The following is a 56,986-nucleotide window of genomic DNA, read 5'->3' as shown; positions in this document are numbered from 1 at the left end:
CCGATCTGCGAGTTGTCGTACGGCTTGATAATCACCATCCGCGGCTCGGGAACCCCGATGGACGCCATCTGCGGCAGCGGGGTCGGGCTGCCGTAGTAGTCGATGATGATCCGGGAGAACATGGCGGCGTTCGCGCGGCCGGTGCGGATCCCGCCGAACTCCTCCTTGGCGTGCTCGATCGCACGCTCCATCTTCTCCTCGGCCTCAAGGAGGGTGTCGTCGATCACCGGTCTCCTCGCCTCCTTCTGTGCTCGTCGTGGGCTGTGCTGTCGTGTCGGAGGGCCGCTGGTCGCGGGCCGGAGCCGTCGCGACCGGCCGGGGCGTTCGCCGCCGTACCGGACGTTCAGGCGGTGATCAGGGTGCCGATCTTGTCGCCGCCCACCGCCCGGATGATGGTGTCGTCGCCCTGCGCGCCGAAGACCAGCATCGGCAGGCCGTTCTCCATGCACAGGCTGAACGCGGCGGCGTCGGCCACCCGCAGGTTGCGGCGCAGCACCTCGGAGAAGGTGATCGAGTCGAGCTTGCTGGCGGTCGGGTCGACCCGGGGATCGGCGGTGTAGACGCCGTCCACCCCGTTCTTGCTCATCAGCACCACGTCGGCCCGGATCTCCAGGGCGCGCTGGGCGGCGACCGTGTCGGTGGAGAAGTACGGCATCCCGGCGCCGGCGCCGAAGATGACCACGCGGCCCTTCTCCAGGTGCCGGATCGCGCGCAGCGGGATGTACGGCTCGGCGACCTGGGCCATCGTGATCGCGCTCTGCACCCGGGTCTCGATGCCCTCCTTCTCCAGGAAGTCCTGGAGGGCGAGGCAGTTCATCACGGTGCCCAGCATGCCCATGTAGTCGGCGCGGGCGCGGTCCATGCCACGCTTCTGCAGCTCCGCGCCGCGGAAGAAGTTGCCGCCGCCGACCACCACGGAGACCTGCACACCGCGGCGGACCACGGTGGCGATCTGCCGGGCGATGGCCTGCACCACGTCCGGGTCGACGCCGATCGCGCCGCCGCCGAAGACCTCGCCGGACAGCTTCAGCACCACCCGGCGGGCCCGCCCGGGCGGTGGGGCGGTCGGATCATCCGCCGCCAGGCTCCGGTCACTCACAACCTGCGTCATCCGCCCCGCCCTTCCCCGGCACACCCCGTGCGCCGGTTACCGCATACCTGCCGTCGCTGACCCTATGTGACGAGGAGGCCGCGGTGCCTGTCACGTACACCGGCGGCCTCCTCGTCCACGTTCCCTGCCCACGGGCGCCTCAAGCGCCCGATCCGGCGGCTCAGGCCTGGCCGACCTCGAACCGCAGGAAGCGGGTCACCTCGATGCCGGCCTCGGCCAGCACCTGCTTGACGGTCTTCTTGTTGTCGGCGACCGACGCCTGCTCGACCAGGACGAAGTCCTTGAAGAAGGCGTTGACCCGGCCCTCGACGATCTTCGGCAGGGCCGCCTCGGGCTTGTTCTCCTCGCGGGCGGTCTGCTCGGCGATGCGCCGCTCGGACTCGACGACCTCGGCCGGCACCTCGTCGCGGGTGAGGTACTTCGGCCGCATCGCGGCGATCTGCATGGCCACGCCGCGCGCGTCGGCGTCGCCGGCCTCGTCGGTCTTGCCGGCGTACTCCACCAGCACGCCGACGGCCGGCGGCAGGTCCTGGCTCTTGCGGTGCAGGTAGACGGCGGTGGTGCCCTCCAGCCGGGCGAAGCGGTTGAGCACCAGCTTCTCACCGATCTTGGCGGACTGCTCCTGGACCAGGTCGGCGACCGGCTTGCCGTCGATGCTGCTGGCCAGCAGCTCCTCGGCGCTGCTCACGCCGCTGCGCTCGCCGTGCTCGACCAACTGCTGGGCCAGCGCGATGAAGGCGTCGTTCTTGGCGACGAAGTCGGTCTCGCAGTTGAGCTCCAGCAGCGCCTTGCCGGCGTGCGCGACCAGACCGTTCGCGGCGGTGCGGCCGGCGCGCTTGCCGACGTCCTTGGCGCCCTTGACGCGCAGGATCTCGATGGCCTTGTCGAAGTCGCCCTCGGCCTCGGTCAGCGCCTTCTTGGAGTCCATCATGCCGGCGCCGGTCAGGTCGCGGAGCTTCTTGACGTCCGCGGCGGTGAAGTTGGACATGACTCTCTCTTCGGTGTTGAGACTGCGGTGGGATGGTCTGGGGGCCGGTTACCCGGATCCGGGCCGGATGTGCCCGGCGTACCCGCCGCTCCCCGCCGCCCGGTAAAACGGACAGCGGGGCAGCGGCGGTGCGGTCACTCCGCGGCGGCGGTCGCCGGCTGCTCGTCGGCCTGCTTCGGCTGCTCGTCGGCCTTCTTCGGCTCCTCCAGCAGCTCGCGCTCCCACTCGGCCAGCGGCTCGTCGGCGCCGACCTGGCCCGGCTCCGGCTTCTCGTCGCCGCCCCGGCGACGGCCCGAGCGGGCGATGAGGCCGTCGGCGACGGCGGCGGCCACGACCTTGGTCAGCAGCTCGGCGGAGCGGATCGCGTCGTCGTTGCCCGGGATCGGGAAGTCGACCTCGTCCGGGTCGCAGTTGGTGTCGAGCACCGCGATCACCGGGATGCCCAGCTTGCGGGCCTCGTCGACGGCGATGTGCTCCTTCTTGGTGTCGACCACCCAGATCGCCGCCGGCAGCTTCTGCATGTCCCGCAGACCGCCGAGGGTGCGGGACAGCTTGATCTTCTCGCGGGACAGCTGCAGGGTCTCCTTCTTGGTGTGCCCGGCGGCGGTGCCGCTCAGGTCACCCAGGGCCTCCAGCTCCTTCATCCGCTGGAGCCGCTTGTACACCGTCTGGAAGTTGGTCAGCATGCCGCCGAGCCAGCGGTGGTTGACGTACGGCTGGCCGACCCGGGTCGCCTGCTCGGCGATCGCCTCCTGGGCCTGCTTCTTGGTGCCGACGAACAGGATGCTGCCACCCTCGGCGACGGTGTTGCGCACGAAGTCGTACGCCTTCTCGATGTAGTCGAGGGTCTGGCGCAGGTCGATGATGTAGATACCGTTGCGCTCGGTGAAGATGAAGCGCTTCATCTTCGGGTTCCAGCGCCGGGTCTGGTGCCCGAAGTGGACACCGCTCTCGAGCAGCTGGCGCATGGTCACGACGGCCATGGTGGGGTACTCCTCGTAATCCCTGGTTGTCCCGCCCGGCCGGCGGCCGGGCGCCTGGCGCCCGGTCGCCGGCCATGGTGGGCCCGACCATGATCGGGACCAGGGAGGCCGCCGCCCCACAACAGTTCGTGGAGAGGGCGCGCGAGGTCGACCGCGCGTCGCGGTCGCCAGTCGACCAGTGTACGCCCCTGTCCCGCCCGCCGGTCAGCGGACACCGCAATGTCGCCGACATGGGGGCATCCGCGCGCCTTGGACACCGCAATGTCGCCGACACGAGGCTCCGTCGATGTCGGTGTGCGCCGCATAGCACACCGTGGGCATGATCGTCCGGTTGTCCACAGCGGCTCGCGTCGTCCACAGGGCCGCCCCGACCGGCACCTCGGCCCGGCATCGTGCGACGCATGACGAAGCGGAACCAGGCCGTCGGCGCGTACGGGGAGCGGTGCGCCGTCCGGCACCTGATCGGGGCGGGGCTGCGCCCGGTCGCCCGGAACTGGCGCTGCCCGGCGGGGGAGATCGACATCATCGCCTGGGACGGGCCCGTGCTCGCCTTCTGCGAGGTGAAGACCCGCCGCAGCACCGAGTTCGGCGCACCGGCCGAGGCGGTCGTACCGGCGAAGGCCCGCCGCCTGCGCGGGTTGGCCGCCCGCTGGCTGGCGGAGACCGGGACCAGCGCGGAGGAGGTGCGCTTCGACGTCCTCTCCGTCGAACTGCCCGGCGCCGGCGCGGCCCGCGTCGAGCACCTCAAGGGTGCGTTCTGAGATGGGCGGCCGGGCATGAGCGAGCGCAGCGAGCGAATCAACCAGCTCAGTACCACAGCTCATGACGACGCCGAGCGCAGCGAGGTGACGGCATGAGCGAGCACAGCGAGCGAATCATCGGGCACGGTGCGTTGGTGCCTCGTGCCGATGCCGAGCGCAGCGAGGTGACGACATGAGCGAGCGTAGCGAGCGAATCAGCCAGCTCAGTGCCACAGCTCGTGGCGGCGCCGAGCGCAGCGAGGTGACGCCATGAGCTACGCGAAGGTGCTCTGCGTCGGCCTGGTGGGGATGACCGGCCACGTGGTGGAGGTGGAGGCCGATCTGGCACCCGGGCTGCCGGCCGTGGTGATCTCCGGGCTGCCGGACACCACCCTGCACGAGGCCCGGGACCGGGTCCGTGCCGCGATCGTCAACTCCGGCCAGCGATGGCCGAACCGGCGCATCACGCTGAACCTGCTGCCGGCGACGATGCCGAAGTTCGGCTCGGCGTTCGACCTGGCCATCGCGGTGGCGCTGCTCGGCGGCTCCGGGGAACTGCCGCTGCTGCCGTTGGAGCGGGTGGTGGTCCTCGGCGAGCTCGGGCTCGACGGCACCGTCCGGCCGGTGCGTGGGGTGCTGCCGATGGTGGCCGCCGCGGCACGCGCCGGGCTGGACCGCGTGATCGTCCCGATCGACAACGCCGCCGAGGCGGCTGTCATCCCGGGCGTGCGGGTTCGCGCCGTGGACACGCTGCACCGGCTGGTCGCGTTCGTCCGGGACGGCACGCCGCTGATCGAGCCGCCCGCGACCGCGCCGCCGGCCGCTTCCGGCGGGCCGGACCTGGCCGAGGTGGCCGGGCAGGCGCTGGGCCGGCGGGCGCTGGAGGTGGCCGCGGCCGGCGGACACCACCTGGCGCTGTTCGGGCCGCCGGGGGCGGGCAAGACGATGCTCGCCGAACGCCTGCCGTCGATCCTGCCAGAACTGGACGACGACGCGGCACTGGAGGTCACCGCGCTGCACTCGATCGCCGGGCTGCTGCCCGCGGGCGGTCGACTGCTGCGCCGCCCCCCGTTCCAGGCGCCGCACCACACCGCCACGGTCGCCTCGCTGGTCGGCGGAGGGTCCGGGCTGGCCCGTCCCGGCGCGGTGTCGCTGGCCCACCGCGGGGTGCTCTTCCTCGACGAGGCGCCGGAATTCAGCAAGGGCGCGCTGGAGGCGCTGCGCCAGCCGCTGGAGCACGGCCGCGTGCAGTTGGCCCGCAGCCGGGGCGGCACCGAGTACCCGGCGCGGACACAGCTGGTGCTGGCGGCCAACCCCTGCCCCTGCGCCCGGCCGGCCGGCGACGCCTTCTGCGAGTGCGCGCCGCAGGCCCGTCGACGCTACCTCGGGCGGCTTTCCGGGCCGCTGCTGGACCGGATCGACGTGCAGGTGACGCTGCTTCCGCTGCGGGCCGCGGAGCTGATGGAGTCGGCGGGGCCTGGCGAGGCGTCGGCCGCGGTGGCGACCCGGGTCGCCGCGGCCCGGGCGGCGGCGGTCGACCGGTGGGCGGGCACCGGTTGGCGGCTCAACGCCGAGATACCCGGGCCCCGCCTGCGCCGGCCGCCCTGGCGGTTGCCCGAACGGGACACCCGTGAGCTGCGCGGCCGCCTGGACTCGGGCGCGCTGTCAGCGCGTGGGTTCGACCGGGTCGTCCGGATGGCGTGGACCATCGCCGACCTCGACGGACGGGACCGCCCGCACCGTGACGACGTCCGCGAGGCAATGCAGCTCAGGATGGGGGACGCGGCATGAGCGAGCGCAGCGAGCGAATCAGCCGGCTCAGTGCCACAGCTCATGACGGCGCCGAGCGCAGCGAGGTGACGGCATGAGCCGGGACGAGGATCTGCTGGCCCGGGTGGCGTTGACGTGGCTCACCGAGCCCGGCACGTGGTCGGTGCACCGACTGGTCGACCGGCTCGGTCCGGCGGGCGCGCTGGACCTGCTGCTCGACGGCGGCGCGCCGGACGAACCGCTGCGCGCGACCGTCGCGGCCCGGTCCCGGGAGGGGGACGCCCGGGCCGTGGCGGCCGACGCGCTGGCCCGCACCGAGCGGCTCGGCGCCCGGCTCGTCACCCCCGGCGACGAGGAGTGGCCGGTACGCGTCGACGACCTGCGCCGGCTTGCCCTGCGGGGCGGCGACCGGCGGGTGGACCGGGAGACGGCTCCCCCGCTCTGCTTCTGGGTACGCGGGGCGTGGCCGCTGCAGGAGGCGTTCGAGCGGTCCGTCTCGGTGGTCGGCGCGCGGGCGGCCACCCCGTACGGGTTGCACGTGGCGACCGAGATCGGCTACGGGCTGGCCGACCGGGACTGGACGGTGGTCTCCGGGGGCGCCTTCGGCATCGACGCCGCGGCGCACCGGGGCGCTCTCAACGCCGGCGGGCTGACGGTCGCCGTGCTCGCCTGCGGCGTCGACCGGCCGTACCCGGTGGGCAACGCCGCGCTGTTCGACCGGATCGCCGAGACCGGCCTGTTGGTCAGCGAGTGGATGCCGGGCGCGGCGCCGCTCAGGCCCCGGTTTCTCATCCGCAACCGGGTGATCGCCGCGGCGGCCCTGGGCACCGTGCTGGTGGAGGCGGCGGCCCGCAGCGGCGCGACCCAGACGGTCAACCGCGCCCTCGCCATCGGTCGCCGGGCCATGGTGGTGCCCGGTCCGGTCACCTCCGCCATGTCGGTTGGCGCCCACGAGATGCTGCGCGAACAGCCGTTCGCGCGCCTGGTCACGGGCCTACCGCACGTGCTCGAGGAGGTGGGCCGCATCGGCTCCGACCTGGCGCCTCCGGCCCGCGCGCCGCACCAGGCCCGGGATCTGCTCGACGACGACGCGACGCTGGTGCTGGAGTCCATGCCCCGCCGCGGGGCCGTCGGCGTCGACCGGCTGGCCGCCCGCGCCGGCGTCGACGTCCGGACCGCCCTGCGCAAGCTGTCCCTGCTCGAGGAGCTGGGCATGGTCCGGCGGCGCGACGACGGGTACGCGCTGGCGCCGGGAGCGGCAGCTCGGGGGGCTCGTGCTCCAGTCGGTGATCCCCGCTCCCCCGGCATCCCACCCGGTCCGGCCCGCTCCCCCGACGCCTCGCCCCGGACGGTGCCGTGACTGCGCTCGGCCGCTCCGCCCGCGCGGGCGACATGCGTGACAGGTCAGTCACCCTCGAAGCGGAGTTGCACGTCGCGGTCGCGCAGACACCGCCGGGCCAGCGCGACCAGCCGCCGGACGTGCTCCACCTCGGCCGGATTCTCCGCGGCTTCCGCCAGCTGCCGCAGCTCGGCGACCAGTTGCGGCACCTGCTCGGCGGCCACGATCAGCTCGCCGAGCGGATCGAGCCGGTCCAGCAGCGGATTGCGCCCAGCGTCGCGCGCCCGCTCGACCAGACCCAGCAGTACGTCGTGCGGGTCGGCCACCACCTGCGCGGTGACGTACGCGGGGCGTCCGCGGCCGGGGCCGGCGCGGACCAGTCGATACAGGACGACGTCCAGGCCCATGGTCGGTCCCTCCCTCCTGAGGGCCGCCCGCGCGGGCCGGGTCGTGTCGGCGCGGGCGGGAATGGGCACAGCCTGTTGGCGGCGCTGCCACCGCCGACATGTGTCCCAGTCTCCCAGTCTCCCAATCTCACCTGTTACCTATCAGTGCGCTCTGGTGAGTATGTGATTGGTAGTCCTGCCTTGCGGTGGGACGGTCCCGGTCTGACCCGCTGGGGCGGTGCCGGGTTGACGTTTCACGGCCACCTGCCCCGCGAGCGGGGTCTCACGGTCGGCTCCACGTCCGTTTGGCGACTCCCGGCCACTCCGGGCGTCGACAGCCTCACCCGCGAGCGCGGCGAGGTTGCGTGCGGCGTTCAGATCCCGGTCCAGAACCAGGCCGCAGGTGGCGCAGGTGTAGGTACGCTCGGCCAGGGCCAGCTTCGTTCTCACCGTGCCACAGCCCGAGCAGGTCTTCGAGGACGGAAACCAGCGGTCGGCCACGATCAGCCGACCCCCGTTCCATCCGGCCTTGTAGGCGAGTTGTCGGCGCAGTTCGGCGAACCCGGCGTCGGCGATGTGCCGGGCCAGACGCCGGTTGGCCAGCATCCCGGACACATTCAGGTCCTCGACCACGATCGTGCCGTGCTCACGGGCCAGCCGGGTGGTGAGCTTGTGCAGCCCGTCGCGGCGCAGGTTCGCCACCCGGGCGTGCGCGCGGCCGAGTCGGGCCCGCGCCCGGTGCCACCGCCTCGACGGCCGTGCTCCGGCGCGCCGGTCCGGGCCTGCCTCGCGGGACAGGCCACGGCCCAGCCTGCGCAGGACGCGCTGCGCGCCGTGCAGGTGACGCGGGTTGGGTACAAGCTCACCGGTGGACAACACGGCGAGGTGGATGATCCCGACGTCAACGCCAACCACTGACCCGGGCTGGGCGGGTCGCCGGTCGGTCCGGTCGATCTGCACGGTGAACGCCACGTGCCACCGTCCGCCGTCGCGCCGGACGGTCGCGGACATGATCCGGGCGGTGCCGGCCTCCACGCGGCGGGCGAGTTTACGAGCCGACTCGTGCAGCCTCAGACGACCGAGCCGCGGCAACACAACATGCTTACGGTCCGGCTCGACACGGATGGCACCCGTGGTGAACCGCACGGACGGTGTCGTCCGGCGACGCGACTTGAACCGCGGGAAACCGACCCCGCCGTCCAGCCCGTCTACCGGTCCGGGAATCGGCCCAGTTCTTCAACCCACGCGCCAGGGCGTCCAGACCGGTATTGAACGCTTCCTAGCTAAAGCTGCCTCGCTTGCCACTGGTGGCATCCCCTCGGCAGCCAGCACCGATCCGGCGCGCCCCGGCCGATGCGCTGGCTCGCGGGGTTGGTGGTGTGCTCCTAAGCTGAGCCGATGCGCGGCGACGGCGTAGTCGAGCAGGGCGACAGGGGCCGGGCCGCCGGCCGGAGCGGACGGACGGCGTCCGACCGGAGGCTGGGCGGACGCCGGCTCGACGCCCGGGCGCGGTCGTCGCGGGCACGGGTCACGCCGAGCCCGGCGGGTACGTCCAGGCGCCCGGGCAGTCCAACCGACGGGCGGGGCGAGGAACGCGACCAGTTGCTCCTCCGGGTGATGAGGGAACCCGACGCCCCGAACAGCCCGCCCCTGGACTTTCCGGGCGTCGGACGAGGCAGCGGACGAGGCAGCGGCCGGTGACGCGCGCCGGGTCCGGAACGCGGGCGACCCACGAGGCCCTGCCGGCGACGATGCGGGAGGCGGTGGACGAGTTCGCCGACCACCTGGCCCGGGTGCGCAACCGCTCGGCCCACACCGTCCGGGCGTACGTCTCGGACGTGATCTCCCTGCTCGACCACGCCGCCCGGATGGGCTGCGCCGGGGTGGCCGACCTCGACCTCGGCGTGCTGCGCAGCTGGCTGGCGAAGCAGCGGACCACCGGGGCCGCCCGCGCCACGCTGGCCCGCCGGGCCGCCTCGGCGCGCACCTTCAGCTCCTGGGCGCACCGGTCCGGTCTGGTCGGCACGGACGTAGCCGCCTCGTTGGCCAGTCCCCGGGCGCACCGCGGCCTGCCGACCGTGCTGCGCGCGGACCAGGCCGCGGCGCTCGTCGAGGCGCCGAATCGTCGCCTCAATCGGCGGGAGGCGACCCCGGAGCCGCTGCGGCCCCTCGGGCCGGCGCAGTCCGGCTCCAGGGTGGCGGGTGGTCCGGAGGGCCAGCCATCGGGGGCGGCCACCGACCCGACGTGGGGCCCGGCCGCGAAGGACCCGACCGTCACGGACGGTGCCGCCGAGGACAAGGCCACAGAGGACAGGGGCGCGGTTGACGAGGCCGCTGGCGAGGAGTCCTCGGCGGGCACGACCACCACGGGCGGTGCGGCGGCGGACGGTGCGGCGGCGGGCACGGCCGCCGACGACGACGTCGCGCGGGCCGTGCTGCTGCGGGACCGGGCCCTGCTCGAACTGCTCTACGCGACCGGGGTCCGGGTCAGCGAGGCGTGCGGGCTCGACACGGCGGACGTGGACCATGCCCGACGGGTGGTCCGGGTCCTCGGCAAGGGCGCCCGGGAGCGTTCCGTGCCGTACGGGCTGCCGGCGCAGCGGGCCCTGGACGAGTGGATGCGGCTGGGGCGACCCACCCTGGCCGGTCCCGCCTCCGGGGACGCCCTCCTGCTCGGAACGCGTGGTGGTCGGCTGCACCCGACCACCGCCCGGCGGGTCGTCGCCGGGTACGCCGAGGCCGCCGGGCTGCCTCCGACCAGCCCGCACGGCCTACGGCACTCGGCGGCCACGCACCTGCTGGAAGGCGGCGCGGACCTGCGGGCGGTGCAGGAGCTGCTCGGCCACTCCTCGCTGGCCAGCACCCAGATCTACACCCACGTCTCGGTGGAGCGGCTCCGGGCGGCCTACCGGCAGGCCCACCCTCGCGCCTGAGGGGTCCGCGACGGCAGCGGCGAGGCTACGATCATGGAATGAGCGTGCCGCAGCCGCCCGAGCCGATCCCGGGCGCCCGACTGCTCTTCTCGCTCGACCCGGGGGTCAGCCACCTCAACCACGGCTCGTTCGGCGCGGTGCCCGTGCACGTGCAGCGCGTCCAGCAGCGGCTGCGCGACGAGATGGAGGCGAACCCGCTGCGCTTCTTCACGCTGGGCCTCGTCGACCGGATCACCCACACCCGCCGGCACCTGGCGGCTTTCCTCGGCGCCGACCCGGACGGCACCGCGCTGGTCGGCAACGCCACCACCGGTGCCGCCGTGGTGCTCCAGTCGCTGGGCCTGCGCCCCGGCGACGAGGTGGTCACCACCGACCACGGCTACGGCGCGGTCGGCTACTCCGTCGACCGGGAGTGCCGACGCAGCGGGGCGACGCATCGCGTCCTGCACGTGCCGCTGACCGCGACGGACGAGCAGATCGTCGAGATCGTCCGCGCCGGGCTGCGCCCCGGACGCACCAAGCTCCTCGTCGTCGACCAACTCACCTCGGCCACCGCCCGTCTCTTCCCGGCCGCTGCGCTCGTGGGGGTCGCGCACGCGCACGACGTGCCGGTGCTGGTCGACGCCGCGCACGCGCCCGGCATGCTGCCGGTGCCGGTCGCGATCATCGGCGCCGACTTCTGGGTGGGCAACCTGCACAAATGGGGGTACGCCCCGCGCGGGACAGCCGTGCTGGTGGTGGCGCCGTCGTGGCGGGAGCGGATCGAGCCGCTGGTCGTCTCCTGGGAGCAGCCGGCCGGTTTTCCGGGCAACGTGGAATGGCAGGCGACGTTGGACTACACGTCGTGGCTCGCCGCGCCCGCGGGCATCTGGACCCTGCGCAGCCTCGGCGTCGACCGGGTACGCGCGCACAACGCCGCGCTGGCCGCGTACGGGCAGCGGGTGGTGGGGGACGGCCTGGGGGTGGCACCGGCCGATCTGCCGGAGCCCGGCGGACCGGCGGTGGCGATGCGGATCGTCCCGTTGCCGGCGGGGCTCGCCACCACGGTCGAGGAGGCCCGGGCGCTGCGCGGCCGGATCGCCGAACGGCTGGCCGCCGAGGTGGCGGTGATGTCCTGGAACGGTCGCGGCTGGTTGCGGCTCTGCGGCCAGGTCTACAACTCGCCGGACGAGTACGAGCGGCTCGCGGTGCGGCTGCCGGCGCTGCTCGCGCAGCGCTGACCTTCCCGGGATGCCGGCGGCCGAGGCGAGGCGCTGACCGCCCACCGGGAGCCAGGGCACCACGCTGGCCTTCGGTGGAAGCGGCGGTCAGGGTGCGGCGCTGTTCGTTGGCAGAAGGCGGCGGCCGTGGCACGGGCCCGGCAGGAGCCGCCCGGCCGATGAGGACGGTCAGACTGGCAGGAGCCGCCCGGCCGATGAGGACGGTCAGACTGGCAGGCGCCGCCCGGCCGATGAGGACGGTCAGACTGGCAGGAGTCGCACGGGTCCGAGGCCGAGCAGCGCCAGCGGGTCCAGGTACTGCTCGCCCCGGCGCAGTCCCCAGTGCAGGCAGGCCGCCTCCGGGCAGCCGGCGTGGCCGGGCAGCAGCCGGCCCAGGGGGGTGCCGGCGGCCACCCGGTCCCCGGACCGGACGTCGGCCCGCACGGGCTCGTAGGTGGTCCGCAGGCCGGCGCTGTGCCCGACGGTGACCACGGGGCGCCCGGCGACCTGGCCGGCGAAGAGCACCACGCCCGCCCCGGCGGACCGGACCCGCGCGTCGGGCGCGGCGACGAGGTCGACGCCCCGGTGCCCGGGCAGCCACGGCTGCGGGGGCGGCTCGAAGCGCCGGGCCGGTCGGGGTGTGCCGTCCAGCGGCCACCGGAAACGCAGGCCCGGCGGGACCGGAGCCACAGGTTCCCCGGGTGCCGCGGACGGGGAGCCGGACGGCGCGGCCGTTGCCGCGGACCGCAGCGGCACCCCGCCCGGAACCGACCGCGCCGGCAGCGCCGGCGACGGAGACCCCGACCGCAGCGGCACCGCGCCCGAAACCGACCGCAGCGGCAGCGCCTGCGACAGGGGCTCGGGCGGGACCGGGGTGCCGGGACCGAGCGCCGCGAGGGCGAGCATCCCCAGGGCGGCCCGCCCGAACGGGGCGACCCGGCGGGTCACCGTGTGCCCGAGCCGCCTCGGGCCGACCGTGGGCCGCCAGCGGCCGTCCGCTCCGCTCGTCGTCGTCATGCCTCGCAGCCTGCCGGGCAGCCGGGCCGTTCACCAGTGACGGCCGGTCGGCTGTGGACGGTGGGCTGCGCTGTGGACAGTCCCCGCGCCGCCCGATGATCTGCTATGGGGCGGAGGGCTCGCGCTGGTCACCCCGTCCCCGCCTCCCGGCAGGAACGGGTACCTCGCCCACAGGGCGCGCGAGCGTCGAGGACGATCGCTGGCGGAACGCGTGGAAGCTCCGGCGACCGGCGGGCCGGGCCGGCGCGCATGGACCGGAAAGGCGGGCCGGGCCGGCGCGCATGGACCGGAAAGGCGGGCCGTCAGCCGCCGAAGCCGGAGTCGGCGGGCAGGGAGATGTCAGGCTTCTCCAACTCTTCGACGTTGACGTCCTTGAACGTCATCACCCGGACGTTCTTGACGAACCGGGCGGGACGGTACATGTCCCACACCCAGGCGTCGTGCATCTCGACCTCGAAGTAGACCTCGCCGTCGGAGTTGCGCACGTGCAGGTCGACCTGGTTGGCCAGGTAGAAGCGGCGCTCCGTCTCCACCACGTAGGAGAACTGGCGGACGATGTCGCGGTACTCCCGGTAGAGCTGGAGTTCCATCTCGGTCTCGTACTTCTCGAGATCTTCCGCGCTCATCGCACTCCGCCTTCCATGACCACATCTTCCCCCACCGGCGCGGGAGGTCGGGGCTGCTCGCCCAACGCCACGCCGACGGTACTCCCTGAGGCGCCGAAGCGCCCCATCGGCTCGTCCGGGCCCGCGCCGGCCCGTCGCCGGGACCGGGGCGGGACCCCGTCCCGGCCGGAGACGGCGGCCACGTTCACGTACGAGAAGCGGTGCTCCCGGCACGGGCCGCGCTCCCGCAGCGCGGCGGTGTGCTCCGCGGTGATGTAGCCCTTGTGCTCGGCGAAGCCGTAGCCGGGGAACTCCGCGTCCAACTCCACCATGATCCGGTCCCGGGTGACCTTGGCCAGTACGCTGGCCGCCGCCACGCAGGCGGCCACCCGGTCGCCCTTCCAGACGGCCAGGCCCGGCACGTCCAGTCCGTCGACGCCGAAGCCGTCGCTCAGCACGTAGTCCGGTCGGGTGGTCAGCGACGCCAGCGCGCGGCGCATCGCGGCGAGGTTGCACACGTGCAGGCCGCGGGCGTCGACCTCCTCGGCCGGGATCACCACCACCGCGTACGCCAGGGCGCGGGCCACCACCTCGTCGTACACCCGTGCGCGGCTGGCCGGGGTGAGCAGCTTGGAGTCGGCCAGCCCGTCGATCTCGCCGCGCCGCCCCTCGGGCAGCACGGCGGCAGCCGCCACCAACGGCCCGGCGCAGGCACCCCGGCCGGCCTCGTCGGCGCCGGCCACGTTCCGGAAGCCGCGCCGTTGCAGGGCGCGCTCCAGCGCGTACAGTCCGGCCTCCCGGCGTACCACGGTGCGCGGCGGGGTCAGCACGGCGTCCCCCCGTCGGAGGGCCCGGCCGCCACGGAGCCGGCGGTGGCGGGCCCGGCCGCCATGGAGCCGGCGGTGGCGGGCCCGGCCGCCACGGAGCCGCCGGTGGCGGGCCCGGCCGCGACCGAGCCGGCGTCGGACCCGGCAGCCACGGAACCGGTCGCGACGGAGCCCCCGACAGGCCCGGCCGCGACGGGACCGCCGGGCGGACCGGGCAGCACGCGGCGCAGCAGCGCCGGCAGGTCGGTGGGGTAGTACCGCTCGCCGGTGGCGGCCAACTCCTCGACCGGCCACCACCGGTGCCCGGAGACGCTGGCGCGCTCCACGTCGTCGAAGCCTGCCGTGTCGACCTCCCAGGCCGGCACCCGGACCAGGAAGAACTCCTGCTCCTGCTGGTACTGGACGCCGTCGAAGGCAAACCGGACCGTCTCCCGCCACACCGGCTCGCCCAACTGCTGCGGTGCCAGCCGCAGGCCGGTCTCCTCGGCCAGTTCCCGGGCCGCGCCGGCCGCCGACGCCTCGCCCGGCTCCAGCCCGCCCCCCGGGGTGAACCAGTACCGGTGGTCGGGCCGCGCCGGGTCGAACCCGGCGAAGAGCAGCACCCGACCGGCGGCGTCGACGAGCAGCACGCGGGCCGCGCGTCGAGGGGTGTAGACGGTCACGGCTCCAGCCTGCCAGACCCGGCGCCGAACGCCCACGCCCACCCGGCGGTTCGGCCGCCACCGTGCCGGAGCGCCTGGGCCAGCCGGCCGGCGCCGGACCGGGTCAGGGGCTGGGTATGCCGTCGAACTGCTCCGGGAGGCTCAGCCAGGTGGCGTGGTTGACCGGCCAGAAGATGGTGAACGCCCGGCCCACCACCTGATCCTCCGGAATCGTGGCGCTCTGGATGTTCTGCTGGGAACTCTGCCAGTGTTCGAGGGAGTCGCCGGAGGCCGAACGGTGATCGCCCATCACCCACAGCCGCCCCTCGGGCACGGTGATGTCGAACTCCTGGTCGGCGGGCTTGTCCCGCTGGCCGTTCGCCGAGTAGATGTACGGCTCGTCGAGCGGCTTGCCGTTGATCACCAGCCGCTCCTGCGGGTCGCAGCAGACCACGTGGTCGCCGCCGACTCCGATCACCCGCTTGATGAAGTCCTCGCCCTCGGGGTTGCCGCTCCACTCGGTGGGCGCCTTGAACACCACCACCTCGCCGCGGTGCGGCGAACGGAAGTCGTAGACCAGCTTGTTGACCAGCACCCGATCGTTGATCTGGAGGGTGTTCTCCATGGAGGGCGAGGGGATGTAGAAGGTCTGCAGCACGAAGGCCCGGACCAGCACCGCGACCAGGATCGCCACGCCCAGGAGGATGGGCAGCTCCTTCCAGAAGGAGCTGCGCTGTTTGTCGGTCTGCTCGTCGATCACGGTTGGAGCCTACGTCGCCGGGCGCGAACGGACCGTCCGGAACGCGCGAGAACGGATGCCGCGGCCGAGACCGGGACGAGCAGCAGCACACCACCCGCCCCGGTGGGTCGGACCGGCGGCGGGAGTCCGCCAGCCGCCGCGCCGGGCCCGCCGACCCCGGCGAAGGTGTCCGGGACCGGCAGCGACGCCCAGTGCGAGGACGGCCACACCACCGCGAACGCCCTGCCCACGACGTTGTCGATCGGCACCGGGCCCTGGCAGCGGGCGTCCTGGGAGACCAGCCGGTGGTCGCCCATCACGAAGATCTGCCCGGGCGGGACGACCACCTCGTCGAAGCGGCGGGACCGGCACTCGCGCGGATCGGGCGGCAGGTCCCGGGGCGAGTCGCGGATCACGTACGACTCGTCGAGCGGCACGTCGTTGACGACCACCCGCCCCTCGTCGCAGCACCACACCCGGTCGCCGGGGAGGCCGATCACCCGCTTGATGAAGTCCTTCTCGCCGGGGCGGCTCAGCCCGACGAGGTCGCCGAACGTGCGGCCGAGCCTGCCGGCGAACCCGGGCTCGGGCTCCGGGCTCGTCCGGGCAGCCCACCGGTCGGTGCCCCGGAAGACGACCACCTCGCCGCGCCGCGGGTCCCGTACGTCGTAGACGACCTTGTTGACCAGCACCCGGTCGCCGATGAGCAGGGTGTCCTCCATCGACCCCGAGGGGATGAAGAACGCCTGGAGCAGGAAGGTGCGGATGAGCACCGCCAGGCAGAAGGCGACGACCAGCAGCAGCGGCAACTCCTGCCAGAGCGGCATCTGCCGGCGGACGCGTCGGGCGCGGCGGTGCCACGGGTCGACGGCGCCGTCCTCGTCAAGCGTCCCCACCACGCCACTCCCCGGTCCGCGGAAACGACACTACCGCCCGGGTGCCTCGTCGAGGCACCACGGGCGGTAGTGGGACGATCGGTCGCCGCGGCTGCCGCCGCGACGCATCGATGCCCGCCTGCGCCCGTACGCTCAGCCTAACCGGTGCTGACCCGTACGACATCAGGCGGCGTTGCGGCCGGTGGTCAGCTCGGCTGCTTCTCGCGCCGCTCCTTGATCTTGGCCTTCTTGCCCCGCAGCTCGCGCAGGTAGTAGAGCTTCGCGCGGCGGACGGCGCCACGGGTGACGATCTCGATGCGGTCGATCGCCGGGCTGTTCACCGGGTAGGTCCGCTCGACACCCACGCCGAAGCTGACCTTGCGGACGGAGAAGGTCTCGCGCAGACCGTCACCCTGGCGGCGGATGACGACGCCCTGGAAGATCTGGACACGGGACCGGTTGCCCTCGACGACCCGCGCGTGCACCTTGACGGTGTCACCGGCGCGGAAGTCGGGGATGTCAACGCGCTTCGACTGGGCGTCAAGGGCGTCCAGGATGTTCATCGCTGCGTCCTCGTGAGGCTCACGGCGCACCGTCAGTCGATGCGCGGGTGGGTGATTCTGACCCCCGGGTGGTGGCCGGCGACGCCGACCCCGGTCGCGGGTCCTCGCAGCCGCCCACGGCGTGGACGGATGCGGCAACCCCTCTACTTTGCCACATGCCCCGTCGGCGGCTGAAACCCGCCCCGGTCCAACGCCGCCCGGTCCCGCTTGTCCAGGCTCTCGGGCGGCAGCGCGGCGAGCATGTCGGGCCGGCGGACCGCCGTACGCAGCAGCGCCTCGTCCCGCCGCCAGCGGGCGATCCGCCCGTGGTCGCCGGAGCGGAGCACCTCCGGCACGTCGTGCCCGCGCCAGGTCGCCGGCTTGGTGTACATCGGCGCCTCCAGCAGCCCGTGGGCGTGCGACTCCTCGTCCAGCGAGCCGGCGTTGCCGAGCACCCCGGGCAGCAGTCGCGTGACCGCCTCCAGGATCACCAGCACGGCCACCTCGCCGCCGAAGAGCACGTAGTCGCCGAGGGAGACCTCGGTCACCCGCATCCGGGTGGCGGCGTGGTCGAGCACCCGCTGGTCGATCCCCTCGTACCGGCCGCACGCGAAGAGCAGGTGCGACTCGGCCGCCAGCTCGTGCGCCATCGCCTGGGTGAAGCGCCGCCCCGCGGGGGTGGGCACCAGCAGCCGGGGCGAGGCCGAGCCGCCGTCCGGAATCGCGCCGTCCGGAATCGCGCCCTCGGGGGTCGTGCCGCCGGGGGTCGGCGCCGCCGGGGCGAGGGCGTCGAGCGCCTCGCCCCACGGCTCCGGCCGCATCACCATCCCGGGCCCGCCGCCGTACGGGGTGTCGTCGACCGTGCGGTGCACGTCGTGGGTCCAGGTCCGCAGGTCGTGTACGGCCAGCCGCAGCGTCCCGTTGGCGCGGGCCTTGCCGATCAGCGACAGGTCCAGCGGGGCGAAGTACTCGGGAAAGATCGACACGATGTCGACGCGCATGCGCGGGTGCTCCAGCGGGCTAGAGGTCGAGCAGGCCGCCGGGCGGGTCGACGACGACGCGACCGCCGGCGAGGTCGACCTCGGGGACGATCGCCTTGACGAACGGGATCAGCGCGGTGCGGCCCTCGGGGCGACGCACCACCAGCAGGTCCGACGCGGGCGCGTGGTCGATCCGGGCCACCTCGCCGAGCCGCTCGCCGTCCGGCGTGACCACGGCGAGGCCGACCAGCTGGTGGTCGTGGAACTCCTCCGGGTCCTCCGGCGGGGCGACGTCGGCGCTGTCCACCCCGAGGAGGGTGCCACGCAGCGCCTCGGCCACGTTCCGGTCGAGCACGCCCTCGAAGGCGACCAGCATCCGCCCCTGGTGCCACCGGGCGGACTCCACGGTCAGCTCGGACGGCACGCGATAGGCCCCGGGCTGGCCGGGCGCGACCGCCCCCGGCTCCGGCGAGGCGGTGCGGGGCGTCGCCCCCGGCTCGGTGCGCAGCACACCGCCGCTGCGCGCTGACGCAGTCGGGGGCGTCGCCCCCGGCTCGGTGCGCAGCACCGAACCGGGGGCGAACCGCGCCTCGGGTTCGTCGGTCCGCACCTCCACGGTGACCTCACCGCGGATCCCGTGCGGCTTACCGATCCTGCCGACGATGAGCAGCATCAGTACGAATCGACGATGTCGACGCGTACGCCGCGGCCACCGATGGAGCCGATCACCTGGCGCAGCGCCTTGGCGGTCCGGCCGGACCGTCCGATCACCGTGCCGAGGTCCTCCGGGTGCACGCGGACCTCGAGCCGCTTGCCCCGACGGGAGTCGACCATCCGCACGCGGACGTCGTCCGGGTGGTCGACGATGCCCTTGACCAGGTGCTCGAGCGCCGGACGCAGTGCCATGTCAGGCCTGCTCGCCGGCGTCCGCAGCGGTCTGCTCCTCGGCCTTCGGCGCCTCGGCCTCGGCCGGGGCCGCCTTGGCGGCCTTCTTGGTCGGTGCCGGGGTCTCGGCCAGGCCGGCGGCGGCCTTCGCCTCGGCCTCGTACGCCGCCTTGCGGTCGGCCCGCTCCGGGGCGACCTTCAGCGGGGCCGGGGCGGGCAGGCCCTTGAACTTCTGCCAGTCGCCGGTCAGCTCCAGCAGGCGCTGCACGGCCTCGCTCGGCTGCGCGCCGACCGACAGCCAGTACTGGACCCGCTCCGACTTGACCTCGATCACCGAAGGGTCTTCCTTCGGCTGGTAGATCCCGACGAACTCGATCGCCCGACCGTCGCGCTTGGTGCGCGAGTCGGCGACGACGATGCGGTACTGCGGGTTGCGGATCTTGCCCATCCGCAGAAGCCGGATCTTTACGGCCACGTTTGTTTCGCTCCTGTTGCGATCCCACCGGCCCGGTACGGGCGGTGCACGGGTGAGCGCCGACCGGCACAGTGGGGTTGGGCCGGAGACTGCTCGGTGGACTGACGACGTGCCCGGGTTAGAGGGCGCCGGACACGCGCCGGATACCAGCCGACCATTCTGCCAGACCCGACGCCGACCTCTCACACCGGACCCACACATCGCCGGGGAGGGAGGGAGGAAGGAAGGAAGGAGGGGCAGGGGGTGGGGGGGTGGGTCAGCGGGCCGGGGGGCGGTCCCAGCCGGGGGGCAGCGCGTCCGGGGCGTCCCAGGCCGGCGGCGGGGCGAAGTCGCACCAGGTGCCGTCGAACGGGAACTCCCCGGCCTCGGCGCGGGCGATCACCCGCTCCCCCTCCGCCCGGACCGCCCGCTCGTCGGTCACCCAGTAGTGGCGGGGGAAGGCCAGCCGCTCGGCGAACTCCTCCTCGTCCTTCCACCGCCAACTGCGGTCGGGGTGGACCACCACGTCCAGGTCCTGGTCGATCACGTCCACCCCGGCCACGTCGCCGTCGTCCCAGCGGACGCCGGGCTCCTCCAGGTTGACGTACCAGTGGCTGAACCGGCCCTGGGAGTCGGAGAACCACCACACGGAGTGGGCCGCGCCGACGGGCAGGAACTTCAGCAGGGCCGGGCCGTCCCATCGCCCGAGCTTGAGCCGGTACGACGCGGTGATCCACTCGGCGAAGGGCATCGCCCGCATGCCGAGCCCGGCCTCGGTGACCTCGTGGGCCACCGGCGAGTCGCGGGCGATGAAGATCAGCAGGCCGCGCTCGTCGTCGCTGACCACCCGGCCGGGCCGGACCCAGCCGATCCGGCCGTGCCGGACGTTCCGGTGCATGATCAGCCGGCCGGGTGCGAAGCGCGGGCCGCCGCCCCGGCCGTCGAGAGGGGCCTCTTCCTCTACCGAAGGCGTCGACAAGGGGCCCTTCCTTTCGTCAGTAGGCGCGGGCCAGGATGGCGACGAGGTCCGGCTCGTCCTCGGAGTCGGGGACCGAGCCGTCGGCGCGCAGCAGGCAGCGGACCGTCACGCCCTGGCCGTTGGCCTCGGCCTCGCCGGCCACGCCGACCGCCGACCAGGGCACCCGGGCCCAGCCGGTGGCCGCCGCCTCGATCGCCTCGGCGAGCGTGGCCACCTCCGTGGTGCGGGACTGGCGGAGGGCCAGCGCCTGGTCGTGCAGCGCCTGCTGGTCGGCCTCCAGCGCGGCCAGCACCGCGCCGACCACGTCGGCGACGGGGACCGGGGACTTCGAGCCGTCCGTACGCCGGACCACCACCGCGTTGCCGGCGGCCAGGTCGCGGGGGCCGACCTCGACGCGTACCGGGTAGCCGCGCAGCTCGGCGTCGACGGCCCGGCGGCCGAACGGGGTGTCGGTGCGGTCGTCGAGCGCCACCCGGACCCCGGCGTCGCGCAGCGCGTCGTGCAGCTTGACCGCCGCCTCGCGGACGCCCTCGCCGTCCTTGACCACCATCACGTACGCCTGGACCGGCGCCAGCTTCGGCGGGACCCGCAGGCCGTTGTCGTCGCCGTGGCACATGATCAGGCCGCCGAGCATCCGGGTCGAGGTGCCCCACGAGGTGGTCCAGGCGTGCTCCCGGCCGCCCTCGGCCGAGGAGTAGCTGATGTCGAACGCCTTGGCGAAGTTCTGCCCCAGCTCGTGGCTGGTGCCGAGCTGGAGGGCCTTGCCGTCGCCCATCATGCCCTCGCAGGTGTACGTGGCCGTCGCCCCGGCGAACCGCTCCCGGGCGGTCTTCAGGCCCACCACCACCGGGATGCCGAGCACGTTGACCATCAGGTCCTCGTACGCCTCGTGGAGGATCTTGCGGGCGTACGCCCGGGCGTCCTCGCGCGTGGCGTGGGCGGTGTGCCCCTCCTGCCAGAGGAACTCGCTGGTGCGCAGGAAGACCCGGGGGCGCAGCTCCCAGCGGACCACGTTCGCCCACTGGTTGAGCAGCAGCGGCAGGTCCCGGTACGAGTCGATCCACTTGGCCATGAACTCGCCGATCACCGTCTCGCTGGTGGGGCGCACCACCACCGGCTCGGCGAGCTGCTTGCCGCCGCCGTGGGTGACCACCGCCAGCTCCGGCGAGAAGCCCTCGACGTGCTCGGCCTCGCGCTTGAGGTAGCTCTCGGGGATGAACAGCGGGAAGTACGCGTTCTCCGCGCCGGCCGCCTTGATCCGGGCGTCCATCTCGGCCTGCATCCGCTCCCAGATGGCGTAGCCGGCCGGTCGGATGACCATGGTCCCCCGGACCGGGCCATTGTCGGCCAGCTTCGCCTTGGCGATCAGATCCTGGTACCAGCGGGGAAAGTCCTCCGCACGGGGAGTGAGCACGCGTGCCATGACCGCACATCCTATGCCGCGCCGGGCGGTCCGCCGTCATCGGGCGCGACCGGCTCGGATCGCGTCGCGCGCACCGGCCTGTCCCGACCACGGCGGCCGTAGGCTTCGACCACCATGGGTGAGGTCAGGGACGCCGCGCGGCAGCGGCTGCGGGACGGCATCGTCGATGCGGCCCGGGCGCTGACCGTCGCGGGCGGCTGGGACGGCGTCCGGATGGGCCAGGTGGCGGCGGCGGCCGGGGTGAGCCGGCAGACCGTCTACAACGAGTTCGCCAGCGCTGCGGCCGTGGGCCGCCCGCCACCTGCCCGCCGCCGGGGCCGCCGAGCCGGCCGCCCTGGCCTTCGCCGCCGGCATCCGAAGGTTGATCAAGAGGTTTGCGTCGCCCGCCGACGCGTCCGCCGACGCAATTCTCTTGATCAACGAGCGCGGGCGCCGGGGGCGCCGCGCAGGGGGTGGCGGGGGCGCAGGGGGCGGCGGGGGCGCAGGGGGCGGCGGGGGCGCAGGGGGCGGCGGGGAATCAGCGGAGGACGCGACCGCGCAGGACGACGCGGGCCGGGGTGCGCACGATCCGCAGGTCGCGGCGGGGATCCTCGGGATAGACGACCAGGTCCGCGAGGCCGCCCTCGACCAGGCCGGGGAAGCCCAGCCACTCCCGGGCGCGCCAGGAGGCGGCGGCCAGGACGTCGACCGGGGACATGCCCGCCTGTTCGTGCAGCAGCAGCATCTCCTCGGCGGCCAGGCCGTGGTCGATGCCACCGCCGGCGTCGGTGCCGACGTAGATCGGCACGCCCGCCTCGTACGCGGCGCGGACCACCTCGGGGAAGCGGTCGCGCAGGGCGAGCATGTGGTCGGCGTACCCGGGGAACTTGGGCCGGGCCGCGTCGGCGATCCCGCCGAACGTCCGGATATTGATCATCGTGGGGACCAGGGCGGTGCCCTGCCGGGCCATCAGGTCGATCAGGTCCAGGCTCAGGCCGGTGCCGTGCTCGACCGAGTCCACCCCGGCGCGCACCATGATCTCGACGGCGGACTCGGAGAAGGTGTGCACCGCGGCGCGTACCCCTGCGGCGTGCGCCGCCGCGACGGCCGCCGTCATGGTGTCGGCGTCCCAGGCCGGGGCGAGGTCGCCCACCCCCCGGTCGATCCAGTCGCCGACCAGCTTGACCCAGCCGTTGCCGGCGGCGGCCTGCGCGGCCACCGTGGCGGCCACCTCCGCCGCGCCGACCTCGACCCCGATGTCCCGCAGGTAGCGCTTCGGCGGCGCGACGTGCCGGCCGGCGCGGGCCAGCCGCGGCAGCTCCGGGTCGTCGTCCAGCTCCGGGTACGGGTAGGGCGAGCCGGCGTCCCGGATCGCCAGCACCCCGGCGTCCCGGTCGACGCGGGCCAGCTCGCGGGCCTGGTCGAGGGAGGTGACCGGGGCGCCGCCGCGGGCGATGCCGATGTGGCAGTGGGCGTCGGTCAGGCCGGGCAGCACGAAGCCGCCGTCGGCGATCGTCTCCGCCCCGGGCACGGGGTCGAAGGTGACCCGGTCGCCGACCAGCCAGACGTCCCGGACCTCGTCGTCGGGGAGCAGCACACCGCGCACATGCAGAGCCATAGGCACAGTCCTACCGGATCATGCCCCGCCGCGTCTCGACGGGCCGGTCACCCGGATCGGGTGGGCCGGCCTCACCCCGGCGCGGGCGACGGTGGAGGTTCCGCGAGAGACCGGGAGGAAGACATGGCCGTCCGGACGAAGGTACGCCCCTCGCCCTCGGACGAGGTCCCGCTGCACCCGGCGCACGGCTACCGGCTGCGCCGGCAGAAACACCCGATCGGGGTACGAGGCGGGCCGCGGCGCGCCCCGCGCGGGTACGCGCTCGGCGACGCCGACCGGCACCGGGTACGCGCCGCGTACCACCTGCGGGTGCGGCAGGTGGCCCGGGCCGTGGTGGCGGCGGCCCGGCAGCCGGGCGACGCGGCGGAGAACCTGGTCGTCGAGCTGGAGCGACGGCTCGACTCGCTGGTACGACGGGCGGGCTTCGCGCGCTCGTTCACCGAGGCGCGCGCCCTCGTCGCCCACAACACGTTCACCGTCGACGGCGGCAAGGTCAACCGGCCGTCGTACCCGGTGCGGCCGGGGCAGACCATCGAGGTGCGTCCGGGGCGGCGGTGCCGCGCGCGGGTCGCGGTCGCCCTGGCGGAGCGCGCCGAGGGGGACGCGCCGCCGTACCTGGAGGTCAGCCCGCGGCGGTTCACCGCGAGGTTGACCCGGGAGCCGCAGCGACAGGAGTCGGCGCTACGGGACATCGCCCTCGCCGTCCACGCCGAGAAGGAGGTGGCCCGATGAGCCTGCCCGTGCCCAACGACCGGCGGGTGCCCAACTACCTGCGCCAGAGCGGCCGGCCGGAGCTGACGCCGCGGCAGCGCCGCCGCGCCGAGCAGAAGAAGGCGCGGCTGGACGGCCTGACGGGGCAGTCCCGCCCGAAGTCCGCGCCGGGGCGGTGACGACCGGCGGGTGGCGGGCCGACGGGCCCGCCACCCGCGTTTCCCCTTTTCCCGCCCTGCCTTCCGGGATGAGCAGTCCGCCTTCCGGGATGAGCAGTCCGCCTTCCGGGATGAACAGTCCGCCGGCACGCCGCGAATTTCCTGCTCACCGGAGCGCCGTCGGCACCTGCCGGACCATTCGCCATTTGTGTCGTTTGGACGGTAGACGTCGCCATTTTCCTGACAGTGCGCTACCCGGCAGAAACCGCCGGTCACTCGATTGACAAATTCCTTTATTTAGATAGCTCTTGATGTTGCGAACCTTCGGGCGGCACGATGCACCCGGAGCCCAAGGTCAGTTGGCGCTCCGCAGCCCACCTGAAGGAGCGTCGCGACGTGTCCCCGAAACGATGGCGCACAGCCGTGGCCGGCCTGGCGGTCGGTCTCGCAATCCCGATCGGCGCCGGCGGCAGCCCCGCCAGCGCCGCCCCCGAGCAGGCCGAGGCGAAAGCCGTGGCCAGCAAGGCAGCCAAGAAGGTCGTCGACCGCATCGCCCGCGACGGCAAGGCCAGCTTCTGGGTCTTCCTCAACGAGAAGGCCGACCTGTCCGGCGCGGCCAAGCTGCGCGGGCACGCCGACAAGGCCGCGCACGTCTACGACGTCAAGACGAGGCACGCGGAGCGTACCCAGGCGGGGCTGCGCGGGCTGCTCAAGAAGAAGGGCGCGGACTTCACCCCGTTCTGGCTGGTCAACACGATCCGGGTGACCGGTGACGCCGACCTGCTCGGCGAGATCGCCGTCCGCTCCGACGTCGCCGAGATCGCCGCCGACGACCCGGTCGACCTGCCGAAGCCGCTGCCCGGCAACCCCGTCGAGGCGGTCGACGCCGTCGAGTGGAACATCGACCGGGTCAACGCCCCCCGGGTCTGGAACGAGCTCGGCGTCCGCGGCGAGGGCATCGTCGTCGCCAACATCGACAGCGGCGTCGACGTCACCCACCCGGCGGTCAACGCCAGCTACCGGGGCCGCAACGCCGACGGCACGCTCGACCACAACTACAACTGGTTCGACCCGGCCGGGGTCTGCCCCACCGACGCCCCGTGCGACAACAACGACCACGGCACCCACACCATGGGCACGATGGTCGGCCTGGACGGCGCGAACGTCATCGGCGTGGCGCCGGGAGCCAGGTGGATCGCCGCCAAGGGCTGCGAGACCAACAGCTGCTCCCGGACCTCGCTGCTCGCCTCCGGCCAGTGGATCGTGGCCCCCACCGACATCAACGGGGCCAACCCCCGCCCGGACCTCGCCCCGGACGTCGTGAACAACTCCTGGGGCTCCACCACGTACGACCCGTGGTACACCGAGACCGTCTCGTCCTGGGTGGCCGCCGGCATCTTCCCGGCGTTCTCCAACGGCAACAGCGGCCCCTCGTGCAACACCTCGGGCAGCCCCGGCTCGTACACGATCAGCTACAGCTCCGGCGCGTTCGACGTGAACAACGCCATCGCCAGCTTCTCCAGCCGTGGCACCGGCGAGAACGGCGACATCAAGCCGAACATCGCCGCGCCGGGCGCCAACGTCCGGTCCTCGATCCCCGGCGGCTACGACGTCTTCAGCGGCACCTCGATGGCCTCCCCGCACACCGCCGCCACCGTGGCGCTGATGTGGTCGGCCTCGCCGGCGCTGCAGGGTGACATCGCCGAGACCAAGCGGATCCTGGACGACACCGCCATCGACGTCAACGCCCTCACCTGCGGCGGCACCCTCGACGACAACAACGTCTTCGGCGAGGGCCGGCTCGACGCGTTCGCCGCGGTCAGCGCCACCCCGCGCGGCGCGCTGGGCGCGCTGGGCGGCCAGGTCACCTCGGGCGGCGCCGGCCTCGCCGGGGCGACCGTGACGGTCACCGGCCCGATGACCCGCACCGGCACCACCGCCGCCGACGGCGGCTACGGGTTCGACCGGCTCATGGTCGGCGACTACGCCATCTCCGTCAGCAAGTTCGGCTACGTGACCGCCACCGGGTCGGCGACCATCGTCGAGAACGGGACCGCCGACGTCGACATCGACGTCACCCAGGCCCCGTCCGCCGTCCTCAGCGGCACCGTGACCACGTCGGCCGGGCCGGCCGGCGGCGCCACGGTGACGGTCGCCAACACGCCGGTGAGCACCACCGCCGACGCGCAGGGCCGCTACTCCGTGACCGTGCCGCAGGGCCAGTACAACGTCACGTACGCCCACGCGTACCGGTGCGCCGACTCGGTCACCCGGGCCGTGACGCTGTCCGGGGACACCACCGTGGACGTCACCATGCCGGACCGCGTGGACGGCTTCGGGTACGCCTGCGGCGGCGCCGGCGGCGCGTTCGTCCCCGGCACCGACCTGGTGAACCTCAACGGCGACGACAAGACCCTCGACATCGCGCTGCCCTTCCGGGTGCCCTTCTACGGCAAGTCGTACCGCAACGGCTGGGTGAGCACCAACGGCGTGCTGGGCTTCGGCGCCGCGTCGACCGCCCGGGCGAACACCGCCCTGCCCAACACCGCCGTGCCGAACCTGGCGCTCTACCCGTTCTGGGACGACCTGTACGTGGAGACCGACTCCGGCATCTACACCGCCGTCGTCGGCGCCAAGCCGCACCGCACGTTCGTGGTCGAGTGGCGCAACGTCTCGCTGTTCAGCAACCGCTCGCAGCGGCTGACGTTCAGCGCGGCGATCAGCGAGGACGGCTCGATCACCTACCGCTACAAGGACGTCGACGGCACCGGGCCGGAGGCCGGCAGCCAGGCCACCATCGGCCTGGAGAACGAGAACGGCTCGGTCGGCTTCCAGTACTCCTTCGACCAGGCGGCGGTCGCCACCGGGTCGGCGATCGCGTTCCGCAGCACCCGGACGAGCGTGCTCTCCGGCGTGGTGACGGACGCCAACGACGGGCTGGCGGTGGCCGGCGCCACGGTGACCGCGCGGGTCGGCTCCGCCACCGCCACGGACACCACGGACAGCGAGGGCACGTACCTGATCCAGGCGCCGGCCGGCGCCAGCGAGGTGACCTTCGCCAAGCCGGACTACGAGGGTGCCAGCCTCGCGGTCGACCTCCCGGCCGGCGGCGCGGACGTCCGCTCGGCGTCGCTGCGCACCGCCCGGATCGGCGTCTCGACCGGTAGCGTCAGCGTCGTCGCGCCGGCCGACCAGAGCCGGAACCGGCAGCTCGTGCTGACCAACACCGGCGCCCTGGGCACCGACGTCACGGTCACCGAGCTGGCGTCCGACGGCACGCCGCAGGACATCGGCTGGCTCGACCTGACCGGGGCGACCGGCACCGTGGCCAGCGGCGCGCACCACACGGTCGGCGTGGACCTGCGGACGGCCGGGCTGACCCCGGGCACGACCCGCCAGGCGAAGCTGCGGATCACCTCGGCCAGCGGCCGGCGGCCGGTGATCGAGGTCCCGGTCACCCTCGTGGTGCCGAGCTACGTCCGGGCGATCGACGCGGGCGCGACCAAGGCCCGGGCCGACGTCGAGGGCCAGACCTGGGCGCCGGACCAGGCGTACGCCGCCGGCGGGGCGGGCTGGCTGGGCAACTCCAGCGTGAAGTCCACCAGGACCACGATCACCGGCACCAACGACCCCGCCCGGTTCGCCAACCAGCGGGAGGGGATGTACGAGTACCGGATCGACGGGCTGGCGGACGGCTTCTACACCGTGGAGCTGGACTTCGCCGAGGTGGCCAACCAGTCGCCGGACCGCCGGGTCTTCGACGTGCTGATCGAGGGCCAGGAGGTGCTGCCGTCGCTGGACGTGGCCGCCGAGGCGGGCAGCTTCGCGGCGGTGAGCCGGTCGTACACCGTCCAGGTGACCGACGGCACACTCAACGTGCGGTTCGTCACGCACACCGGCTTCGGCAAGCCGATCGTCAACGCGCTGCGGGTGACCAACCGGCCGGACCTCGTGTCCTGACGGTGGCCCGGTAGCAGAGGGGCCCGGCCGTACGGCCGGGCCCCGTCGCGCGTACCGGGCGCGTCAGCTCTTGTCGTCCTCGCGCCTGCCGAGCTTGTTGAAGTCCAGCTTCGGCAGCTTGAAGCCGGGCGGCAGGCCCTGCCCGCCGGCCAGGGCGTTCGGGTCGAGGCCGGGCGGGAGCTGGGGCATCCCGCCGGGGAACCCGCCCGCGCCGTGCCCGACCGGGCGCGGACGCTGCCCGCCGCGCCCGCCCTTGCGCTTGTTCTTCGGCGACTTGGTCGCCTTGCGACGGCCGGCGCCGGGTAGGCCCATCATGCCGCCCATCTGCTTCATCATCTTCTGCGCGTCGGCGAAGCGGTTGAGCAGCTGGTTGACGTCCATCACGGCGACCCCGGAGCCGTTGGCGATGCGGGCCCGCCGGGAGCCGTTGATGATCTTCGGGTTGGCGCGCTCGGCCGGGGTCATCGACCGGATGATCGCGGTGACCCGGTCGAAGTGCTTGTCGTCCAGCTCGGCGAGCTGGTCCTTCATCTGCCCCATGCCCGGCATCATGGCCAGCACGTTGGCGATCGGGCCCATCCGCCGGACCGCGATGAGCTGGTCGAGGAAGTCCTCCAGGGTGAACTGCTCGCCGCCCATCAGCTTGGCGGTCATCTTCTCCTTCTGATCGGCGTCGAAGGCCGCCTCGGCCTGCTCGATCAGAGTGAGGACGTCGCCCATGCCGAGGATCCGGCTGGCCATCCGGTCGGGGTGGAAGACGTCGAAGTCCTCCAGCTTCTCGCCGGTGGAGGCGAACAGGATCGGCTGCCCGGTCACCTCGCGGACCGACAGCGCCGCGCCACCGCGGGCGTCGCCGTCGAGCTTCGACAGCACCACGCCGGTGATGCCGACGCCGTCGCGGAACGCCTCGGCGGTACGCACGGCGTCCTGGCCGACCATCGCGTCGATGACGAAGATGACCTCGTCGGGGTCGACCGCGTCGCGGATGTCGGCGGCCTGCTGCATCATCTCGGCGTCGATGCCGAGCCGGCCGGCGGTGTCGACGATGACGATGTCCCGGGCGGCCCGCCTCGCGTGCTCGATCGAGGCCCGGGCCACCTGGACCGGGTCGCCGACGCCGTTGCCGGGCTCCGGGGCGTACACCTCGACGCCGGCGCGCCCACCGAGCACCTGGAGCTGGCCGACGGCGTTGGGGCGCTGGAGGTCGGCGGCCACCAGCAGCGGCTGGTGGCCCTGGGCCTTGAGCCAGCGGGCCAGCTTGCCGGCGAGGGTGGTCTTGCCGGAACCCTGGAGGCCGGCCAGCATGATCACCGTCGGCGGCTGCTTGGCGAACTGGAGCCGCCGCCCCTCGCCGCCGAGGACCGCGATCAGCTCCTCGTTGACGATCTTGATGATCTGCTGGGCCGGGTTGAGCGCCTGGGAGACGTCGGCGCCGCGCGCCCGCTCCTTGACGTTCGCGATGAAGCCCTTGACCACCGGCAGGGCGACGTCGGCCTCCAGCAGCGCCATGCGGATCTCGCGCGCGGTGGCGTCGATGTCGGCGTCGGTGAGCCGGCCCTTGCCGCGGAGCTTGGTGAAGATCCCGGAGAGGCGGTCACTCAAGGTGTCAAACACGCGAACATCCCGTTTGTCAGTGTTCCGGCGGGCACAACGCGGCCGGACGGTGCTGTCCGGCCACCGCTAGGGTAGCCCGCCCCGCCCACCCGCGCTCCGGCCCAGGCGCCAGAGGCGTCCCCGCGCCCGCGCCGGGACCGCCGCGCCTCACCCGTCGACCAGGCCCGACTGGTACGCGAAGACCACGAGCTGGGCCCGGTCCCGGGCGCCCAGCTTCACCATCGCCCGGCTGACGTGCGTCCGCGCGGTCGCCGGGCTGACCACCAGCCGTTCGGCGATCTCGGCGTTGCTCAGCCCCTCGCCGACCAGCCCGACCACCTCCCGCTCCCGATCGGTGAGCGTGCCGAGCCGGGGGTGCGGGCGGGGCACCCGGGCCGGCCGGGTGGCGAACTCCCGGACCACCCGCCGGGTCACCGACGGCGACAGCAGCGCCTCCCCCTCGGCGACCAGCCGGACCGCCCGGAGCAGCTCGGCCGGGCGGGTGTCCTTGGTGAGGAAGGCCTCCTTGCTGGTGCGGCTGATCGCGGCGAGCGCCGCCTCGGCCTGCTCCGGCCGCTTGGCGAGCAGGTGCAGGGCGATCTCGGCCCGCATGTGGATCGCGGCGAGCCCGTGCCCGACCACGTCGTGCACCTCCCGCGCGACCCGCAGCCGCTCGGCGTCGGCCAGCCGGCGCGCCTCGTCGGCGCGCGCCCGGGCCGCGCTCTCCCGGCCCAGCCGCACGGTGGCGCCCACCGCGAACGGCACGACCAGCCAGGCGGCGACCGGCATCAGGCCGAGCATCCCGGGCGGGCGCGTCCCGACGAAGACGTACGCCAGCAGCGCCGCCAGCGCGGCGGCGCCGGCGGGCGCCGCGGTCCGCACCGGCCGGTACGCGGCCACCGTGTAGACCGCGACGAAGAACGACAGCAGGATCGGCCCGTACGGGTAGCCGAGCACCAGGTACGCCGTGGTCGCCGCGGTGACCACCGCCAGGGTCACCAGCGGCCACCGCCGGCGTCCGGCCAGGGCGAGCGCGGCCACCACGACCAGCGGATACGTCGCCCGGCCTGTGCCCACCTGCTGGCTCAGGCCGGCCGGTGCGGTGCCGAGCAGCCCGACGGCGAGCAGGGCCAGGGCGAGCAGGGCGTCGAGGAGGCCGTAGCCCCAGCCGCCGCGGTTGCGCTCCACGCCGTAAGTGTCCCCGGACAGGTTCATACCCCGAGGGTCCCGCCGCGCGGCCGTCGGCGCGTCGCCCCGCGGGCGGCGTCGCGGCTACGCCCCCCGACGTAGTGCGGCGCCAGGAATGGGCCCTCCCCATCCGCGAATGCGTGGAGAAGGAGCCCTCCCCTACACCGCGGCCAGGACGGCGGCCTCCAGGCGGGCCCGTTCGGCGTCCGACGGCCAGCCGCCGACCAGGTAGAACGCGTCGACCACGTCCCCGCCGAACGTGGCGATGCGGGCGGCGCGGACCTGGGCGCCGGCCTCGTCGAGGGCCCGGGTGACCCGGTAGAGCAGCCCGGCGGCGTCGGCGGCGCGCAACTCCAGCAGCACCGCGTCGGTGGCCGCCTCCCGGTGCCACACCACGCGCGGGGCGGCGCCGGAGCCGCGCGCGGCGAGCGCCCGGCCGCGCAGCCGCTGGGTGGCGGACACGTCCCCCGCGACCGCCCGGCGCAGGTCGGCACCGAGCGCGACCGGGTCCGGCGGCAGGCCGTACCGGGGCTGCACCCGGCACTCGACCAGCGCCCGGCCGTCGACCGTCGAGGCGTCCGCGGCGAGCACCTCCAGCCGGTGCAGGGCCAGGCAGCCGGCGACCGTCGCGAGCAGGCCCCGCCGGTCGGCGGCGGCCACCGCCACCCGGTCGGCCGTCAGGTGTACGACCGGCAGCGGCCCGGCGACCAGCGCCGGGTCCGGGGCGGCCGGGGCGGGCAGCGCGCCGGTGTCCAGCGCGGTGCGCACCCGGGCGACCAGCTCGGCGATCAGCCGCCCCTTCCAGTCCGACCAGGCGGCCGGGCCGGTGGCCGCCGCGTCGGCGCGGACCAGCGCGTGCAGCAGGTCCAGGGTGGTGGTGTCGCCGACCCGCTCGGCGACCCGCGAGATGGTCACCGGGTCGGACAGGTCGCGCCGGGTGGCCACGTCGGGCAGGAGCAGGTGCAGCCGGACCAGCGTGCCGATCAGCGCCGCCTCCGGCGCCGGCAGGCCGATCCGGGCGGCCACCGCCTCGGCCAGCGGCGCCCCGGCCGCGCTGTGGTCGCCTGGGAGTCCCTTGCCGATGTCGTGCAGGAGCGCGCCGAGCAGCAGCAGGTCCGGCCGGTCCACCTCGCGGGTGTGCCGGCTGGCCTCGTACGCCGTCTGCACGAGGTGCCGGTCGAGGGTGTACCGGTGCACCGGGTTGTGCTGGGGCAGGCTGCGCGTCCGGGTCCACTCGGGCAGCCAGCCGTCGACCAGGCCGTACCGGTCGCAGGTCTCCCAGGCCGGCAGGAGGCCGGGGCCCGCGCCGAGCAGGGAGACCAGGGCGGCGCGCGCGTCCGCCGGCCACGGCGACGGCAGCGGCGGGCAGTACGCGGCCAGCCACTCGCAGGTGGCGCGCGCGATCGGCAGCCGGGTGGTGGCCGCCGCGGCGGCGACCCGCAGGGACAGGCTCGCGTCGGGGCGGGCGCCGATGGCGGTACGTGCCAGCACCAGCTCCCCGTCCTGCTCCACCACGTCCCGGGCCACCGGCCGGCGTGCCGGCCGCACCTCGGCGCCCCGGCGGCGGCCCGAGCGCAGCCGGTCGGCGGCCCGCCAGGCGTCGTCCAGCGCATGGCTGACCGTGCGCGCGTCCCCGGCGACCCGCCGCAGCAGCGCGTCCCCGTCGTCGGCGGCTCCAGGTCGCCGCGCCGCGTCGGACGCGCCGAGCTGGAGTCGTCGCAGGCCCAGCCGGGCGGCGACGCCGTCGCGCTCCTGGGCGACCAGCCGGTCGACCCGCCGGCCGACCTGCTCGTGCAGGGCGTCCCGGGTGTCGAGCAGGCGCAGGTGGGCGGCCCGGACGGCGGGGCGCAGCGCGTCGGTGATCCCGGCGAGGGCGATGGCCCGCAGCACGCCCACGTCCCGCAGCCCGCCGGCGGCCTCCTTGAGGTCGCCCTCCAGCAGGAACGCCAACTCTCCGTGGGCGCCCCAGCGGGTCTCGGTGATCTCCCGCAGCGCGGTCAGCCGGCGGACGGCGGTGCGCCGCCAGTGGTCGGCGGCGGTCCGCGCGAGGGTGTCGGCCAGCGCCCGGTCCCCGGCGACGAACCGGGCGTCGAGCAGGCCCAGGGCGACCTTGACGTCGTCCTGCGCCACCGAGAGCGCCTCGGCGACGGTACGCACGGAGTGGTCCAGCCGCAGGCCGGCGTCCCAGATCGGGTACCAGAGCGACGCGGCGAGGTCGTCCGTGCCGGGCACCCCGGCGTGCAGCAGCACCAGGTCGAGGTCGCCGTACGGGGCGCACTGCCGGCGTCCGAGCCCGCCGACGGCGACCAGCGCCACGCCGTCGCGCCGGGGCAGCAGCCCGGCCAGCCAGCGGTCGAACGCGTCGGCCCGCCGCGCCCGCGCGTCCGCCCCGACCCCGGCCGGCACGCCGACGGCCTCGTTGACCATGAGGTTCGCGTCGTGGTGCATGGCGTACTCCGACGCGTTTCCCTTGATCAACGAGGCCATGTCGGTCGCGTCGCCCGTCAGAGGGCGTCCAGGCCGCGCTCGCCCGTGCGGACCCGGACGACCTCCTCGACGCCGGTCACCCAGACCTTGCCGTCGCCGATCTTCCCGGTGCGGGCCGCCCCGACGATGGCGTCGACGATCTTGTCGACCTCCAGCTCGTCGGTGAGCACCTCGACCCGGATCTTCGGCAGGAACTCGACCGTGTACTCGGCACCCCGGTAGACCTCGGTGTGCCCCTTCTGGCGGCCGTAGCCCTGGACCTCGCTGACGGTCAGCCCGGCCACCCCGAGGGCGTGCAGGGCCTCCTTCACCGCGTCCAGCTGGTACGGCTTGATGACCGCGGTCACCAGCTTCATGTCCAATCCTTCCATCCCAGGAACGTTAACCGGCGACCTTCTCGCTGACCGACCCGGCGGGATCCGGGACCGCGCCCGAGCCCGCCGCGCCCGGCTTCGCGTCCTCGGTGACGGGCCGGGCCGCGGCCGGGCCGCCCGGAGCGCCGATCCCGGCGAGCGCGAACGCGCCGCCCGAGCCGCCGGCCGCCGGGGAGAGGTCGTAGCCGCTCTCGGCGTGCTCGGCGATGTCGATGCCCTCGACCTCCGCCTCGGGCTTGAGGCGGAAGCCCATCGTCTTCTCGATGGCGAAGGCGAGCACCCAGGCGACCGCGAACGACCACGCCGTCACGATCAGGCCGGCGAGCGCCTGCCGGCCGAGCTGGGTGAGCCCGCCGCCGTAGAACAGGCCGTCGGACGCGCCGATCACGTCGCCGATCGCCGAGTTGACCGAGTTGGTGGCGAACAGGCCGAGCCAGAGCGACCCGATCCAGCCGCCGACGAAGTGCACGCCGACCACGTCGAGGGAGTCGTCGTAGCCGAGCTTGTACTTCAGGCTGATGGCGAGCGCGCAGACCACGCCGGCGACGATGCCGAGCAGGACCGCCGCCCACGGGGCGACGAAGCCACAGGCCGGGGTGATGGCGACCAGGCCGGCGACGGCGCCGGAGGACGCGCCGACCATCGTCGGCTTCCGGTCCTTGACCCACTCGACCGCGATCCAGCCGAGCACCGCGGCGGCGGTGGCGAGCTGCGTGTTGAGGAACGCGAGCCCGGCGACCGAGTCGACGGTCAGCTCAGAGCCGGCGTTGAACCCGAACCAGCCGAACCAGAGCAGACCGGCGCCGAGCGCGACGAGCGGGATGTTGTGCGGCTTCATGCCCTCACGCGGCCAGCCGAGCCGCTTGCCGAGCACGAGCGCCAGGGCGAGCGCGGCCGCGCCGGCGTTGATGTGCACCGCCGTGCCGCCGGCGAAGTCCAGCGCGTGCAGCTTGGCGCCGATGATGCCGCCGCCCCACACCCAGTGGGCGACCGGGAAGTAGACCAGGGTCGCCCAGCCGAAGGCGAACAGCAGCCAGCCGCCGAACTTCGCCCGGTCGGATACGGCGCCGCTGATCAGCGCGACGGTGATCACCGCGAAGACCATCTGGAACGCCATGAACACGTAGAGCGGAACCCCGATGCCGCTGGGGTTGTCGGCGGTCGCGCCCCACAGGTCGGTCTCGGCCAGGAACGTCTTGGTGCCGAGGTAGGCGCCGGGGTCGCCCCAGAGCCCGTTCACGTCGCTGCCGAACGCGACGCTGAAACCGTAGAACCACCACAGAACGGAGATGAGTCCGATCGCGGAGAAGCTCATCATCATCATGTTGAGCACGCCCTTGGCTCGGTTGAGTCCGCCGTAGAACAGGGCGAGCCCGGGCGTCATGAGCAGCACGAGCGCGGTCGACACCAGCAGCCAAACCGTGTTGCCGCCGTCGATCGTCGGTGCTTCAGGCACGCTGGCCTCCTAAGGTGAGGTTCCCTCCTTCACGGCTTCCGGGGCAGCGCCGCCCGTACGCCGGTTGCCCGAAGCTTGGTCGGCCCCTGTTTCCCCCAGCGTCACCCGCCGATTTCCGACCGATGACACTGTGTTTCGGACGTGTGAAGAAACCCTCACCGCCCCGCCGGGCGGCCGACGACGGGCCCGAGCCAGCCCAGCCGCCGGCCCGAGCCCCGCCCGCCGCAGCCGGCGGGCTCAGCGCAGGGCGTACTCCAGGTGGTGCCGCTCGTAGTCGAGCAGGCGCAGGTCGCGCATCGGGCGGCGAAGGTGACCCTTGTGCACGATCCGGACGAACGCCGGCTCCCCGGCGGCGGCCATCCGGCGGATGCCCTCGACGTGGTCCACGATGCGCTTGCGGATGGTCCGGACCAGCCGGTGCCGGTCGCGCGGGATCAGCCCGTACGCGTCGGCGAACAGCCGCAGCCGGCGCGGCCGGTCGGGCCGCTTCCAGCCGAGCGTGATCGAGTCCCGGTCGGAGAAGATCGGCACCCACGTCCACGCCGCGTACGCCACGTCGTAGATCCGGGCGCCGGGCGAGGCCAGGTCGAAGTCGATCAGCCCGAGGGTGCCGTCGGGGCGCCAGATCACGTTGTGCGGGGCGGCGTCGTGGTGGCAGATCACCTCGGTGTCCGGCGGGGGCGGCCCGAACGAGCGCCAGACCGCGCCCGGCGGCGGGACGAAGCCGTACTGGGCGTCGTGGAACATCCGCAGCATGGTCGCCACCGTCACCAGCGCCTCGTCGGTGACCCAGTGCGGGGCGAGCGGGTACTCCCCGCACTCCCCCTCCAGGTACGACAGCACCTCCCGGTTGCGCTCGTCCATGCCGAGCGCCCGGGGCGCGCCGGTGAACCCGACGTACTCCAGGTGGCGCAGGAGGGCGTGCACGGACGGGGTCCACGGGCCGGCGTTGCGCCGGACGGTGTCGCCGACCCGGACGACGGTGCTCACGTTCCCGCCACGCAGCGGGATCTCCTGCGACGTCACGTACGGTCTCCCCAGGCCGGGCGCCGCGTGGCGGGGGTCCCGCCACCTGGCGTGGGCGTGCTGCTCGCTGGTCACTCGAGGCTACGCGTCCCGGGCGGGCGGCTCGGTGCCGAGCAGCGCGTCGACGAACTGCACCGGGTCGAACGGGGCGAGGTCGTCCTTGCCCTCGCCGAGGCCGACCAGCTTGACCGGGATGCCGAGCCGGCGCTGCACGGCGATCACGATGCCGCCCTTGGCCGTGCCGTCGAGCTTGGTCAGCACCACGCCGGTCACGTTGACCACCTCGGTGAAGACCCGGGCCTGCTCCAGGCCGTTCTGGCCGGTGGTGGCGTCGAGGACGAGCAGGGTCTCGTCGATCGGGCCGTGCTTCTCCACGACCCGCTTGACCTTGCCCAGCTCGTCCATCAGGCCGACCTTGTTCTGCAGCCGGCCGGCGGTGTCGATGAGCACGGTGTCCACGCCGGTGTCGATGCCCCGTCGGACCGCGTCGAACGCGACGCTGGCCGGGTCGGCCGCCTCCGGGCCGCGGACGGTCTCCGCGCCGACCCGGCTGGCCCACGTCTCCAGCTGGTCGGCGGCGGCGGCCCGGAACGTGTCGGCCGCGCCGAGCACGACGCTGCGGCCGTCCGCGATCAGCACCCGGGCGATCTTGCCGCAGGTGGTGGTCTTGCCGGCGCCGTTGACGCCGACCACCATCAGCACGGCGGGCCTGCCGTCCTTCGGGGCGGTGCGCAGCGACCGGTCCAGGCCCGGGTCGAGGGCCTCCACCAGCTCGGCGGCGAGCATAGTGCGCAGGTCGGTGGCGGAGCGGGTGCCGAGCACCCGGGTCCGCTCGCGCAGCCGGCCGACGATCTCCTGGGTGGGCTCGATGCCGACGTCGGCGGTGATCAGGCTGTCCTCGATCTCCTCCCAGACGTCCTCGTCCAGGTGCTCGCGGGCGAGCAGGCTGAGCAGGCTCTTGCCGAGGACGTTCTGGGAGCGGGCCAGGCGCGAGCGCAGCCGGACCAGCCGGCCGGCGGTCGGCTCGGGCACCTCGACGGCCGGCACCTCCACCACCAGGGGCGGCACCTCGACCACGACGGGCGGCGGCTCGACCAGGATGCCGGTGGAGACGTCGGCCTCGGGCGCCTCGACGGGCGGCCCGGCCAGCTCCTCCTCGGCGCGGGTGCGCACCTCCGTCTCGGGCGGCGGCGGTTCGGGGCGCCGGCGCAGCCGTGGCACCACCAGCCCGAGGGCGCCGAGGATCAGCACGCCGAGCAGGGCAAGCGCGATGAGGAGGTATTCCGTCATGCCGAAATCCTGTCAGATGACGGCGACCGCCGCTTCGCCACCGCACCCGACGGGGGTGCCGACTGTGGGTACGCTCGCGCCAGCCAGGGGGTGGCCGGGCCGCCGTCCGGGTAGAAATGACGAGATCCGTTCGCCCTGGAGGAGGTTCCCGTGCCGGCTCCCCGCCTGCTCATCGGCCCGCTGCTGCGCCGGGTCGTCGGCACGCGGGCGACGGTCTGGGTGGAGACCAGCGCGCCCGCGACGGTCCGGGTCCGCACGGCCGACGGCGCCGAGGGCACGGCGGCCACCTTCTCCGCGTACGACCACCACTACGCGCTCGTGGTGGTGGAGGGGCTCACCCCGGACAGCGCGACGACGTACGAGGTGCTGGTCGACGGCGAGGTCGCCTGGCCGGTGCCGGGTGCGGGCTTCCCGCCCAGCCTGATCCGCACCCGGGCGGCCGACGACCGGGACCAGCCGGTGCGCCTGCTCTTCGGGTCCTGCCGGGAGACCACCCAGCACGCCACGGCCCGCCGGCTGCCGCCGGACGCCCTCGACGCGTACGCCCGGCGGCTGATGGCCGAGCCGGAGCGCGCCGCCGCCCTGCCCGACCTGCTGGTGCTCCTCGGCGACCAGGTCTACGCCGACGAGACCTCGCCCACGGTGCGACGGCTGCTCAGGCGGCGCCGGCGGCGACCGCGGGGCGCCCCCGCGACACAGGTGGTCAGCTTCGACGAGTACACGAAGCTGTACCTGGAGTCGTGGCGCGACCCGGAGATCCGCTGGCTGTTCTCCACCGTGCCGAGCGTGATGATCTTTGACGACCACGAGATCATCGACGACTGGAACACCTCGGCGAGCTGGCGCGCCGAGATGCGCGGGCAGCCGTGGTGGGCCGAGCGGATCGGCAGCGGGCTGGCGTCGTACTGGGTCTACCAGCACCTGGGCAACCTCGCGCCGGACGAGATCACGGCCGACCCGGTCTACGCCAGGGTCGCCGCCGCCGGGGCGGACGCCACCGAGGTGCTGCGCGAGTTCGGCGCCCGGGTGGACGCCGAGGCCGACCTGGCCCACGACACCGAGAGGTGGCGGGCCGTGCAGTACCAGTGGAGCTACGCCCTGGACCTGGGGCGCACCCGGCTGGTGATGCTGGACAACCGGTGCAGCCGGGTGCTGGAGGCGGGCCGCCGGGCGATGCTGCCGCCGGGCGAGTGGTCCTGGTTCCTCGACCGGGCGCACGGGGTGTACGACCACCTGGTGGTCGGCGCGTCGCTGCCCTGGCTGCTGCCGCCGGGCATCCACCACGTCGAGGCGTGGAACGAGCGGCTGGCCGACTCCCGTCGCCGCTGGGTGGCCGGCTCCGCCGAGCGGCTGCGCCGGGCGCTGGACCTGGAGCACTGGGCGGCGTTCCGGCGGTCCTTCGACGCCCTCGCCGCGCTGTTCGCCCGGATCGGCAGCGGCCCGGCCGGGAGCACCGGCGACCGGGTCGGCGCGGGGCCGGCGTACCCGCCGCCGGCGTCGATCAGCGTCCTCTCCGGCGACGTGCACCACTCGTACGTGGCCCGGGCCCGCTTCGACGACCCCGCGGTGCGTACGCCCGTGCACCAGCTGACCTGCTCGCCCATCCACAACCAGGTGCCGGCCGCCATACGCCCGCTGATGCGACTCGGCTGGTCGCCCGGCCCGGCGGGCGCCACCCGGGCCCTCGCGCGCTCGGCCGGGGTACGCCGCCCGAGCGTGCGCTGGCGCAAGCTGGCCGGCCCGTACTTCGGCAACGCGGTGGCCACGCTCACCCACCGGGGCCGGTCGGCCGAGGTGACGATCGAGGGCACCACGGGCGACGGGCGACTACGACCGGTGGCCTACCGGCGGCTCACCTCCGACGCCTGACTGCCCCGGCCGCCGGCCCGTACCCTGGCGTCCGTGGACGATCACCTGCCGGAGCCGCTGCGTGCGGTGGAGCACGAGGTGACGGCGCTGCTGCGCCGGGGGCGGGTGCTCTCCTGGGAGATCGCCCGCGAGGTGCACCCCGACCTGGAGCCGAACACGTACGGGCTGCTGCTCTGGCTGCGCCGGTGCGACTCGGTGCGGCTGACCGACCTGGCCGCCCGGCTCGGCGTGGGCAAGGGCACGCTCAGCCGCCAGCTCACCGGGCTGGAGGCGCTGGGGCTGGTCCGCCGCGACCCGGACCCGATCGACCGGCGGGCGTGGCGGCTCAGCCTGACCGAGGAGGGCCAGCGGCGGTTCGACGCCGCCCGGGCGTCCCGGCTCGGTCCGCTGCGGCGCACGCTGAAGAGCTGGCCGGAGCGGGACGTGGCGGAGTTCGGCCGGCTGCTGCGCCAGTTCAACGACGCCCTGGACTGAGCATCCCCGCCCCTGCCGAAGAGGCTCGGGCCGCCGCATGTCGGTCCCGTGAGAACTCGACGCTTCCGGTACGCCAGGAGCCCCCGCCCGGCGCCACGCCGACCTGATCCGGGAACGGATCGACGGCACGACCGGCGACTAGGCCGCCTGCCCGCATTCTTGGACACTTGTCGTTCGCGGCGCACGGCAAGTGTCCAAGATCGGGCGAAACACCGCCGGGGCGCGCTCAGTCCCGCGTCGGCTCCAGCGCCGCCCGCAGGTAGCGCAGCCCCTCCGGCCCGCTCCACCGGTACGCGGACAGCCCGGCGGCCCGCGCCCCGCTGACCGCCCGGTCCTCGTCGTCGACGAACAGCACCCGCTTCGGGGGCGTCCCCAGCGCCTCGCAGGCGGCCCGGAAGTACTCCGGGGCCGGCTTGTGCACCCCGATCGCCGAGGAGTTGACCACCACGTCGAGCTCGCCGACCAGGCCGAGCGCGGCGAGGTCGGCGTCGAGCAGGTCGGTGGCGTTCGTGCCCAGCCCGACCTTCACCCCGGCGGCCCGCACCTCGCGGACGAACGCCAGCACGTCCGGGTCGACCTCGCCCCGGTACTGCTGCCACTCCTGCACCGCCGCGCGGGCGCGGTCGGCGCCCACCGACGGGGTCAGCGCGTCCGCCACGCTGGTCATCCACTGGGCGTGGCTGACCTGGCCGGTGAGCACCGGCTGGAGCAGGCCCCAGGACATGGCGATCTCACCGAGCACGCCCTCGGCGAGCCCGTACTCGCGCTCGACGCCGGCGGCGACCGCCGGGTCCCAGCGCCGCAGCACACCGTCGAGGTCCAGCAGAAGCGCCGTGGCGCGTTCCCGACTCACTCGTTCTTCTCCTGCTCGTCGTCGGCCCGGTTGAGCCGCTGGCTGATCACCTGGGTGACCCCGCTGCGCATGGTCACCCCGTACAGGGCGTCGGCGATCTCCATCGTCCGCTTCTGGTGGGTGATGACGATCAGCTGGCTCTTCTCCCGCAGCTGCGCCAGCAGCGTGATCAGCCTGCCGAGGTTCACGTCGTCGAGGGCCGCCTCGACCTCGTCCATGATGTAGAACGGGCTGGGCCGGGCGCGGAAGATCGCCACCAGCATGGCCACCGCGGTCAGCGAACGCTCGCCGCCGGAGAGCAGCGACAGCCGCTTGATCTTCTTGCCGGGCGGGCGGGCCTCGACCTCGACGCCGGTGGTGAGCAGGTTCTCCGGGTCGGTGAGCACGAGCCGGCCCTCGCCGCCGGGAAACAGGACGGTGAACACCTGCTCGAACTCCCGGGCGGTGTCCTCGAACGCGCTGGCGAAGACCTCCAGGATCCGGTCGTCGACGTCCTTGACCACGGTGAGCAGGTCCCGGCGGGTGGCCTTGAGGTCCTCCAGCTGCTCGGAGAGGAACTTGAACCGCTCCTCCAGCGCGGCGAACTCCTCCAGCGCCAGCGGGTTGACCTTGCCGAGCAGGACCAGCTCCCGCTCCGCCTTGGCGGCCCGCTTCTCCTGCACCGGCCGCTCGTAGCGGACCGGCTCGGGCACCGGCAGGCCGTCCCGCTCGGCCGCGGCCACGTCCGCCTCGGTGGGCGGTACGGGCTGGTGCGGGCCGTACTCGGCGACCAGCGTCTCCACGTCCAGGCCGAAGTCCTCGGCGGCCTTGGCCTCCAACTGCTCGATGCGCAGCCGCTGCTCGGCGCGGGCCACCTCGTCGCGGTGCACCTGGCTGGTCAGCCGCTCCAGCTCGGCGCCGAGGCGCTTCGCCGCGCCGCGTACCTCGGATAGCTCGGCCTCGCGGGCGGCGCGTTCGCGCGCCACGGCGTCGCGGTGCTCCTCGGCCCGCGCGATGGACACGGCGAGCCGGGTCAGCGCCTCCCGGGCGCCGGCGACCACGGCCCGGGCGATCCCCGCGCCCCGGGCGCGGGCCGCCCGGCGGGCCGCGGCGCGTTCCCGCGCGGCCCGCTCGGCGGTGGCCTGCCGGCGCAGCGAGTCGGCCCGGCCGGCGATCGAGGAGACCCGCTCCTCCGCGGTACGCACCGCGAGCCGGACCTCCATCTCGTTCTGCCGGGCCTGCGGCACCATCGCGGCGAGCTGGTCGCGTTCCTCGGTGGACGGCTCGGCGTCGATCGGGGTGGCCTCGGCCAGCCGCAGCCGCTCCTCCAGCTCGGCCAGCGCCTGGAGGTCTCGCTCCCGGGCGGCCTCGGCGCGGGAACGGGACTCGCCGAGCCGGTCGGTCTCCGCCTTCGCCGACCGGGCCGCCGCGCCCAGCTCGGCGAGCCGGCGGGCGGCGGCGTTGCGGTGGCTCTCGGCCTCCCGCTTGGCGGCGGCGGCGTGCTGCACCGCCTCCTTCGCGGCGGCCACCTCGGCGCGCGCCTCGACCAGCTGTTCGCGCAGCTCGGCGGCCGCCCGCTCGGCGGCGAGCCGGTTGGCCCGGGCCTCCTCGACGGCGGCCTGCACCTCGATGAAGCTGGGTGCCTTGGCCGACCCGCCGGCCGCCGCGTACGCGCCGACCACGTCGCCGTCGGGGGTGACCGCGCGCAGCTCCGGGTTGCCGGCGACCAGCTCGGACGCGGCGGCGAGGTCGTCGACCAGCACGACGTCGCGCAGCGCCCGGTAGACGGCGGGGCGGATCGCCGCCTCGCACTCGACCAGGTCGGGGGCCCAGCGGGCGTCGTCGGGCAGCTTCGGGCGCAGCGCGTCGGCCGGCCCGGCCATGCCCGGGCCGGCGGGGCTGCCGACCAGCAGTCCGGCCCGGCCGGCGTCGGAGATCTTCAGCAGCCGCATCGCCTCGACGGCCTCGTCGACCCCGCTGACGGCCACCGCGTCGGCGAGCCCGCCGAGCGCGGCGGCGAGGGCGGCCTCGTGGCCGGGGGCGACGGTGAGCAGTCCGGCCAGGCTGCCGAGCAGACCGGGAACGTCGCCGGCGCGGGCGAGCAGGGCGCCCGCGCCGTCCTTGCGGCGCAGGCCGATGGCGAGTGCCTCCTCGCGGGCCTTCCAGGTGGCGGCGTCCTTCTCGGCGGCCCGTTCGGTGTCGCTGAGGGACCGGACGGCGGCCTGCGCCCGCTCCTGGACGGCGACCGCCTCGGCGTGCCGCGCGTCGAGGTCGGCGTTGTCCCGGTCGGCCTCGGTGGACTGCTCGGCGACCGCGTCCAGCTCGGCCTGCGCCTGCTCGGCGCGGCCCAGCGCGTCGGTGTGCGCGGCGGCGAGCCGCTCGATCTCCTCGCCGGCGCTGGTGGTGCGGGCCCGGGCCGAGTTGACCTGCCCGGTGAGCCGGGCCAGCCCCTCCCGCCGGTCGGCGATCGCCTTTGCCGCGGCGACCAGCTCGCGCTCGGCGGCGGCGAGCTGGCGTTCCAGTTCCTGCCGGTGCTCCACCGCCTCGGCCAGCCGGATCTGGTCGTCGGTGAGCGCCGCCCGCAGCTCCTCCTCCTGCTCGCGGACCCGCTCCGCCTCCGCCTCCAGCTGGTCGGGGTCGCGGCCGGGGCGCTCGTCGTCGGTGGTGGCGCTGAGGTGGCGCAGCCGCTCCAGGGCGAGCTGCTCGATCGAGCGGAACCGCTCCTGGAGGGCGGAGAGCTTGTACCAGGTGTCCTGGGCGGCGGCGAGCAGCGGCGCGTCCTCGGCGAGGGCGGCCTCCAGCTCGCCGAGCCGGGCCTGGACCTCGGTGTGCTCGGCCTCGACCTGCTCCCGCCGCTCGCGCAGGGCGCTCTCGTCGGCGATCTCCTTGTCGAGGGTGGCGCGCAGGGTGGCCAGGTCGTCGGCGAGCAGCCGGAGCCGGGCGTCGCGCAGGTTGGCCTGGATGACGGCGGCCCGCCGGGCGACCTCGGCCTGCCGGCCGAGCGGCTTGAGCTGTCGGCGCAGCTCGGCGGTGAGGTCGGTGAGCCGGTTGAGGTTGGTCTGCATCGCGTCGAGCTTCCGCAGCGCCTTCTCCTTGCGCTTGCGGTGCTTCAGGACGCCGGCCGCCTCCTCGATGAACGCCCGCCGGTCCTCCGGCTTGGCGTGCAGCATGCCGTCGAGGCGGCCCTGCCCGACGATGATGTGCATCTCGCGGCCGATGCCGGAGTCCGACAGCAGCTCCTGGATGTCGAGCAGCCGGCAGGAGTCACCGTTGATCTCGTACTCGCTCTCGCCGGAGCGGAACATCCGGCGGGTGATGGAGACCTCGGTGTACTCGATCGGCAGGGCGCCGTCGGTGTTGTCGATGGTCAGGGTGACCTCGGCCCGGCCCAGCGGCGCCCGCCCGGCGGTGCCGGCGAAGATCACGTCCTCCATCTTGCCGCCGCGCAGCGCCTTGGCGCCCTGCTCACCGAGCACCCAGGCGATGGCGTCGACGACGTTGGACTTGCCGGAGCCGTTCGGGCCGACCACGCAGGTGATCCCGGGTTCCAGCTTCAGCGTCGTGGCGGAGGCGAAGGACTTGAACCCCTTCACCGTCAGGCTCTTGAGATACACCTTCTCGATCCTCGTCCGGTGGCCGCCGTACCGTCGCGGGCTGCGCGGACCTGGTAAGCCCGCAGACTAACCCGGAACCGCGGCGGCCCGGGCACGCGACCCGCCCCGGCAGGGTCCGCCGACCCGGCCCGAACCGCCCGTACCGGTCTTTCCCGGAACGGATCGGACGTAACCAAGGACACTGACCCCGGTCAATGATCACTTCCCGCGGGGAGCGCCCTCGACCAATGGCGGGCGGATCGGCGGGCGGATCGGCGGGCGACAAGATCGAAAAACGGCGGAGAGGGCCCGGACATGGCTGCGCGCCGGCACGAAAGTGTCGGCGCGCGATTTTGCGTGGTGCGATTCAGTTTTCCGACAACCGGAGATCAGGTCAGCGCCGGCTCCGCCAGACGCAGGAGGCCGTCCGCCTCCGTCGCGGCCGCCGCCAGCCGATCATTCTCGGCGCGCAGACGCGTGATCTCGAACTCCAGTGCCTGAACCCTGGACCGCAGTCGGGTGACCTCGTCGAGCAGACGCCGGTCGGGCGCTGCACCTACGTGGCCGTAGAGGGCCTTCGCCATGCTGACTCCTTGATATGCGCTGCCGGAAAGGCCGGCCAACGCGCGCCCATTCGCTCGCGACTGCCATTCCCAGCGATTCTGGGCACGACCGGGCGCGACTGGCGACAACTCCATATTGAGCCGACACCCCCTCCTTCGTCAAGTTCCCGCAGGCCGTAGATCATCTCCACGTCGGCCTGACCACTTGTCGGGGGCTGCCACAAGGCTCGGACACGCTCTGTCCGGACCCCTTGACTGTACGCCGCGGATCACCGGATCGGCCCCCCACGCGAGCCGCCTTCGCCTTAACTCTTTCTTAGCCACGTTGCCGCAGGTCACGGCGCGCCCGTACGGTCAGCCCGGCCCGCAACCGACCCCTGGGAGGCAGAGGCGTGTACGGCTGGACCGACGGCGACGACCCCGAGAACGCCCGCTGGCGGCAGGGACCACCGGCGGACAAGCCGGCCTGGTTGACCGACCGGCCGGCGCCCCGGTCGGCGTACCTGTTCGGGGACGAGCCGGACCAGCCGGACGACCAGCGGCACCACCAGTCCCGACGCGACCCGGCCACCGGCGGGCAGCCGGTCGACCTCGCGACGTACCCCGTCGGCGGGACCGGGCAGGTCCCGACCGGCGGACGGGGCCGGCACCGCTCGGCCCGCCGGGCGCCGCGGCGACTGCTGATCGGCGGCGCGGCCGCGGCCGCCACCCTGCTGGTCAGTCTCGGCGTCGGCGCCCTGGCGCTGCCGGGCCGCGACGACCCGGGCACCGACGCCGCCGCGGTCGACGACCTCGCCGCCGCCACTCCCGTCGTACCCGGCGAGACGGCGGAATCGGCCGATCCCCTGCTCGGCCTCCCGCCGAGCGCGGCGCCGACCACCGCCCGCCCGTCCCCCACGCCGAGCCGGACGGTCAGGCCGGCACCGGCGCCCAGCCGGACCACGGCCGCGTCGCGGAGCCAGCGCAGCACCGCGCCCCGCACCACGGCCCCGGCCGTCAAGGGCGTCAGCGCCCAGGCGCAGGAGGTCGTCGACCTGGCCAACGCCGAGCGGGCCAAGGCCGGCTGCGCCGCGCTGAAGATCAACGACAGGCTGCTGACCGCCGCCCAGCGGCACAGCCAGGACCAGGCCGACCACCGGGAGATGTCGCACGACGGCAGCGACGGCAGCGACGTCGGGGACCGCCTGGACCGGGTCGGGTACGCGTGGCGGGCGTACGGGGAGAACGTGGCCTGGAACCAGAAGACCCCGGCCGAGGTGATGGACGCCTGGATGAACAGCCCCGGTCACCGGGCGAACATCCTGAACTGTTCCTTCACCGAGATCGGCGTGGGCGTCGCGACGAGCAACGGACCGTACTGGACGCAGGACTTCGGCACTCCGCGCTGAGGCGCGTCGCGCGGGGGCGGCGCTCGTTTGACCGGGTGAGGTACGCCGAGGCGGGCGCGGCCCCGCGCACGGTCAGGGCAGGCGTACCCGATCGGGCGGCCGGGCGCCGCCCGCGACCCGGGAGCTGCCGATGCGGATCCGGCTGCCGTCGCCCGACGTCGGGCACGGTCCGCGCCGGGCGCTGCGCTCGCTCGTGGCGCTGGCGCTGCTCGCCTCGGCGTACGGCTGCCGGCTGGAGGTGACACCGCCGGGCGCGCCCACCCCGTGGCCGACCGCGTCGGCCCGGTACTGGCGCTGGCAGTGGCAGCTCAGCGGGCCGCTCGACACGGACGTGGACGCGGACGTGTTCCTGCTCGACGCGGTGCGTACCACCGCCGCCGAGACGTCCGCGCTGCGCGACCGGCACCGCCGGCTGGTGTGCCAGGTCAGCGTCGGCGCGTACGCCCGGACGGACCCGGACGCGGAGCGCTATCCGGCGGCGGTACGCGGCGCCGCCGGCGCGCGGCCGGGCATGCGGTGGGTGGACGTGCGCCGGTGGGACGCCCTGCGCCCGATCCTGGCCGACCGGTTCCGGCTGTGCCGGGGCAAGGGCTTCGGCGCGGTGGCGCTCGCGGACGCCGACGGGTACGCCCACCGGCCGGGCTTCCCCCTCGACTTCGACGACCAGGTGCTGTTCAACCGGCGGGCGGCCGCGCTGGCCCGCTCCCTGGGCCTGTCCCCGGGACTGCTGGGCGGCGTTCCGCAGGTCGCCGCGCTGGCGCCGGACGTCGACTTCGCGGTCAACGAGGAGTGCGTCCGGCTGCGTGAGTGCGACCGGCTGCTGCCGTTCACCGAGGCGGGCAAGCCGGTGTTCCACGTCGAGTACGCGGGCGACCCGGCGGACTTCTGCGTGACCACGGTGGGCCACGGCTTCGCGTCGATGCGCAAGACCCGCGAGCTGACCGCCTGGCGGGCCCCCTGCCCACCCGCCCCCTGACCCCCGTCGGCCCGGGCGGGTGATCCCTGCCCGGGCCGCGGGGCCCCACCCGATCGGTCAGCGGGCGCCGACCAGCTCCGGGGCGGGCGCCGGCGGGTCGGCCGGAGCGGCCGGCGGGCGGGCCCGCAGGAAGCGGGGCGCCCACCAGTTGGCGTCGCCCAGCAGGGTCATCAGCGCCGGCAGCACCACCGCCCGGATGATCGTGGCGTCGAGCAGGATCGCCGCCGCGAGGCCGACGCCGAGCTGCTTCATGTCGATCGTGCTCAGCGTCGCGAAGATCGCGAACACGCCGACCATCACCACCGCCGCGCTGGTCACCACGCCGGCCGAGGAGGTGATGCCGTACGCCACCGCATCCCGGTTGGTCATCCCGGCGCGTATCCCCTCGCGGATCCGGCTGACCACGAAGACGTGGTAGTCCATCGACAGCCCGAACAGCACCACGAACAGGAACAGCGGCAGCCACGTGACGATCGCGTCCATCGAGGTGAAGCCGAGCGGCCCGGCCGCCCAGTCGCCCTGGAAGACCAGCACGAGCAGCCCGTACGCGGCCCCGGCGGAGAGCAGGTTGAGCACGATCGAGGTGAGCGCGACCACCACCGACCGGAACGTCCACGCCATCACGAGGAACGTCAGGGCCAGCACGAACGCCATCACCAGCGGCAGCTTCTGGCGGATGTGCGCGGCGTAGTCCTCGCTGTCGGCGACCCCGCCGCCGACGGCGTACTCGATGCCGGGGATGCCGCGCAGGGCGGCCGGCGCGAGGTCGTCGCGCAGCTCGTGCAGCGAGCGCGCGGCCTCGTCGGTGCGGCTCGCGTACGGGGTGGCGACCTCCAGCACCGACACCCTGCGGTCGGCCGACACCTCGACCTTCGGGCCGTCCGCCTCGGCCGGGGCGAACAGCGGGTCGGCGGCGGCCCGCCCGGCGAGGTCGGTCAGCGCGGCCCGTACCCGGTCGGCCTGCTCGGCGGGGGCGCGGACCGCGACGGTGTGGCTGGTGCCGGTGCTCGGGAAGGCGGCGGTGAGCCGGTCGTACGCCTGCATGGTCGCCGTGGTGCGGGGCACGTCCTCCATGCCGGGGAACGCCAGCTTCATGCCGAGCGCCGGGGCGGCCAGGGCGAGCAGCAGCCCCACCGACACGACCAGGGTGGCCAGCGGCGCCCGCAGCGCCGGCCGGAGCACGGCCGGCCAGAACCGGGGCCGCGCCGGCCGGCCGTCCGGGCCGGTCCGGGACGCGGTGAGCCGCCACAGCACCGGCACCCGGGGCCGGTCGACCCAGCGGCCGAGCTTGGCCAGCAGCGCCGGGAGCACGGTGAGCGAGCCGGTGACCGCGACGGCGACCACGAGGATCGAGCCGACCGCGAGGGACGAGAAGACCGCGTCGTTGACGAGCAGCAGCCCGCCCATCGAGATGATCACCGCGAAGCCGGAGACGACCACGGCGTGCCCGGAGGTCTCCGCCGCGACCTCCACGGCGTCCAGCCCGGACCGGCCCTTCGCCCGTTCCTCCCGCTCGCGGCGCACGTAGAACAGCGAGTAGTCCACGCCGACGGCCATGCCGATCAGCAGGATGACGCTGGCCGTGGTGTCGGTGGCCGGCACCAGGTGGGAGGCCAGGGTGGACAGCCCCATCGCGGCGGCGACCGAGGAGAGCGCCAGCAGCACCGGCACGCCCGCCGCGATCAGCGCGCCGAACGCGACGACGAGGATGGCCAGGGTCACGGGCAGGCTGAGCAGCTCGGCCCGCTTGAAGTCCTCGCCCAGCGTGTCGTCGAGCGCCTTGCCGATCGACGGCCCGCCGACCTGCTCGATCCGCAGCTGCGGGTGCGCCGCCTGGACCCCCGCCGTCGCGTCGCGCAGCGGCTGCACCCGATCCGAGGCGGTCTCCGGGTCACCGGACATGGTGACCGGCAGCAGCAGCGCGCCGCCGTCGCGCGACGGCACCGGGGCCCCCACCCCGGCCACCCCCTCGACCAGCCGCAGCCGCGCCGCGGCGTCGTCCGCGGCGGCCTTCGCCGCGGCCGGGTCCAGCGTCCCGGTACGCGGGGTGATGAGCACGTTCTCCAGCGCCGGGTCGTGGAAGTCGCCGTCGGCGACGATCAGCCCGGCCCGCCCCGACTCCCCGACCGCCTGGTCGGCGTTGCCGGCCTCGTTCAGCCCGGCGGCGTTACCCCCGACGAAGCACACCGCCACGAACACCACCCACAGGGCGATCGCCCGCCACGGATGCTCCGCGCTCCACCGTGCCAGCCGCACGGTCACCGGCCGCCTGCCCATACCTGGGATCCCCCTCCTCGCCGACCCGTCTGGTCGGTCGGTGCCGACGTTAGGGAGCGGACGGCGCGGGGACATCCGGGTCCGGCCCCGGCTCGTCCCGGAGGTCGTGGGGCACGGCCGTTCGGCTCAAGGATCCATCCGAACGGACGAAACGGGCAGATTGGACGGGGTTGAATCCGGCACGCCGGATCCGACCCCGAGCTTTCCCCGGGTCAGCCCCGGAGCGCCCCTCGGGGCCGGGGCTGGCAGCGCGGGCAGCTATACGAGGAGCGGTTCATGAACGCCTCCCGCCGCATCGGCGCCCCGCACCGCCGGCACGGCTCGCCCTCCCGCCCGTACGCATTGAGCGAGCGGTCGAAGTAGCCGCTCTCGCCGTTGACGTTGACGTAGAGCGCGTCGAAGCTGGTGCCACCCTGCGTGATCGCCTCACCCAGCACGTCCCGGACGTGGCCGAGCAGCCGCAGCGCGGCCGGTCGGGTCAGCGCGTCGGTCGGCCGGGCGCCGTGCAGCCCCGCCCGCCACAGCGCCTCGTCGGCGTAGATGTTGCCCACCCCGGAGATCAGGGTCTGGTCGAGCAGCGCCCGCTTGACCTCGGTACGCCGCCGGCGCAGGGCGGCGACGAAGTCGGCGTCGGAGAACTCCGGGTCCATCGGGTCGCGGGCAATGTGCGCGATCTCGGCGGGCAGCTCGGCCCCGCCGGCGGACACCGACAACCCGCCGAACGTGCGCTGGTCGACGAAGCGCAGCTCGGGGCCGTCGTCGGCGAACCGGAACCGCACCCGCAGGTGCAGCTCGTCGGCGGCGGTGGCCGGCTGGAGCAGGAGCTGGCCGGACATGCCGAGGTGCCCGACGACCGCGTCGCCGCTGTCCAGCGGCAGCCAGAGGTACTTGCCGCGCCGGCGCACCTCGCGCACCGTACACCCGGCCAGCACGTCGGCGAAGTGGGCCGGGCCGGGCAGGTGCCGGCGGACCGCGCGCGGGTGGCGGACCTCCACGGCGGCGATCCGGCGCCCGGGCACCCACCGGGCCAGGCCCTGCCGGACGGTCTCGACCTCGGGCAGCTCAGGCACGGCCCGCCTCGCCAGCCGCCCCGGCGTCCACCGGGCTCCCGAGACCGCCGGCCCGCGCCGCGCCGTCCGGATCCCCGACGCCGTCCAGCTTCCCGACGGCATCCGGATTCCCTACGCCGTCCAGCTTTCCGGCAGCGTCCAGCTTGTCGGCGGCGTCCGCGGCCTGGCCGGCCACCTCGGCCGCCTCGGCGGCCGCACGCTCGGCGGCCTCCCGCTCGGCCTGCGCCGTGAGCTCCCGCCAGGCGGACTCGGCGGCCCGCTGCTCGGCCTCCTTCTTGCTGCGCCCCTCGGCCCCGCCGTAGCGGTTGCCGGCGACCACCACCCAGGCGGTGAACGTCTTGAGATGGTCCGGCCCCGTGCCCTCGATGCGGTACTCGGGGACGCCCAGCCCGAGGGCGGCGGTGAGCTCCTGGAGGCTGGTCTTCCAGTCCAGCGCCGCGCCCCGCCGGGCCGACTCGGCCATCAGCGGGTCGAACAGCCGGTGGATCACGATGGCGGCGGTGTCCAGCCCGTACTGGAGGTAGATCGCGCCGAGCAGGGCCTCCAGGGTGTCGGCGAGGATGCTCGCCTTGTCCCGCCCGCCGGTGCTCTCCTCCCCCTTGCCCAGGAGCAGGTACGCGCCCAGCCCGGCGGGGCCGAGGCCCCGCGCCACGTCGGCCAGCGCCCGCATGTTGACCACGCTGGCCCGCAGCTTCGCGAGCTGCCCCTCCGGGAGGTCGGGGTGGTTGTGGAACAGCGCGGTGGTGATCACCACGCCGAGCACGGAGTCGCCGAGGAACTCCAGCCGCTCGTTGGTGGGCAGGCCGCCGTTCTCGTACGCGTACGAGCGGTGGGTCAGCGCCCGCTCCAGCAGCTCCGGGTCGATCGAGACACCGAAGGCCGCCTCGAGGTGGCCGACGGGAGCACGCCGCCGCTTGTCGTTGGTCATGGTGCGGTTACCTTCTCGTTCGCGACGGGGCGGCCCGCTCGGCGTACCCGCCGACCGGCCGCGCGGGGACGTGCCCCGCCGGGCCGGAACCGGACGGGCCGGGCGGTCACAGGCTCACCCCGGTGTCGGTGGTGCGGTCGGCGCGGTCGCCGGAGGACAGCGCGGCCTCGGGGTCGCCGCCCAGCAGCGCGGCGACCGTGTCGGTGGCCCCACGCCGCCGCAGATGGGCGGCGAGGGCGATCCCGGAGGCGACGTCGTCGCCGCGCGCCGCGCCGTGGCACACCACCACCGTGCCCGCGACGCCGAGCAGGGCGGCGGCCCGGGGGACGCCTCCGCTGGCCGGTGGGCCACCGGCCATCGCGTACGCGCCCTCGATCGCCTTGAGCAGGACGTTGCCGGTGAAGCCGTCGGTCACCACGACGTCGGCGCGGGTGCCGGACGCCAGGTCGTACCCCTCGACCAGGCCGACGTAGCGCGCCCCGCAGGGCAGCACTGCGGCGGCGAGCGCGGGGTCGGCGGCCCGACGCAGCCGGTCCCCCTTCCCCGTCTCGGTGCCCACCGACAGCAGCCCGACCCGGGGCTCGGCGACGCCGTGCGCGACGGCCGAGTAGGCCGCGCCCAACACGGCGTGCCGGGCCAGGGTGGCCGGTCCGGGTTCCAGGGAGCCGCCGACGTCGAGCAGGACCACCGGACCGGCGAGCGCCGGCAGGGTGGCGACCAGCGCCGGCCGCCGCACGTGCGGCCACCGGCCGAGGGCGAGGGCCGCGGCGGTCACGGTGGCGCCGGTGGCGCCCGCGGAGACCACCGCGTCGGCGATGCCGTCGCGGACGGCGGTGACCGCCGACCGGACGGTGCTCTCGGCGCGGGCGGCGACGGGGTGATCGGCCATGCCGACGGCGGAGCGCACCGGCCGGACCGCGACCCGGGCGCGCTGCGCCGGGTCGAGGGCACCGATCAGCTCGTCGGCGGCCTCGGCCGGGCCGACGAGCAGGAGGTGCAGGTCCGGGTCGGCGCGCATGGCCCGCAGAGCGCCGTCAACCACGACGGCGGGAGCGTCGTCCCCGCCGAGGAGGTCAACGGCGATCCGCGCGGTGCCCGGCTCCAGCGGGACGCCGACCGGAACGGGCCGGCCGGCGGCGGCCGGAGCCGGGACACCGGGCGATCGCCAGTATGCGCGCGTCACCCGACCGGGGGTCGGGGACGTCACTCGGCGTCCAGGTCAGACCTCGAGGACCTGGCGGCCCTTGTAGGTGCCGCAGACGGAGCAGGCGGCGTGCGGCAGCTTCGCCGACTTGCACTGCGGGCAGGCCACGGTCGCGACCGCCGCGGTCTTCCACTGCGCCCGGCGGGACCGGGTGTTGCTGCGCGACATCTTGCGCTTGGGGACGGCCACGGTTCTTACTCCTCTTTACGGGTCAGTTGCGACAGGCCCGCCCAACGCGGGTCGATCTGCTGGTGGCTGTGGTCGGCCGGCAGATCGTCCCAGTGCACCCCACAGTCGGGGCACAAGCCTGGGCAGTCCTCCCGGCAGAGCGGGTTGGTCGGCAGCGCCAGCACCACCGCGTCCCGCAGCGCCGGCTCCAGGTCGATCAGATCGCCCTGCATCCGGCCCACCTCGTCCTCGTCGGTCGTGGAGTCCGTGGTGCTGTTCTCGTACGCGTACAGCTCCTGGATCCGGACGACCACCGAGTCGTCGATCTCGCGCAGGCAGCGGCCGCACTCGCCCTTGACGGGACCGCTGACGGTCCCGGAGACGAGCACACCCTCGGACACCGACTCCAGCCTCAGGTCGAGGTCGAGGTCAGCGCCCTCCGGCACGGCGATCAACTCCACGCCGAGGTCCGCCGGTGCCGGCACGACCCGCTTGACCGTACGCAACGCGCCAGGTCGGCGCGGCAGGTCCCTCGTGTCGAGGACCAGCGGCGACCTGGGGTTGAGTGGGCTTGGCGAGTGTTTGGGCATAGTCAGACTCCGGCCGGTGAGAGGCCGACAAAAAAGGTTACCTGGGCGACCGCCGGACCGTCGAACCGGGGGCGACGCCCGCCCCGTCTGTCGGCTGCTGAGGTGCCGGTCAGAAGGGTAGCGGGCGCTCCGCCTCGTCGCCCGCGAAGGTACCGATCTCGCGCAGGGCGTGCATCTTGTCCCGGCCGCGCTCGATCGAGGCGAGGGCCCGGGTGAGGAACTGCTCGAAGTTGGCCAGCGCGGTGTCGACGTAGTCGTCGACCTCCTCGCGCAGCCGCTGCGCCTCCGCCCGGGCCTCGGCGATGATCCGGGCACCCTCGTGCTCGGCGGAGACGGTGATCTCGTTCACCGACACCAGCCGCGCGTGTTCCGCCTCACCCTCGCTGATGATCCGGTCGGCCTCCCGCCTGCCTGCCTCCATGATCTTGTCCCGCTCCTCCAACAGGGCGGCGGCCCGGCGCAGCTCGACCGGCAGCTCGGCGCGCAGCTCGTCGAGGGCGGCGATGATCTCGCCCCGGTCGAGCATGCAGTTGTTCCGGGACATCGGGACGGACCGGGCCGTCTCCACCATGGCGATCAGTTCGTCGATTCGGTCGAGCGGGTCCACCGGTACCTCACTCCTGTCGTTCGTCGGCCGATCTACATGATGCGGGTTGGCGCCCGGTTCCCGCTTCCACCCATCATGTCGTGCCCGGGCGACAGCCCGGCGGCGCGCCCCGCCCCGGCGCGTCGGGCGAGTCGCGCCCCGATGCCGGCGGGTCGGGCGAGTCACGCCCCGACACCGGCGGATCGGGCGAGTCACGCCCCGACGCCGGCTCGACGCGGCGTCAGGAGCGGGCGTCGCGGCCCAGCCGGGCCTGGAGCGCCTCACGGACCCGGTCGGGGACGTGCGGGGAGACGTCGCCGCCCCACTTCGCCACGTCCTTGACCAGGCTGGAGGAGAGGAACGAGTAGAGCGGGTTGGTCGGCATGAAGAGCGTCTCGACGCCGGCCAGCCCGATGTTCATCTGGGCCATCTGGAGCTCGTAGTCGAAGTCGCTGACCGCCCGCAGGCCCTTGACCAGCACGCTGGCCTGCTGGGCGCGGCAGAAGTCGACCAGCAGCCCCCGGAACGACTCGACCCGCACGTTGGCGTACGAGGCGGTGACCTCCCGGAGCATGTCGATCCGCTCCTCGACGGTGAACAGGCCGCTCTTCGACTGGTTCACCAACACGCCGACGATCACCTCGTCGAAGAGGCGGGCGGCCCGCCCGATGATGTCGAGGTGTCCATTGGTCACCGGGTCGAAGGAGCCGGGACACACCGCACGTCTCATGATCGGCGACCGTACCAAAGGGTGGTCTCGCCGTACCGGCGGCTGCGCTCCCCGGTGACACCCGGCACCCAGGCGACCGGCCCGCTCCGGCTGGACCGCTCCACCACCACGAGGGCGTCCGCGGCAAGCCAGCCGTTGTCGACCAGCGCGGCCAGCATCGCGGTGACGTCGGCGTCGGACACGGCGTACGGGGGGTCGGCGAAGACCACGTCGTACGGGCCGCCGTCCGGCCCGGCCGCCAGCACCGTGGCGACCCGGCCGGACACCAGCCGGGCCGCAGGGGCGGCCCGCAGCGCGGCGACGTTCTCCCGGATCACCCGGGCCGCCCGCGCGTCGGACTCGACCAGCAGCACGTGCGCCGCGCCCCGGGACAGCGCCTCCAGCCCGACGGCCCCCGAGCCCGCGTACAGGTCGGCGAAGCGCGCCCCCTCCAGGTCGAGGTCGGCCTGCACCGCGCTGAACAGCGCCTCCCGGACCCGGTCAGAGGTGGGTCGGGTGCCGGCGCCGGGGGGCGCGGCGATCCGCCGCCCGCCCAGCGTCCCGGCCACGATCCGGGTCACCGCGTGCTCCCGCTCATGCCCCTGACGCTACGCGACGCCTGGGCACCGACAGACGCCCCGGGCCGCCATGATCGCGCTCCACGACAATACTGTTGCGTTTAGCGCCGTGAGCGGGAGGCAGGTCCCTTCTCGAAGACTGTGATGTTGGCGTGGAAGGTGTAGGTCTGCGTGGTTGCGGGGTGCTGGCTCACTGCTGTTCGCTCGACGAAGGCCTGCGTTCCGCAGCTCCGCATCGATGTAGTCCGCGAATCTGGGCTTTGAGTTGGGCAAACACCTATTGGCCGGCGACCTGGCGTGTCACTAGGCCGTGGTGTTCGCGCTGGTCAGGCGGTTGCGGGTGTGGCGTCGAAGACGCGGGGCGGTTCGGTGATCCGCAGCTTCGCGAGTAGGGCCTTCTGGGGTTGGGACAGCTCGGTGCGCTGGGCGAACGTGCCGGCGGGGCCGGTGAACACGCCGAGGTGCAGCCGGTCGATCTCGGTGCGGATCGCCGTCCAGGTGCGGCCGGTCTCGGTCTCGGCGACCCGGATGAGTAGCAGGGCCAGCCAGCAGAGCGGGATGTAGGCGCGGATGCGGTCCTCGCGGCGGTGGAATACCGGGCGCAGGTCGAGGTGGTCTTCATGTCGCGCCAGCCGCGTTCGACGTCGATGACGAACCGGTCGTCGGTGTCGATGTTTACTTCTTTGACCTGCAGGTTCTGTGCGACGGTGGCGTAGCGGCCCTGCCGTGCGAGGGTGGCGGCCCGGCGAGCAGCCACGCCCCGCCCAGTGGCCGTGACTCGACGAACGACAGCCCGGCCGGCGCGGCCGCCGCGAGGGCGTCGGCCGGGTCCAGCAGTCGCGACAACGCGTCGACCAGCCGGCGCACCCCGGCCACGTCGAGTTGGTCCTCACGGCCGAACGAGTACAGCACCCGCGTCTTGGACGCCTTCGCGACCGGATCCCACTCGTTGTGGGCCAGCTGCAGGTAGCGGACCGCCTGCCCATCCCGCGTCTTGCGGGTCGACGCCTTTACGTTCGGCTATGGCCGGCGCTATCCCCCGGTGTCCCGTCCCCGGGTGTTCGCCGCGCGCGCCGCCCACGCGCCGGAACTGCCGCTGGTCCGGCTGCGCAGCCGCGCCGGGGTCCGCCGGTGGTTGGCCCGCCTGCCCACCTTCTGAACGCCCCGCACCCCGCGCCTCGCGCCGTCCCTTCCCGCCCGGTTCGCTACGTATCCCAGCCGTTTTCGGGCCCTGTGTCGGTGGGGAACGAACGCCGCGGGTACCGGGGCCGTTGAACGTTGTTGCGCGAAGTGAACCCGCTGCTGCGGTCCGGCCGTGAGATAGCAGGGGGGTGAGGGGGTGAGCGTGTTGGGCGACGAGGGACTGCGGGCCGGGATGCGGCGGTATCATGGATGAATTGGTGTTCTTGAATGAGGGTGCCCTGGCGCGGCGGGTGGAGTTGCTGGGGGGAACATCGTGCTCGGAATCTTCGGTCAACTGGTGGGGAGGTCGCGTAGGTGGGTGGCCTTCATGGTCGGTGGGTGGGGCGGGTGTCCCTCCGGTACGAGATCCATGCCTGACGGATGAGGCTGCGGATGGTGACGATGGCGTCGGCGAGGTCGAGGTGAGCGTTGGCCAGGTCTTCTTTGCGTTCGTAGCGGTGTTGTAGCCGGTTGAAGGTGTTGTGCCAGGCGTTCGTGGGTTCGATGTGCCACCGCCGGGTGGCCTGGACCGGGGCCTTTGACGCCTTTGCGGGCGATCTCGCCGGTCGGCCTGCGGGCGGTGAGCAGGGCCTCCGTCACCGTATCGGGGTCAACCCGGAGGAGACCGGCACTTGTTTGGTTCCGGGCATGAGCGGCGGTCAGCGCGGCTGATCCGGGGCGGGGAAGGAGCGTTGCGCGTTGGCCGCCGCCGTTCCGACCGTTGAGCTCGATGAGAGCGCGAT

The 56,986-nt window shown here is 74.1% G+C and carries 50 protein-coding genes and 4 pseudogenes (1 of these 54 cut by a window edge); 13 read left to right on the top strand and 41 right to left on the bottom strand.

From position 1 onward, the window contains the following. From frr to rpsB, 4 genes are all read right to left on the bottom strand, one after another. Positions 1-227, bottom strand: partial view of a ribosome recycling factor gene (frr, locus tag ACGFIZ_RS20220; RefSeq protein ID WP_347671735.1) — the 5' portion only. Its footprint begins 331 nt before the window's first position; 227 of the gene's 558 nt are visible here — the first part of the coding sequence; the start codon lies at positions 225-227; its stop codon lies off the left edge, out of view. Positions 228-343: 116 nt separating this feature from the next. After that, positions 344-1,111, bottom strand: a complete 768-nt coding sequence (pyrH, locus tag ACGFIZ_RS20215; protein WP_347671734.1) for a UMP kinase — start codon at positions 1,109-1,111, stop codon at positions 344-346. Between the two features lie 160 nt (positions 1,112-1,271). Further along, positions 1,272-2,099 (bottom strand): translation elongation factor Ts, encoded by an 828-nt coding sequence (tsf, locus tag ACGFIZ_RS20210; protein WP_347671733.1) that lies wholly within the window; start codon positions 2,097-2,099, stop codon positions 1,272-1,274. 134 nt (positions 2,100-2,233) lie between these two features. Further along, a complete protein-coding gene (gene rpsB, locus ACGFIZ_RS20205; protein ID WP_393421302.1) occupies positions 2,234-3,082 on the bottom strand; it encodes a 30S ribosomal protein S2 in 849 nt (282 codons plus the stop codon). A gap of 401 nt (positions 3,083-3,483) precedes the next feature. Between rpsB and ACGFIZ_RS20200 the strand changes: the two genes are divergently transcribed. The 3 genes from ACGFIZ_RS20200 (at position 3,484) to ACGFIZ_RS20190 (ending at position 6,952) form a co-directional block, all read left to right on the top strand. Beyond that, positions 3,484-3,843, top strand: coding sequence for a YraN family protein (locus ACGFIZ_RS20200; protein WP_347671731.1), 360 nt, complete (start codon positions 3,484-3,486; stop codon positions 3,841-3,843). Between the two features lie 249 nt (positions 3,844-4,092). After that, the gene (locus ACGFIZ_RS20195) at positions 4,093-5,613 is read left to right on the top strand and encodes a YifB family Mg chelatase-like AAA ATPase (RefSeq protein ID WP_393421300.1); all 1,521 of its coding nucleotides are present in this window, start codon (positions 4,093-4,095) and stop codon (positions 5,611-5,613) included. 73 nt (positions 5,614-5,686) lie between these two features. Then, positions 5,687-6,952 (top strand): DNA-processing protein DprA, encoded by a 1,266-nt coding sequence (locus ACGFIZ_RS20190; protein ID WP_393421298.1) that lies wholly within the window; start codon positions 5,687-5,689, stop codon positions 6,950-6,952. 44 nt (positions 6,953-6,996) lie between these two features. Here the strand turns inward: ACGFIZ_RS20190 and ACGFIZ_RS20185 are convergent, their stop codons facing one another. Next, the gene (locus tag ACGFIZ_RS20185; protein ID WP_347671728.1) at positions 6,997-7,338 is read right to left on the bottom strand and encodes a hypothetical protein; all 342 of its coding nucleotides are present in this window, start codon (positions 7,336-7,338) and stop codon (positions 6,997-6,999) included. Positions 7,339-7,479: 141 nt separating this feature from the next. After that, positions 7,480-8,463 (bottom strand): IS607 family element RNA-guided endonuclease TnpB, encoded by a 984-nt coding sequence (gene tnpB, locus ACGFIZ_RS20180; RefSeq protein WP_393421295.1) that lies wholly within the window; start codon positions 8,461-8,463, stop codon positions 7,480-7,482. Between the two features lie 551 nt (positions 8,464-9,014). Here tnpB and ACGFIZ_RS20175 point away from each other — a divergent pair. Continuing rightward, positions 9,015-10,250 (top strand): tyrosine-type recombinase/integrase, encoded by a 1,236-nt coding sequence (locus ACGFIZ_RS20175; RefSeq protein ID WP_393421293.1) that lies wholly within the window; start codon positions 9,015-9,017, stop codon positions 10,248-10,250. A gap of 38 nt (positions 10,251-10,288) precedes the next feature. Continuing rightward, entirely contained in the window at positions 10,289-11,470 is a 1,182-nt protein-coding gene (locus tag ACGFIZ_RS20170; protein ID WP_393421291.1) for an aminotransferase class V-fold PLP-dependent enzyme, read from the top strand. A gap of 240 nt (positions 11,471-11,710) precedes the next feature. Here ACGFIZ_RS20170 and ACGFIZ_RS20165 read toward each other — a convergent pair whose 3' ends face one another. The 13 genes and pseudogenes from ACGFIZ_RS20165 to proS form a co-directional block, all read right to left on the bottom strand. Continuing rightward, complete coding sequence (locus tag ACGFIZ_RS20165; protein ID WP_393421395.1) at positions 11,711-12,355, bottom strand: murein hydrolase activator EnvC family protein; 645 nt, start codon at positions 12,353-12,355, stop codon at positions 11,711-11,713. Between the two features lie 413 nt (positions 12,356-12,768). Continuing rightward, positions 12,769-13,092 (bottom strand): DUF2469 domain-containing protein, encoded by a 324-nt coding sequence (locus ACGFIZ_RS20160; RefSeq protein ID WP_007075222.1) that lies wholly within the window; start codon positions 13,090-13,092, stop codon positions 12,769-12,771. Next, a complete protein-coding gene (locus ACGFIZ_RS20155; RefSeq protein ID WP_347670074.1) occupies positions 13,089-13,901 on the bottom strand; it encodes a ribonuclease HII in 813 nt (270 codons plus the stop codon). Before ACGFIZ_RS20155 ends, ACGFIZ_RS20160 begins: the two co-directional genes overlap by 4 nt. Before the next feature lie 206 nt (positions 13,902-14,107). Continuing rightward, a pseudogene (locus ACGFIZ_RS20150) lies at positions 14,108-14,560 on the bottom strand (NUDIX hydrolase); the annotation flags it as partial. 103 nt (positions 14,561-14,663) lie between these two features. Continuing rightward, entirely contained in the window at positions 14,664-15,299 is a 636-nt protein-coding gene (gene lepB / locus ACGFIZ_RS20145; protein WP_393421289.1) for a signal peptidase I, read from the bottom strand. Positions 15,300-15,308: 9 nt separating this feature from the next. Then, positions 15,309-16,177: pseudogene (gene lepB, locus ACGFIZ_RS20140) on the bottom strand (signal peptidase I). 182 nt (positions 16,178-16,359) lie between these two features. Continuing rightward, on the bottom strand, positions 16,360-16,716 hold the full coding sequence (gene rplS, locus ACGFIZ_RS20135) for a 50S ribosomal protein L19 (RefSeq protein WP_347670076.1): 357 nt from the start codon (positions 16,714-16,716) through the stop codon (positions 16,360-16,362). A 143-nt stretch (positions 16,717-16,859) separates the two neighbouring features. Then, on the bottom strand, positions 16,860-17,696 hold the full coding sequence (gene trmD / locus ACGFIZ_RS20130) for a tRNA (guanosine(37)-N1)-methyltransferase TrmD (protein ID WP_393421286.1): 837 nt from the start codon (positions 17,694-17,696) through the stop codon (positions 16,860-16,862). Between the two features lie 19 nt (positions 17,697-17,715). Further along, positions 17,716-18,345, bottom strand: a complete 630-nt coding sequence (gene rimM, locus ACGFIZ_RS20125) for a ribosome maturation factor RimM (RefSeq protein ID WP_393421393.1) — start codon at positions 18,343-18,345, stop codon at positions 17,716-17,718. Positions 18,346-18,347: 2 nt separating this feature from the next. After that, positions 18,348-18,608 carry an RNA-binding protein gene (locus ACGFIZ_RS20120; protein ID WP_175440282.1) on the bottom strand — a complete coding sequence of 87 codons (261 nt, stop codon included), beginning with the start codon at positions 18,606-18,608 and terminating at the stop codon, positions 18,348-18,350. After that, entirely contained in the window at positions 18,583-19,035 is a 453-nt protein-coding gene (rpsP, locus tag ACGFIZ_RS20115; RefSeq protein ID WP_393421284.1) for a 30S ribosomal protein S16, read from the bottom strand. The genes ACGFIZ_RS20120 and rpsP overlap by 26 nt, the downstream gene beginning before the upstream one ends. A 256-nt stretch (positions 19,036-19,291) precedes the next feature. Continuing rightward, complete coding sequence (locus ACGFIZ_RS20110; protein ID WP_393421391.1) at positions 19,292-19,912, bottom strand: DUF402 domain-containing protein; 621 nt, start codon at positions 19,910-19,912, stop codon at positions 19,292-19,294. 97 nt (positions 19,913-20,009) lie between these two features. Continuing rightward, positions 20,010-21,416, bottom strand: coding sequence for a proline--tRNA ligase (gene proS / locus ACGFIZ_RS20105; protein ID WP_393421282.1), 1,407 nt, complete (start codon positions 21,414-21,416; stop codon positions 20,010-20,012). Positions 21,417-21,530: 114 nt separating this feature from the next. Here proS and ACGFIZ_RS20100 point away from each other — a divergent pair. Next, positions 21,531-21,680: pseudogene (locus tag ACGFIZ_RS20100) on the top strand (TetR family transcriptional regulator); the annotation flags it as partial. Positions 21,681-21,933: 253 nt separating this feature from the next. Here the strand turns inward: ACGFIZ_RS20100 and ACGFIZ_RS20095 are convergent. Beyond that, the gene (locus ACGFIZ_RS20095; protein ID WP_393421280.1) at positions 21,934-23,013 is read right to left on the bottom strand and encodes an amidohydrolase family protein; all 1,080 of its coding nucleotides are present in this window, start codon (positions 23,011-23,013) and stop codon (positions 21,934-21,936) included. A gap of 123 nt (positions 23,014-23,136) precedes the next feature. On the opposite strand from ACGFIZ_RS20095, the gene rpsD reads away from it, so the two are divergent. The 3 genes from rpsD to ACGFIZ_RS20080 all read left to right on the top strand — a co-directional run bounded on the left by rpsD (position 23,137) and on the right by ACGFIZ_RS20080 (position 27,842). Continuing rightward, complete coding sequence (gene rpsD, locus ACGFIZ_RS20090; RefSeq protein ID WP_393421279.1) at positions 23,137-23,745, top strand: 30S ribosomal protein S4; 609 nt, start codon at positions 23,137-23,139, stop codon at positions 23,743-23,745. After that, positions 23,742-23,903 carry a hypothetical protein gene (locus tag ACGFIZ_RS20085; RefSeq protein WP_393421277.1) on the top strand — a complete coding sequence of 54 codons (162 nt, stop codon included), beginning with the start codon at positions 23,742-23,744 and terminating at the stop codon, positions 23,901-23,903. The genes rpsD and ACGFIZ_RS20085 overlap by 4 nt, the downstream gene beginning before the upstream one ends. 375 nt (positions 23,904-24,278) lie before the next feature. Then, positions 24,279-27,842 carry a S8 family serine peptidase gene (locus ACGFIZ_RS20080; RefSeq protein ID WP_393421275.1) on the top strand — a complete coding sequence of 1,188 codons (3,564 nt, stop codon included), beginning with the start codon at positions 24,279-24,281 and terminating at the stop codon, positions 27,840-27,842. Positions 27,843-27,905: 63 nt separating this feature from the next. On the opposite strand, the gene ffh is transcribed toward ACGFIZ_RS20080, so the two are convergent. From ffh to ftsY, 7 genes are all read right to left on the bottom strand, one after another. Further along, complete coding sequence (gene ffh, locus ACGFIZ_RS20075) at positions 27,906-29,456, bottom strand: signal recognition particle protein (protein WP_393421273.1); 1,551 nt, start codon at positions 29,454-29,456, stop codon at positions 27,906-27,908. A gap of 147 nt (positions 29,457-29,603) precedes the next feature. Beyond that, complete coding sequence (locus ACGFIZ_RS20070) at positions 29,604-30,188, bottom strand: LuxR C-terminal-related transcriptional regulator (RefSeq protein WP_393421389.1); 585 nt, start codon at positions 30,186-30,188, stop codon at positions 29,604-29,606. 594 nt (positions 30,189-30,782) lie between these two features. Further along, entirely contained in the window at positions 30,783-33,110 is a 2,328-nt protein-coding gene (locus tag ACGFIZ_RS20065) for a [protein-PII] uridylyltransferase (RefSeq protein WP_393421272.1), read from the bottom strand. Between the two features lie 17 nt (positions 33,111-33,127). Next, positions 33,128-33,466, bottom strand: coding sequence for a P-II family nitrogen regulator (locus tag ACGFIZ_RS20060; protein WP_170286644.1), 339 nt, complete (start codon positions 33,464-33,466; stop codon positions 33,128-33,130). A 25-nt stretch (positions 33,467-33,491) separates the two neighbouring features. Beyond that, positions 33,492-34,940: an ammonium transporter gene (locus ACGFIZ_RS20055; protein WP_393421269.1), complete on the bottom strand. Its 1,449-nt coding sequence runs from the start codon at positions 34,938-34,940 to the stop codon at positions 33,492-33,494. A 237-nt stretch (positions 34,941-35,177) separates the two neighbouring features. Then, positions 35,178-35,966 carry an aminoglycoside phosphotransferase family protein gene (locus ACGFIZ_RS20050; RefSeq protein ID WP_393421267.1) on the bottom strand — a complete coding sequence of 263 codons (789 nt, stop codon included), beginning with the start codon at positions 35,964-35,966 and terminating at the stop codon, positions 35,178-35,180. An 81-nt stretch (positions 35,967-36,047) separates the two neighbouring features. Further along, on the bottom strand, positions 36,048-37,256 hold the full coding sequence (ftsY, locus tag ACGFIZ_RS20045) for a signal recognition particle-docking protein FtsY (protein WP_393421265.1): 1,209 nt from the start codon (positions 37,254-37,256) through the stop codon (positions 36,048-36,050). A gap of 150 nt (positions 37,257-37,406) precedes the next feature. Here ftsY and ACGFIZ_RS20040 point away from each other — a divergent pair, with 150 nt between their 5' ends. Together ACGFIZ_RS20040 and ACGFIZ_RS20035 are read left to right on the top strand one after the other, a co-directional pair. After that, the gene (locus ACGFIZ_RS20040) at positions 37,407-39,125 is read left to right on the top strand and encodes an alkaline phosphatase D family protein (RefSeq protein ID WP_393421263.1); all 1,719 of its coding nucleotides are present in this window, start codon (positions 37,407-37,409) and stop codon (positions 39,123-39,125) included. Positions 39,126-39,158: 33 nt separating this feature from the next. After that, entirely contained in the window at positions 39,159-39,599 is a 441-nt protein-coding gene (locus ACGFIZ_RS20035; RefSeq protein WP_393421261.1) for a MarR family winged helix-turn-helix transcriptional regulator, read from the top strand. Positions 39,600-39,825: 226 nt separating this feature from the next. Here ACGFIZ_RS20035 and ACGFIZ_RS20030 read toward each other — a convergent pair whose 3' ends face one another. The 3 genes from ACGFIZ_RS20030 to ACGFIZ_RS20020 form a co-directional block, all read right to left on the bottom strand. Beyond that, positions 39,826-40,452, bottom strand: a complete 627-nt coding sequence (locus ACGFIZ_RS20030) for an HAD family hydrolase (RefSeq protein WP_393421259.1) — start codon at positions 40,450-40,452, stop codon at positions 39,826-39,828. Beyond that, positions 40,449-44,045, bottom strand: a complete 3,597-nt coding sequence (gene smc, locus ACGFIZ_RS20025) for a chromosome segregation protein SMC (RefSeq protein ID WP_393421257.1) — start codon at positions 44,043-44,045, stop codon at positions 40,449-40,451. The genes ACGFIZ_RS20030 and smc overlap by 4 nt, the downstream gene beginning before the upstream one ends. A gap of 368 nt (positions 44,046-44,413) precedes the next feature. Next, positions 44,414-44,608: a hypothetical protein gene (locus ACGFIZ_RS20020; RefSeq protein WP_347670096.1), complete on the bottom strand. Its 195-nt coding sequence runs from the start codon at positions 44,606-44,608 to the stop codon at positions 44,414-44,416. 371 nt (positions 44,609-44,979) lie between these two features. Between ACGFIZ_RS20020 and ACGFIZ_RS20015 the strand changes: the two genes are divergently transcribed. After that, on the top strand, positions 44,980-45,975 hold the full coding sequence (locus ACGFIZ_RS20015; RefSeq protein WP_393421254.1) for a CAP domain-containing protein: 996 nt from the start codon (positions 44,980-44,982) through the stop codon (positions 45,973-45,975). Between the two features lie 130 nt (positions 45,976-46,105). Beyond that, positions 46,106-46,951 (top strand): endo alpha-1,4 polygalactosaminidase, encoded by an 846-nt coding sequence (locus tag ACGFIZ_RS20010; protein WP_393421252.1) that lies wholly within the window; start codon positions 46,106-46,108, stop codon positions 46,949-46,951. A 57-nt stretch (positions 46,952-47,008) separates the two neighbouring features. On the opposite strand, the gene ACGFIZ_RS20005 is transcribed toward ACGFIZ_RS20010, so the two are convergent. The 11 genes and pseudogenes from ACGFIZ_RS20005 to ACGFIZ_RS19955 form a co-directional block, all read right to left on the bottom strand. Further along, positions 47,009-49,228 (bottom strand): MMPL family transporter, encoded by a 2,220-nt coding sequence (locus ACGFIZ_RS20005; RefSeq protein ID WP_393421250.1) that lies wholly within the window; start codon positions 49,226-49,228, stop codon positions 47,009-47,011. 212 nt (positions 49,229-49,440) lie between these two features. After that, on the bottom strand, positions 49,441-50,298 hold the full coding sequence (gene mutM / locus ACGFIZ_RS20000) for a bifunctional DNA-formamidopyrimidine glycosylase/DNA-(apurinic or apyrimidinic site) lyase (RefSeq protein ID WP_393421248.1): 858 nt from the start codon (positions 50,296-50,298) through the stop codon (positions 49,441-49,443). Positions 50,299-50,479: 181 nt separating this feature from the next. Further along, positions 50,480-51,226 (bottom strand): annotated as a pseudogene (gene rnc / locus ACGFIZ_RS19995) (ribonuclease III); the annotation flags it as partial. A gap of 106 nt (positions 51,227-51,332) precedes the next feature. Continuing rightward, the gene (locus ACGFIZ_RS19990; RefSeq protein ID WP_393421387.1) at positions 51,333-52,331 is read right to left on the bottom strand and encodes a phosphate acyltransferase PlsX; all 999 of its coding nucleotides are present in this window, start codon (positions 52,329-52,331) and stop codon (positions 51,333-51,335) included. Positions 52,332-52,445: 114 nt separating this feature from the next. Next, the gene (rpmF, locus tag ACGFIZ_RS19985) at positions 52,446-52,619 is read right to left on the bottom strand and encodes a 50S ribosomal protein L32 (RefSeq protein ID WP_347670101.1); all 174 of its coding nucleotides are present in this window, start codon (positions 52,617-52,619) and stop codon (positions 52,446-52,448) included. 5 nt (positions 52,620-52,624) lie between these two features. Beyond that, positions 52,625-53,188 (bottom strand): YceD family protein, encoded by a 564-nt coding sequence (locus ACGFIZ_RS19980; RefSeq protein ID WP_347670102.1) that lies wholly within the window; start codon positions 53,186-53,188, stop codon positions 52,625-52,627. A 109-nt stretch (positions 53,189-53,297) separates the two neighbouring features. Further along, a complete protein-coding gene (locus tag ACGFIZ_RS19975) occupies positions 53,298-53,795 on the bottom strand; it encodes a hypothetical protein (RefSeq protein ID WP_393421245.1) in 498 nt (165 codons plus the stop codon). Between the two features lie 220 nt (positions 53,796-54,015). Next, positions 54,016-54,504 carry a pantetheine-phosphate adenylyltransferase gene (gene coaD / locus ACGFIZ_RS19970; protein WP_393421243.1) on the bottom strand — a complete coding sequence of 163 codons (489 nt, stop codon included), beginning with the start codon at positions 54,502-54,504 and terminating at the stop codon, positions 54,016-54,018. Next, positions 54,501-55,064, bottom strand: a complete 564-nt coding sequence (rsmD, locus tag ACGFIZ_RS19965) for a 16S rRNA (guanine(966)-N(2))-methyltransferase RsmD (RefSeq protein ID WP_393421241.1) — start codon at positions 55,062-55,064, stop codon at positions 54,501-54,503. Before rsmD ends, coaD begins: the two co-directional genes overlap by 4 nt. Positions 55,065-55,387: 323 nt before the next feature. Then, positions 55,388-55,516: a hypothetical protein gene (locus ACGFIZ_RS19960; protein WP_393421239.1), complete on the bottom strand. Its 129-nt coding sequence runs from the start codon at positions 55,514-55,516 to the stop codon at positions 55,388-55,390. Between the two features lie 220 nt (positions 55,517-55,736). Continuing rightward, positions 55,737-55,973 carry a hypothetical protein gene (locus ACGFIZ_RS19955; protein WP_393421237.1) on the bottom strand — a complete coding sequence of 79 codons (237 nt, stop codon included), beginning with the start codon at positions 55,971-55,973 and terminating at the stop codon, positions 55,737-55,739. Between the last annotated feature and the right edge of the window lie 1,013 nt (positions 55,974-56,986).

The sequence above is a fragment of the Micromonospora sp. NPDC048830 genome, from assembly GCF_043198215.1.
Taxonomy (GTDB): Bacteria; Actinomycetota; Actinomycetes; order Mycobacteriales; family Micromonosporaceae; genus Micromonospora.
Note: the sequence above shows the minus strand (reverse complement) of the source record. Positions and strands in the feature narration are given on the sequence as shown.

What these genes read in the sequence shown, in the direction of transcription:
- ACGFIZ_RS20095 (WP_393421280.1), bottom strand. Translation starts at nt 23,013, where the DNA reads ATGGCTCTGCATGTGCGCGGTGTGCTGCTCCCCGACGACGAGGTCCGG.
- ACGFIZ_RS20060 (WP_170286644.1), bottom strand. Translation starts at nt 33,466, where the DNA reads ATGAAGCTGGTGACCGCGGTCATCAAGCCGTACCAGCTGGACGCGGTG.
- ACGFIZ_RS20160 (WP_007075222.1), bottom strand. Translation starts at nt 13,092, where the DNA reads ATGAGCGCGGAAGATCTCGAGAAGTACGAGACCGAGATGGAACTCCAG.
- rplS (WP_347670076.1), bottom strand. Translation starts at nt 16,716, where the DNA reads ATGAACATCCTGGACGCCCTTGACGCCCAGTCGAAGCGCGTTGACATC.
- ACGFIZ_RS20020 (WP_347670096.1), bottom strand. Translation starts at nt 44,608, where the DNA reads ATGGCGAAGGCCCTCTACGGCCACGTAGGTGCAGCGCCCGACCGGCGT.
- pyrH (WP_347671734.1), bottom strand. Translation starts at nt 1,111, where the DNA reads ATGACGCAGGTTGTGAGTGACCGGAGCCTGGCGGCGGATGATCCGACC.
- ACGFIZ_RS20165 (WP_393421395.1), bottom strand. Translation starts at nt 12,355, where the DNA reads ATGCTCGCCCTCGCGGCGCTCGGTCCCGGCACCCCGGTCCCGCCCGAG.
- rpsB (WP_393421302.1), bottom strand. Translation starts at nt 3,082, where the DNA reads ATGGCCGTCGTGACCATGCGCCAGCTGCTCGAGAGCGGTGTCCACTTC.
- rpsD (WP_393421279.1), top strand. Translation starts at nt 23,137, where the DNA reads ATGGCCGTCCGGACGAAGGTACGCCCCTCGCCCTCGGACGAGGTCCCG.
- ftsY (WP_393421265.1), bottom strand. Translation starts at nt 37,256, where the DNA reads ATGACGGAATACCTCCTCATCGCGCTTGCCCTGCTCGGCGTGCTGATC.
- trmD (WP_393421286.1), bottom strand. Translation starts at nt 17,696, where the DNA reads ATGCGCGTCGACATCGTGTCGATCTTTCCCGAGTACTTCGCCCCGCTG.
- coaD (WP_393421243.1), bottom strand. Translation starts at nt 54,504, where the DNA reads ATGAGACGTGCGGTGTGTCCCGGCTCCTTCGACCCGGTGACCAATGGA.
- ACGFIZ_RS20085 (WP_393421277.1), top strand. Translation starts at nt 23,742, where the DNA reads ATGAGCCTGCCCGTGCCCAACGACCGGCGGGTGCCCAACTACCTGCGC.
- proS (WP_393421282.1), bottom strand. Translation starts at nt 21,416, where the DNA reads ATGGCACGCGTGCTCACTCCCCGTGCGGAGGACTTTCCCCGCTGGTAC.
- ACGFIZ_RS20005 (WP_393421250.1), bottom strand. Translation starts at nt 49,228, where the DNA reads ATGGGCAGGCGGCCGGTGACCGTGCGGCTGGCACGGTGGAGCGCGGAG.
- ACGFIZ_RS20200 (WP_347671731.1), top strand. Translation starts at nt 3,484, where the DNA reads ATGACGAAGCGGAACCAGGCCGTCGGCGCGTACGGGGAGCGGTGCGCC.
- ACGFIZ_RS19980 (WP_347670102.1), bottom strand. Translation starts at nt 53,188, where the DNA reads ATGCCCAAACACTCGCCAAGCCCACTCAACCCCAGGTCGCCGCTGGTC.
- ACGFIZ_RS20190 (WP_393421298.1), top strand. Translation starts at nt 5,687, where the DNA reads ATGAGCCGGGACGAGGATCTGCTGGCCCGGGTGGCGTTGACGTGGCTC.
- ACGFIZ_RS20110 (WP_393421391.1), bottom strand. Translation starts at nt 19,912, where the DNA reads ATGCACCGGAACGTCCGGCACGGCCGGATCGGCTGGGTCCGGCCCGGC.
- ACGFIZ_RS20170 (WP_393421291.1), top strand. Translation starts at nt 10,289, where the DNA reads ATGAGCGTGCCGCAGCCGCCCGAGCCGATCCCGGGCGCCCGACTGCTC.
- ACGFIZ_RS20065 (WP_393421272.1), bottom strand. Translation starts at nt 33,110, where the DNA reads ATGGCCTCGTTGATCAAGGGAAACGCGTCGGAGTACGCCATGCACCAC.
- tsf (WP_347671733.1), bottom strand. Translation starts at nt 2,099, where the DNA reads ATGTCCAACTTCACCGCCGCGGACGTCAAGAAGCTCCGCGACCTGACC.
- ACGFIZ_RS20185 (WP_347671728.1), bottom strand. Translation starts at nt 7,338, where the DNA reads ATGGGCCTGGACGTCGTCCTGTATCGACTGGTCCGCGCCGGCCCCGGC.
- ACGFIZ_RS20010 (WP_393421252.1), top strand. Translation starts at nt 46,106, where the DNA reads ATGCGGATCCGGCTGCCGTCGCCCGACGTCGGGCACGGTCCGCGCCGG.
- ACGFIZ_RS20195 (WP_393421300.1), top strand. Translation starts at nt 4,093, where the DNA reads ATGAGCTACGCGAAGGTGCTCTGCGTCGGCCTGGTGGGGATGACCGGC.